Raw genomic sequence first — 57,671 nt, 5'->3', positions numbered from 1 at the left:
GTGTTCGACCTGTACGACGACTATGCCCACAACCGCATCAACAGGCGGGATTTTATGCAGAAGCTCTCGATCTATGCGGTGGGCGGGCTTACGGTTGGATCGCTAGCGAGCTTTCTGATGCCGGATTACAAAGGTAAGGTACAGCTCGCGGCAGACGATCCGCGTGTCATTTCGGAGTATATTACCTACCAGTCTCCCAAAGGCGGAGGTCCGATAAAGGCACTGTTGTCGATGCCGGCCAAGGCGAAGAAAAGACTAGGGGGTGTGGTGGTCGTGCACGAAAACCGGGGACTGAATCCGCATATCGAGGATGTAGCCCGAAGGGCGGCACTGGCTGGGTTCATCTCACTTGCGCCGGATGCCCTTACGCCCTTGGGAGGTTACCCCGGCACCGATGACGAAGGCCGTACATTGCAAAGTCAGCGCGACCGCAACGAGATGCTCGAAGACTTTATAGCAGCACACGACTACCTCAAGAACCATAAAAGATGCAACGGCAAAGCCGGTGTGGTGGGCTTCTGCTTTGGTGGCTGGATCTCGAACATGATGGCCGTGCGTATACCTGACCTGACGGCTGCCGTTCCGTTTTACGGCGGACAGGCGCCTGTGGAAGATGTGCTCCAGATCAAGTCGCCCCTCCTGCTGCACTACGCTGAGCACGACGACCGCGTAAACGAGGGCTGGCCGGCTTACGAAGCGGCTTTGAAAGCGCATAACAAAGATTACACCGCCCACTTCTACCCCGACACCAACCACGGCTTCCACAACGACACCACGCCCCGCTACGACAAAGCAGCAGCCGAGCTCGCCTGGCAGCGCACCGTCGACTTTTTTAATCAGCATTTAAAGTAAAAGACCCTAAAAGGCTATACCTACCTCAGGCAAATGATGAACTTCAAACTACGCCCCTGGACCATAGAGGACCTCGACAGCCTGGTGCGGTATGCTGACAATTTCAACATAGCCCGCAACATGGCCGATGTTTTTCCGCACCCCTATACCTACGAAAAAGGCAGAACATTTATTGAGATGGCAACCCAGGGCGACCCGCCCAACATTCTGGCGATTGCCGTAGAAGGCAAAGCCGCTGGCGGAATAGGCATACACCCGCAGCACGACATCTACCGGAAAAACGCAGAGATGGGCTACTGGCTGGCCGAGCCTTTCTGGGGCAAAGGCATCATCACAGAGGCTATCCGCCAAATGGTGGACTACGGCTTTTCCAACTGGAACATCACGCGCATTTACGCCCGGCCATTTGGGTACAACATCGGCTCGCAGCGGGCGCTGGAGAAGGCCGGTTTTGTGCTAGAGGCAAAGCTTGAGAAAACCTTTTACAAAAACGGCAAATACCTGGATGAACTGATCTATGCAATCAGGCGGCCAGATTGATTGCATGCTTGCATTTGCCCTGCCGGTTCATCACGCTGCAGGCGGCTCTCCAACAAAGTTTAGCAATCCGATCAACACACAGGTACTGTGCTGCGCCTTGTTCACACGGGTATAAAATATAAGAATTTTTATTTATAGCTTTATATCCAAATTTACATAGCCGCCCTTTTGTCAAACATTTCACGCATTGTCTATGAGAGCACTTTTACTCCTGTTTCTTTTCTTGTTCTTTTACCTGCATGTGTCAGCCCAGCACAAGGAATATGAACTTCGTCTTCTCTTAGGAAATGCAATTGCAGAAGGTCAGGATGTGGCCTTGGATAGCCAGGGGAACGTGTACGTTGCTGATGCCTACTCTATCGTCTCTTTTTATCCTGATGGGCGGTTTAGAAAAGAATATACAGTCGGGCCGGAAGACTATCTCTGGAATGTCTGCAACAGCGTCGTACTCGACCGAGAGGATAACCTGTATGTACTATCTTCTTATTCCGGCAAAATCACAAAAATCAGCAACGACGGGAAAGTGCTGCACCAATTTGGAGGTACAGGTACTGCTCCGGGACTTTTCACTTACCCCAGTGGCATCGCGGTAGACCTTGACGGCTTCATCTACATTGCCGATACCGGTAATAACCGCATACAGAAATTCGACAATAAGGGAGCGTTCACTCTGCAGTACGGTCAGGAGGGAACAGGTATAGGTTCTTTCAGGGTTCCGGCTCAGATAACAACAGATGCAGTCGGGAATGTGTATGTGGCCGATAAAGAAAATAGCCGCATTCAGAAATTTGACAATGCGGGCACCCCCCTTATGCAGTATACTATTCCGGACCAGCCTAAGGCCTTCAAGCCTTTTGATGTCGCAGTGGATGCCGAGGGCTATCTATACACAACGGATGCCGCCAATTTCAGGATTGCTAAATTCGACGAGGAAGGAAAGCTTTCAGAATCAATCAACTTCTACTACGACCCCATCAACAATGTATCTGCTACCAATGCGAAACTGGCCATTGATGCAGATCGCAATATCTACATTGCTGAGCAGGTTACGCGTTACTACGCTGGCTCTACCGGGCACATAGGCAGGTTACAAAAGCTACGCCCTGATGGTACGCTACAATATGCCTTAGGCCGCTTGGGAAAAGGGCCGTATGCGTTAGATGTCAGTGCTTCGAGGGTCGCTATTGATGCTGTGGGCAATTTTTATGTGGCCAACGGCGATTACAACATAGAAATGTTTGATAAGCATGGACGCCGGATTCTTACGTTTGGAGGCTATGGAACCGAAAACGGTAAGTTTCAGCACTACATCACTGACCTCCACCTGGATGCGCAGGGTAACCTGTATGTGTTATCCTACTCTCCAGAAGGATACATTCACAAGTTCGATGCACAGGGCAACTTCCTCACCAGGTTTGCAAAACCTGAACCGGGTGTCATTTATTTCCCACGGAAAATTGCACTTGACCCGGCTGGTAACCTATACCTGTCTGATGAAAAGCTTATTCATAAGTTTGATAAAGCAGGAAACCGGGTACGAAGTTTTACGCTGAAAGATCCAGGTACGGGAAAGGATATCCCATATTACCACACCATCGCCTTCGATAGAAAATCAAATCTCTACATCTTACATGACTATTCTATTAAGAAGTATGATCCTGACTTGAAATTTCTCCAGCAAATCGGCTCTTATGGGAAGGAAAACGATAAGTTCCAGCAACTCTCTGCGCTAGTACTTGATGCACAGGGCAACATGTATGTGAGTGATTACAATACCATCAAGAAACTGGATGCCACAGGAACCTTTGTTGGCTATGTGCGCCAGGTGAGTAGAAGAATAAGTTACTCTGTTGAAAACATAGCCGTCACCCCTGATGGCACCCGGTTGATAGCCTGTAACAACAGCTATTCGGTGCTGGGTGTGATGATGTACGTCTCTCCTGAGCTGAACGAAGCAACCACAAACCTCATAACGGGTACTGTATACGCAGATCAAGATGCAGATTGTCTTAAAGGTAAAAGCGAGCAGGGCATCTCTAACATTGTGGTGGAAGCCAGTCCTGGTCCATACTTTGGGGTTACAGATGAGCGGGGGAATTACGCTATCGAGGTAGGCAAAGGAAGTTATACCCTACGTCAGCTTCTCCCCCACGACACAGGCAGAACCATTACTGAAACGTGCGCTCCTTTATCCACGAGCACACCTCTTCAGTTCACAGGTTACAATGCTGTTTCCGCTGCTCAGAACTTCAGCAACCGCGTCACCCTCTCCCCCCACCTGTCGGTGAGCGTCTCCTCCACCCGCCGCCGCCGCTGCTTCGAGAGCACAACGACCGTCCGTTACGTAAATTCCGGCTTCGCAACCGCCCCGGATACTAAGGTATACCTACAGCTGCCCACAGAAGTGGAACTGCTCTCAGCCGACCAGACCTATACCCGCCTCTCGGACGGCTCCTACGAGTTTAGGGTGGGCAACCTGGCCGCCGGCCAGAGCGGCACCATCACCATTGAAGACATTGTGACCTGCGGCGACGAGTCAGTGCGGGGCCTTACCGTCTGCACACGCGCCTGGATCACACCCTCCAACAACAAACAGGCTGAGCCGACCCCGACCGTTTCCATCACCGGCCGCTGCCACCCCGCCACGGGCATGGTGCGCTTCGTGCTGCGCAACACGGGCGCGGCCGACATGGCCGACCCGCAGCTCTTCCGCAAGTACGCCGACGGCCTGCTGGCCTCCCGGGAGCAGTTCCGCCTGGCCGCCGGCGACAGCCTCGTGCTCTGGGTGCCGGCCATGGGCTACACCTGGCGCCTGGAGGCTGACCAGCCCCAAGGCAACGGCGACAACACCTCGGCCAGCGTGACGGTGGAGCCCTGCAGCGGTGCCGCGGCTGACACCACGATCACCTCCGGCTTTGTCAACCTGCTGCCTGCAGACGACGAGGAGGCCGAAAAATCGGCCGAGTGCATGCCCATCACCGACTCCTACGACCCCAACGACAAGCTCGTCACGCCCGTGGGCAGAACCGAGGAGCACTATACACCAACGGGCGTGGCCCTTACTTATAAGATCAGCTTCCAGAACACAGGCACCGACGTGGCCTACCGCATCGTGGTCGTGGACACCCTCTCCGAGCACCTGGACCTCTCCACCCTGCAAGTGGGGGCCACCTCCCACCCGGGCCGTGTAGCGGTTTCGGGTAAGGGGCGTCCTGTGCTCACCTGGACCTTCGATAACATTATGCTGCCCGACTCCACCGCTGACGAGCCCGGCAGCCACGGCTACATCCTCTTCAGCATCAAACCAAAGGCAGACTTGGCAGAGAAGACTTTAGTCGAGAATTTCGCCGATATCTTCTTCGACTTCAACTCCCCCATCCGCACCAACGTGACGCAGAACCGCGTCTACGACATGCCGCCGGTGATTAACGAAACCGTGCGGGTGAATTTGGCGGACGTGCTGGCCACGCCGGGCATCGCGGGCTTTGCCCCCGCCGCAGGCAGGATCGGCAGTGAGGTCACCATCACCGGTAAGCGCTTTGCCGCGGTGCCGGCCGACAACAGGGTCTACCTCAACGGCGAGGCGGCCACCGTGGTGAGCGCCACGGCCACCGAGCTGCGGGTGCGCGTGCCTCAGGGCGCCACCACAGGCACCCTGCGGGTCATCACCCCGGACGGGGGGGCGACCTCCTCTGATCAGTTCCAGGTGTACCAGCCGCCCGTGCTCGCCTCCTTCAGCCCGGCCGAGGGCATGGTGGGCCAGACCGTCACGCTCACGGGCGAGCAGCTGCAGCCGGAGCTGATCGAGCACATCAAGCTAGGCGAGGTTAATTGCGAGATCCTGGGCAGCGACGGGAGCACGGTGAGGGTGCGCGTGCCGGCCGGAGCCTCCACAGGCGCTTTCCGGGTCAGCACCAAAGGCGGTGATGCGGTAAGCGGCCCGACCTACACCGTCTGGTACGCCCCGGTGATCACGGCCCTGAGCCAGCAGTCAGACATCGTGGGCGCAAGTGTCACAATCACGGGCGAGCACTTCGCCATAGACAAAGCGCGCAACCAGGTGCGCTTCGGGCAGGCGCTGGCGCAGGTCTTGGAGGCTAGTCCACAGCACCTGAAGGTGCGGGTGCCGGAAGGGGCCGAGACTGGATTTATCACTGTGGAAACACCCGGCGGGAGGGCCGCCACCTTCTTCGAAGTGATCCCGTGTCCGAAGTTCACGGCCATGCAGCCTGCCAGGGGTACGGTGGGCACGGTGGTGGAGATCAACGGCGAGCACTTCGGCATCATGGGTCAGCTGGACATAATTGATTTTAACGGGCAGGAGGCGCTGGTGCTGGAGAGCGAAGGAAACAGGTACAGGGTGCGCGTGCCGCGCGGAGCCAGCACGGGCAAAGTGACCATCACCGGCTACGGCGGCCAGGCCCTCAGCAGTGTCGACTTTGTGGTGGAGGAGCTGGCGCCGGCCGAGGCCATCGCCGTCTACCCCAACCCGAACTCGGGTGCGTTCACCGTGAGCCTGCGCCACGCCGACTTCGACGTGCAGCAGATCGAGGTGTACGACGCGCTGGGCAAGCGCCTGCACCGGACCCGCCTCACCGGACCGAGGCCGGAGGCCGTGGAGATCAGCCTGCCTGCTGCCAGGGCCGGTCTCTACTTCCTGCAGATCCAGACGGAACACGGTTTAGTCACCAAAAAGCTGACAGTACTGTAGTGAAGAACCAGAAGCAAAAGGGCCGCTTAGCTGAAACTAAGCGGCCCTTTTGCTTCTATCGTACAGGACTACGCACCGTAATCCAGACGTGCTATACCCTCACAATATTTACGAAGCAAACACCTCATCCTGATTTTTGAAAGCCTTAAACTCAAGCGGATTCTTGCTATGGTCGAGGATGAACATAGTGCGCTGCTCTCCTACCTGGCCTTCGTAGCGGGTATAAGGCTCCACCACAAAAGCGATTTTGTTTTTCTCCAATCGCTCGCGCACCTGGTCGAACTGCTCATAGCTGAGCAAACAGCCAAAGTGCGGCACCGGCACACTGATGCCGGCCACTTGTCCGCAGTAATCAGGCTCCGGTATGTTGGCGCTCACGTGAGCAGAGAGCTGGTGCCCGAAAAAGTCGAAGTCGATCCAGCGCTCGGTGCTGCGCCCTTCTTTGCATCCTAAAATGTCCACGTAAAACTGGCGCGTAGATTCGATGTCCTTCACTTTGAAGGCGTAGTGAAATGGGTTCATTTAATATCCTTTGTTTTTTGATACAACATTGATGAGCGACTCGCCGTGGCGCATGCGGTCGTAATTTTCCAGAATCTGTGACACTGCCGAAGCCGGATTCGTAATACTGGCGATATGCGGTGTAACATGAATCAGCGGGTGTTCCCAGAACGGGTGCTCCTCAGGCAGCGGCTCCTCCCGAAACACATCCAGACTGGCGCCCGACAGATGCCCCTGATCGAGCATTTGAATCAGATCCTCGTCCACCACATGCTCGCCACGCGCTACGTTGATGACATATGCTCCTTTGGGCAGCTTGCTCAGGGTGTCTTTATTTAAAATATCGGCCGTTTCCTTGGTTAAGGGCAGCAGGCAGATCAGGATGTTGGCCTTCTCCAGGAAAGTAGGCAGTTCCTCCATCCCGGCAAAAGCCCCGACGCCTTCCATCAGTTTAGGGGAGCGAGACCAGCCGTGTACTTTAAAGCCTAATTTGCTCAGTTGCTGTGCCGTATGCGTACCCAGCACACCCATGCCCATCACTCCGATCACTACATCGGAGGTGCGCTTATACCTGTGTTGCTCCCAGGTATGGCTGCGCTGTGCCTCTTTATACCTGTGCAACCCGCGCACATGATTGAGCACCTGGGCGGTCACAAAAGTGGCCATGTCCTGCGTCAAATCTTCGTCCACGATGCGGGTGATCTGAACGCCAGCCGGCAGCTCAGGGTCGCGCAGAATATGGTCAACGCCGGCACCGGTGGAGGAAATGCATTTTAGGTTCGGAAAATTGGCAAAAGCGCCTGGTGGATGGTTCCAGGCCAGAGCGAACTCCACTTCTTCGGCTGGCCCTGTATCCGGATAAATGTGTACCTCTAAGCCCGGTCGGCGTTCCTTCAGGGCATTTTCCCAGCGGCTCGTGTTTCTGCCCTGGCTGAATATGGTGATTGACATAAAAGCTGTTCGTCTGTTCGGTGATGCGCGGCAAGGTATAGCCTAGCCCCTTCCTGTGTGTTAGACAGGGATAGTCTGCTAAATTTAACTAATCTTGCACAAATCTTGTTAAAGAGAAATCAAAAGGCAGGCAAAAGGTTTAAAAGAATTGCCATGGCCAGCTACCTTATACCTAAAACTGAATAAGATGGAGCAACTGAGCTCAAAGATTTATAAAAAAGAATTTGTAGAGGCCTTTGCAGGCGACGACAGCGGAACCCTCACCCCGCGCCAGACGCCGGGTGTGCTATACAGCAAAGCCAAACCTAGCCCAGTCGAGAAAGTGACACTCTTAGCCTGGTCCGATAACCTTTCAAAAGAACTGGGTATAGCCCGGCCAACAGACCAACTGGAGATCGACATTCTCGGTGGCAGTCGCATAACGGATAGCATGTACCCTTATGCCGCCTGCTATGCCGGTCACCAGTTCGGCAACTGGGCGGGTCAGCTGGGCGATGGTCGCGCCATTACGCTGGGCGAGTGGGAAGCACCCGACGGCAAAACCTGGGAACTGCAGCTGAAAGGCGCCGGCCTTACCCCTTACTCCCGTCGCGCAGATGGCCGTGCCGTGCTGCGTTCTTCGGTGCGCGAGTATCTGATGAGCGAGGCGATACACTATCTAGGAATACCGACCACCCGCGCCCTCAGCCTGGTGAGTACCGGTGAGCCGGTGCTGCGCGATATGTTCTACAACGGCAATGCGGCCTACGAACCCGGTGCGATCGTGATGCGGGTAGCGCCAAGCTTTCTGCGTTTCGGTAATTTCGAGATGCTGAACGCCCGCAAAGAAGTGGACAATCTGCGCCAGCTCGTCGATTGGACTATCAGCCGCTATTACCCGCATATTATGGGTGAGAACAAAGTAATCGATTGGTTCAAAGAAGTCGTGGACCGCACCGCCCGCCTGATGGTGGAATGGATGCGTGTGGGCTTTGTGCATGGCGTGATGAATACCGATAACATGTCCATTCTCGGTCTCACCATCGACTACGGCCCCTACTCCTTCGTGGACAACTATGACCCGAACTTCACCCCGAACACCACCGACCTACCCGGCAGACGCTATGCCTTCGGAAAGCAGCCCTCCATCGGCTACTGGAACCTAGGAGCCCTGGCCGGTGCTCTGCTGCCGTTGGCCGATAAAGACCAACTGGTTGCTACACTTGAAACTTTTAAGGACGTGTACTGGACAGAATATTATGCCATGATGGGCCGCAAACTGGGCCTCGACCAGGTAGCACTGCTTGACCACGACCTGATCAATCAGTTTGAGAAAACGCTGGCCGTGGTTCAACCTGACATGACCATTTTCTACCAGTTACTTATCGACCTTCCGCTGTCTGTGGAAAGTGAAGACGCAGTAGCCAAATTCTTTAAGCAGGCCTTATACGACGACTTGACGCCCGAGCAAAAAACATCGCTCTATACCCTGATCAGCAACTACCTGGAGCGACTCAACACGAACAAGATCCGGCGTTCTGATTCACAGGAGATGATGCGCAAGGCCAACCCACGTTTCGTGCTGCGCAACTACCTGTTGCATCAGGCCATTGAGGGACTGGAGAAAGGGGATGATGCCCTGTTTGTAAAGCTGCAGGAGGCGATTAAGGAGCCGTATTCTGACAAGTTCGACGAGTTCTTTCAGACAAGACCAGAGTGGGCTTCTCAAAAAGCGGGTTGTTCCATGCTGTCTTGTAGTTCGTAAGCAGAGCAGTAACTATTCAGGCTCCAATAATTTAGTAGCCCAGGTTTGCAAAGGCAATCAACATTGTCGTACCTTAAAGCGGGTATACCTCTTCGATATGACTGTTTTATGAAATACAATGCAATTAATTTTATCTTCCTGCTTACGGCTCTGTTCGGACTAACTTCCTGTGAAAAAGACTGTGAGACGACCATTGCAGCCTGCCTGGAACGTCCTCCTACCGATGAGCTTTGCCAGGCATCTTTTGTCAGGTGGTTTTACAACGAGGGTAAAAATAAATGCGAGGAGATCAGGTACACCGGTTGCACTCTGAAAGGTTTTGAGACAGAGCAGGAGTGTGAGCAGTGTAAGTGTAGTTGAGTAAATAAGTCTGCGTTTTATTAAGATCTAAGCATAAAGGTAGGATTTGATAAGCATAGTGGTTGGCTCTGATTAGAAGAGAATTTTTGTGCACGATTGACATCCTCTAGCCGTTTTTTTCGATGACCCCTAATTCCAATGGGATTTTCAACCTTCAACTTACTGCTTCCCTACCTGTCATCCTGTAAGGATCTTGGTTGAAGGGAGGACAGGTAGTAGCTATAATACACCCCTGCCCCTCTCTTTATAGAGGGCCCCTACCCCCAGAGGGGAATATTCTGCTACTACCGAATCACAGGTATGAGCTGAGTAGTTGAAGCAATTCCTTTACTAGACCGGATCCAACCACCCCCTGCCCCTCCTTATCCAAGGCGGGGAGTCTGTTGCTGCCAATTCTTGGGTATAGGCGTCTTAGCTGCAGTTTCATATGCACGATTGTCATCCCCCTGCCCCCTTCGAAGGGGGACTTCAACCATTACCAGTGTCAGGTATAATCCAAGTAGCAAATAACCACTGGCAGGTATAGCAAGGCTTACTTGCACCAAAGCAACGTAGCATATAGCTTTGCCCGGTGCACCAGCGACGATTTTGTGTTGGGGGTGAAGGGGTCCCCCTGTCAAAAGCGGTCAGCGAGTGGGGGTAGGGGCCCTCGATTTAAAATCGTCTTGATTTTTTTGCTTACTGGGGGTAGGGGTCCTCTATTTTTTCATCAAGGAAAAAGTGAGGCCCGCCCGGCCAGGGCAAGCTATAAGACAACTCTGGTTGCTATACCTGCAAATGCAGTTGCTATATCACTTGGCCACCGGCCAGGCAAAAACTAACAAAAAAAGCCTCTGACAACGCAGAGGCTTTTCTATATTCACTTCAAGAATCAAACTTAAAAACTCTTCCGATGCATCCTCACCGGAAACAACCGGTAATCCATTAAACTCACGGCATACGGATACCCTCGCCAGTGCACAACCGGTACATGCCTAGCAGGACTCGGGCCCTTGGTGTCAGGTATAGCCAGCATGGTATTGCCGATGTAACTCAACTCTCCTTTATCAATCGCTAATTTACCCGCTACATGCTGTAGAAAGAGATCCTTGTCGGTATCCGAAGAGGTATAGGAAATTTCGCGTGACATGGTGGCGCCACCTTCCAGCTCCGGCGAATAAAACACGCGGGAGTAAGTTTCAATGGCGATAACAGGGACAGACAAAGCCGGCATCTTTGGCTGCACCATATCTACCGGTGCATTCGGTGCCTGATTGGCAACACGCTTCACCATCTCCGTTACTTTTTGAGCAGTATAAATGCCCTTGATCGTTTCGGACTCGATGCGCTTAAGCACCTGCTCTACCTTTGATTCAAAGGGCTGACCAGGATTATCTTGCCGGGGCGGAGCAGCCGGACGTGGTTGAGACTGCGCAGGAGGACGTGGCTTTTGTACCTGCGCCTGAGGTTTTGGCTTCTCGCGCTCTGGTATATAACTGTCTTTGATGTGCCGCTCGTGCACGTTGATCACTGTCGTGAAGGTATTGATGAAGTGCTCCGTGTTTTGTACATGAAACAGCTCCAGTTCCTGTATGCGCTTGCGCGTGACCAGGTAGTTGTGTACCAGCTTGGTCTTTTCGAAAACGGCCAACAGTTTATCTGCGTGCGGTGTGTGCTGGTAGCGTTCGTAAAGTCTGTGGAGGGCATTGAGCCTGGCGTTGGAGGCGCGGATGTACTGCATAGCGCGGGCATCGGCAGCACCGGGGTGCGTGACAACTGTGCGGGTGTTCTCCTGCCCCATTCCGAAAAGTGAACGAAAAAAACCCATCATCTGGATAGGATGCGTTTGAGGTGCTGAGTTTCGATTTCGACCTGCAGTTTTTCCGAGAGTTTCATCTCCTCAAACACATTGTCGATATGCTGGATATAGAGGTCCAGCACCGCTTCCTGTTCGTCGCTCAGGATACGGTGCCGGACGGCTAGTTCCTCTTCTTTTTTCTTATCCCCGTTATATATCATTATTCAATTTCAATCTGCTTGGACTTGCCGAACGTGCCGATGATCTTGCTGTTGAGTTCTTCCTGCACCTGCGCCAATTCTCTTACGGCTTCAGCCCGTTTCTTGCTGCCTTCTTCTGATATCTTGATCACCTGATCGAGCGTCTCCACCATGTCCTTGTTCACTTTCTTGAGCGTCTCCACGTCCACGATGCCACGCTCGTTTTCCTGCGCTGCAATCACTACGTTCTTTTTGAGCAGCTCCGAGTTTTTGCGAAGCATTTCGTTGGTAGTGTCTGTCACCTTTTTCTGAATTTCGAGTGCCTTGCGCTGCTTCTCCAGGCCAAGCGCAATGGCCACCTGCTGACGCCATACCGGAATCACCGTCACGATCGAGTTCTGGATCTTCTGGGCCAGCACGTCGTTGGTGGTCTGGATCATGCGGATTTGCGGCATCGACTGCGTGGCAATGGTATGCGACAACTGAAAGTCATGCACCTTTTTCTCCAAACGTTCTTTAAAGGCGATCATGTCGCTCAGGCGCTGAACAGCCAGTTCGTCCTGCCCGCTGGTTTCCACTTCATCCTGCAGCTTCGGAATGATGGTTTGCTCGATCTCGTCGATCTTCATCTTTCCGGCCGCAATCACCGAGCGGATCTCATGGATGTATTCTACCGCCTGGTTGAACATCACCTCCAGCGAAGTAGAATCCTTCATGATGCTCTGGCGGGTGCGCTCCAGCTTCACTACCACATCGTCCACATTGGCCGACACAGAATTGTACTGGGTAGCCAACTGCTTCGATTTGTCAGATATCTTTCTTACAAAAGGCAGGCGCGAAAAGAAGCCACCCTTCTCCTGCTCATCAATCTTGATCATGTTGATCTGGTTGAGAAGCTCGTTAATGGCATCCCCTGCTTCGCCGGAATCCTTGGCTTTTACTTTGGTGAGCAGTTCGTTAGAGTAGTGCCCCAGTTTGCGTTGCGTTTCCACCCCAAAATTGCTCAGGCTTTCCGGGTTGCCCGGATCTATGGATTTAGAGATCGCCAGAGCTTTCTCTTTTATTTTCTCTTGATTCTCTACGATCGTAATCTCTGTTTTCTCTGTTTTTTCCATCTTGTTTTATTACCTGAAAAGGTTGTGGTTGATTAGGTCCAATGAGTTTAAGTACTTTTTGATGTTCTCGTGCCGGTCGGTGGTTTCGTACCACTCAATGTCGTTGAGGGGCAGGTACTCGCCCAGCAGGTCGCGCACTTCGTTCAGCAAGGCTTCGCCTTTCTTAGTTCTGAAATCGGGATTGCGATACTGTGCGCTCACATATTCCACTTTCACTTGACCGGTCTTGGTGATGGCCAGCTCGCGCACTTCCACCACCAGCTCCGACGATTTCCCGTTGTCGTTCACGATGGTTTTATACACGCCTTTGTTGCCTTCCTCCAGGGCGGCGGCGCACTGTTTGCGCACATCCTGCAGGGCTTGGCGCAGTTTGCGGTTCGGCATCACGTAATGCCCCACAATGTAACCTAATATAGCTGCTATTAAGAATGTCCAAAAAATCACCTTCGTATTAATAAAGTTAAAAGCTCAATTACTTATGTAATGAAGCAAAATAAATTGAAGTAATCAAGTGCAGGCAATACAGCTATGCTGATGATAGGCCAATCTTGGCCCGAATGATTCCCTCCTCCACCTGTTTGCATCTATACCTGACCGGCCTTTTTTTATCTTCTATACGCGGAAGCAGTTGCACGGGCTGTCGCCAGGGCCGGGATAGGATTAACAAGGTATGGCAAGAGCATGTTCCCGGTGAGGCTGTGTCTTATGTTTGTCCTATTACGCAGAACGGGCCGCTGCCTTTACAGAGCTTGCCGATAAATTCAGGGGTTTTGTCTAATTTGCAGCCTGATCTATACCTGATTTCATACCTTCGCTTGCATGCAGCACCGGCATTTCATTTTGCACAAACCCTACGGCTATATCAGCCAGTTCGTGTCTGACAAGAAAAAGAAAAAGCTACTCGGCGAGCTGCACGAATTCCCAGCCGGCACCATGGCCATCGGCCGGCTCGACGAGGCCAGCGAAGGCCTGCTCCTACTCACCACCGACGGCAAAACGAGCGAACTGGTGCGCGGCAAACATGTCGAGAAGGAATACTATGCACAGGTGGACGGGCTGATCACCGAAGAAGCCATCGCCCAAATGCAGGAAGGCGTCGCCATCGGTTTGTACGGTGAACAATACGGCACCCGCCCCTGCACTGCTTTTCGACTGGATACTGCACCCGATTTCCCCGAGCGCAGCCGTCGTATACGCGACGACCGTCACGGCCCGACCAGTTGGGTGTCCATCACCATCTCAGAGGGCAAAAACCGGCAGGTGCGCAAAATGACCGCCGCCGTCGGCTTCCCAACGCTGCGACTCGTGCGTGTGCGGATCGGGAATATGCAGCTGGAAGCATTTGTGCCGGGGACTGTGACAGAAGTGGAAAACTTTGATCTGGGTTGAAATCAGCCGTTTATACCTTATAAATTCATCGACTATTAAACCAAAGTGGCATTTGCTAGTCTATTGAGGGCTTTCGGCTTAAACAACACAATTTTACTATCTTGAGCGGGCATACCCTTAACATATCATACAAACAATCCATACCTTAAACATTACCATGAAGAAAAACCCTATTCACATTCTGGCGCTGGCGTTAATGCTATCAGGCGGTGTGAGCAGCGCGGCTTTCGCGCAGCGACCACAACAGCAGGAACAGGCCCAAAAACCACAGGACCCTGTTATCCAGAACATCATCAAGATGGCCAATGAAAATTCGCAGCTCGAGAAACTGGGCCACGAACTGATGGACGGCATCGGACCGAGACTGGTTGGCACGCCACAAATGCAGCAGGCCGCTGACTGGGCTGTGAACAAGTACAAAGGCTGGGGCATTGATGCCCGTGTTCAGAACTACGGCGAGTGGCGCGGCTGGGAGCGCGGTGTGACACACATCGACATGGTGCACCCACGTGTAAAATCAATCGAAGGCATGCAACTGGCCTGGAGCCCTTCCACACCTTCCAAAGGCGTGACGGCTGAGGTGATCACGATGCCGGAATTCGCTGACTCTGTTGCTTTCCAGCGCTGGTTGCCTAGCGTGAAAGGCAAAATGGTGATGGTATCGATGAACCAGCCAAGCGGACGACCGGAGTACAACTGGAAAGAGTTCGCCACACCGGAGTCGTTTGAGAAGATGAAGAAAGTGCGTGACGAACAGAACGCTGCCTGGGGCAAGCGCATTGCCGCCACCGGTAAAAATGCCCGCACCCTGCCAGTTGCTTTAGAACAGGCTGGTGCTGCCGGTATCGTCATGTCGAACTGGTCGCAGGGTTTTGGCGTGAACAAGATTTTCAGCGCCTATACAAAGAAAATCCCTACCGTTGATATCGCCCTGGAAGACTACGGTATGCTTTACCGCCTGGCGGAAAACGGCAGCAAGCCACGCATCAAAGTAGTAGCCGAGTCGAAGCATTCGAAGAAGCCGGTTCCTACTTTCAACACCATCGCTGAGATCAAAGGTACTGAGAAGCCGGACGAGTACGTGATCCTGTCAGCCCACTTCGACTCATGGGATGGCGGCACAGGTGCTACTGACAACGGTACCGGTACGATCCTGATGATGGAAGTAATGCGCATTCTGAAGCAGGTATACCCGAACCCAAAGCGTACCATTCTGGTGGGTCACTGGGGTAGCGAAGAACAGGGCCTGAACGGTTCCCGCGCTTTTGTAGAAGACAACCCGGAGATCGTGAAGAAGACACAGGCTGTGTTCAACCAGGACAACGGTACAGGTCGCGTAGCCAACATTTCAGGTCAGGGTTTCCTGAACTCTTACGACTACATGGGCCGCTGGCTGAGCGCCGTGCCACGTGAGATCACCAAAGACATACAGACCTCATTCCCTGGTTTCCCGGGCGGTGGCGGTTCTGACCATGCTTCATTCATTCCGCACAACATCCCGGCGTTTATGCTGAGCTCCCTGAGCTGGTCATACGGCAACTATACCTGGCACACCAACCGCGACACCTACGACAAGGTGGTGTTCGACGACGTGCGCAGCAACGTGATCCTGACGGCTATTCTGGCTTACATGGCCAGCGAAGAGCCGGAGCTGGTATCGCGTGACCGCAGCGTAATGCCGGTTAACCCACGCACAGGCGAGCAAATGAGCTGGCCAGAGCCAAGACCTGCTACACGCAAAGGTGGTTTAGACTAAACTGCCATTATGCAGGTCGTATACCTGCTCTTTTAAACGCACAGCCGCTGCAGACCTTCTGCAGCGGCTGTGCGTTTTTAGTCATGCCTGTTTCTCCATTCCTGCCCGTACTAATAAGACTATCGTAAGGTTTTGCGCCGAACCCCGTATAAAACTTCTGGCAGTTAGACATCCGTATTGGCTTGCGTGCTGCCTCCTATACCTGAAACCGGATGACACACATGATTGGTAGATCGACTTACAAGGCCGCACGCGAAGTAGCCCAAATTGCGGAAGACCATTTTACCAGACAGATCAAAGCAGCCAAAGAGGATAACGGCCATAAGCTGGCTACTATTCCCCCGGCCCGTATCATCGAGACCATCATCGACACCGCCTTCTGGGCGAGCCTGCGACGGGAAGAAGGGCAATCGCCCAAAATATCGCTTGCCTTTTTGCCACCCGAACAAGCTGAGCAGCCACTGCTTTTTGAACATCGGTTAACCCTGTCTCCTGCTGTGCTCACTAAGATCGGGCCGGGTGTGGAGCGACCAGGCATACACCTGGGCGTGTGGTATGAAGGAGAGTACCTGCACATTTGGGGCATGACGCGCAGTATACCTGACTTCTGCTTTGTACTCGATGTATCAGAACCCGGATTGCTGGTGATCAAGCACCGCCGGCAGGATGGCTTTGGCAAATTTGTGAACGTGGCCGTGCTGACGGGCGATCAGGTAAAGATCGTAGACGAGCAAAGCATCCACGTACCAGACTGTCCCGGTCTGTTGTACTCGCTGCTGGGCTTTAGTACCCTGCATGCTTGGAACAAGTCGCTGAATGTGCTGGTGCAGCTGGCCGTGTCGATGCGTTCCCACAAGAAAGGCGGCATCCTGCTGGTGGTGCCAACTGGTTCGGAAGTATGGCGGCAGTCGATCCGGCACCCAATGCGGTACGCGGTGGGCCCCGCCTATTCGGAATTGGCCAGGTTGATGCTGCGGAAAGAAGACAAGGACCTGCAATGGCATGATGAGATGAAACGGGCGATTGATGCGCTGGCCGGTTTTACAGCTGTGGACGGTGCTACCATCATCAGTGACAAGTATGAACTGTATGGCTTTGGCGCCAAGATTACCCAAAAGCCGGAAGGCAGCCCGGTAGAAAAACTGATCATGACAGAGCCGGTGATTGGTGGGGAGGCCATCATAGATCAGCCTGCGGTGAGCGGCGGTACAAGGCATTTATCAGCGGCTCAGTTCGTGCAAGATCAGCGCGACGCCATAGCCCTGGTTGCCTCCCAGGATGGCCGGTTCACTATCTTCAGCTGGTCTAACTGCGAGAACCTGGTACAAGCCAACCGCATCGATTCACTGCTGCTTTAGGAGTTATTATCAATGTGGTGAGCGGCAGTTTCTATCATCGTATTGCAGGCAAGATTAAGCGTGTGGTACCTTTTAAGGTGAGTCTGGAAAGAGCCAGTCCTTAAGATAGTCATCCAGCATAAAAAAAACAGCCGCTCAGGTATAAGCGGCTGTTTTTTTTATGCCTATACCTTAGATAAGACCGGTTAACAATTGCGTTTTGCCACCCAGTATTCCTGCCGCGTTTCCGTCCAGCCAGTTGTGTAGCAGTGTGGCGTAGATGTTCCGGAAGTCAATGCTATATCGGAGGTCGCCCTGGTCAAGGTCTTGTAGATTAGGACCATCGTTGTAAACACCTGCCTGCTTTAGTTTCCCGCCGATCAGGAAAAGATTGTTGGCCGTGCCATGGTCTGTTCCGTTGCTTGCATTCTGAGCCACGCGCCGGCCAAACTCCGAGAACACCATGATCACGGTATTGTCAAACTCCTGCTGCTGCCTTAGGTCTTCCACGAAACTGTACAGGCCCTCGGATAGCTCCTGCAACAGGTTGGCCTGCTGACTCGCCTGCCGCACATGCGTGTCGAAACCGGTGAGGGAGGCATAGTATACCCGCGACTCCACGCCGGAGGCGATCAGCTCTGCAATGGTTTTCAGATTGCGGGCAAACTCACCGTTCGGGTATTCTTTTTTGCTGCGGTATACCTTGGTTTTCTCCTGCAGGTAACCGGCCGATTGCTGCGTATCGATCAGGGTTTTGTAAAGGTAGTCGACCTGGTGGTGCGTGTGGTCCTGCGCATGCAACTGCGCCGCCTGCTTCAGGAAATGGTCGTTGGTAGCCTGAAAAAAGCGCTTTACATCCTGCACGGCTATACCTGTGTATCGTTCCCCTTTCAGCGCCAGGCTGAGCGTATCGTCTACCTCAATTGCGGCGTAGTTGGCCGAAGACCCGGATAAGCTGTCGAGGTAGCGGCCCAGCCAGCCGGTGTTCAGGTACTCATCAGAGGCGCTGGCGGAGTGCCAGATGTCCATAGAGCGGAAATGTGAGCGGTCCGGATCGGGGTAACCGACACTATTCAGAATAGAAACGTAGCCTTGGTCGTAGAGCAGCCGTATCTTTTCCATTGCCGGATTCAGTCCGAGCCCCTTTTCCAATGTGAGCACCTCACGGGCAGGTATAGCCAGGGTAGGCCGCGCTTTATAATACAGGTCGTTCTGGTAGGGTACTACTGTGTTCAGACCGTCGTTGCCGCCGCTGAGCTGTATCACCACCAGCCTTTTGCCGTTGGAGTTGGCCAGCAGTGGGAGCCCGCCCCGATCCAGGCCATGCAGGAAATTAGGGACCAGCAGCATACCCGAGGCCAGCGCTGACATTTTGATAAACTCTCTTCTGGAATTAGTTGCCATCGTGCTAACGTGAGTGGTGGAAAACTAGCATAACTGGTACTCGGGTAAAGAAAGCAGCCGAAGCGTCAGCAACGTGACTTTGTCGGCATGAGCCACTCCAGCAGGTATATGCTGCGAAAGCAGGGCTGCGGTTTCGGGGCGCAGCGGCACCTGCAGCAGCTTTTGGCTCAGCTTGTGGATCAGGTCTTGGTCCTTTACCTTATGCAGTTGCTGGTGCAGCCCGTTCAGGTCAGCTTTGGCTCGCACGATCCGTAAACCATCCTGCCGGCGCTTTCGCGGTGCGGTTGGTTCGGTGTCGTCGTCCGGTTTTAGGTTAACTTCCAGCGCCGCATCCTGCAGCAAAGCCGGTCCGATGCGCAGCCGGAAAGCGAGCGTGGAGCTATCGATCCAGTTGCGGCCACCAGCCCAGCCGCTCACATTGGGTGGCCTGAATAATTCCTGCCCCAGTGCACGTTGCAACACGAGCGGACTTCGGCCATCGGCGTAGGTTACGTCAAACTGCCGTTGCAAACCAGCCAGCAGCTCGATCGGTGATTTTATTTTGCTTCCTACTACATCCGGTTCGTAAAACCACTTCGCTGTGAAGATCTTCTCCAGCAGCTTGGGTATATCATAGCCTGTTTCGTAGAAGTAACTGCTCAGACTTTGAATGCGCTCCGGATTGGGCACGTCGCTTACAAAAAAGGCATAGAGCTTCGTTGTCAGAAATTCGGCTGTGCGCGGGTTTTCGACGATCATTTGCAGAATTTCCTCCCCTCCAAAATTCCCCTGCTTCCCCATAAAAGTTTTCTTGCCCCTGTCGTGCTGCCGTGCGCGGAACACGAATTCACCCTGCGGGTTATAGGACCAGCCGGTGAAGGCGCGGGCGGCTTCTTTGATGTCCTGTTCGGTGTAGTGTCCCCGGCCCAGTGTGAAAAGCTCGAGTAGTTCGCGGGCAAAGTTCTCGTTGGGGCGCTGTTTGCGGTTTTGCTGGTTATTAAGAAACTGCAGCATGCCGGGGTCTTTGGAGATGGCCAGCAGCAGATCCGGGAATTTGCCGAGCGCATGTTCACGCAGGATGTTGTGCTGCTGCAGCGCAAAGCGGGGCTCCCGCAGACGGCAGGCAAAGTGTCCGTGCCAGAAGAGCGTCAACTTCTCGCGCAGCTGGGCTTCGGAGGTGGCCATTTGCTGGAGCCAGGCGTTGTTGAGGAGCACAAATCCTTTATTCCGTTCCCGCTGCCGCAGCTGGCGCATGTCGGCATTCTGCATATCGGCCGACAGAACTGATTCTGTGTGCGGAAGCGATACTTGCAGGGGCACTGCCTGACTAGACCGGTCAAGCAAATCACGAACAGCCTTTTTGATACCGTCGTTTGCCTGATCCGGCCTGAAAGGTATACCGAAGCCTGCTCGCCAATAGAGGTGCTGCAGCTTTTGTTTGCGTACTGAAGTTTTCATGCAGATGCCATTTAAACTTAGATGAAAAAGGCTCATCAGGGTTTAAATATACCTGAAAATATATACCTGCAAGTATAGCATCCAATAAACTTACAGTCAGCTGGTTTAAGGCAGTGCCCTGCTAAGTCAGTTGAACCTGTTTTTCTTTTTTTGCATACTTTTCCCGCGCCTCCAATATCTGATCGATGTTCAGTTTGGCCCAATCGGCAAGTTGCAGAAGTTGGAGCAACAGCCCCTGCCCGAGCGGCGTCAGGCTGTACTCCACGCGGGGCGGGATTTCAGGGTATACCTGCCTGCTTACCAGTCCGTCTTCTTCCAGCGAACGCAGCGTGACCGTGAGCATGCGCTGCGATACGCCTGTGATCTGGCTTTTCAGCTCGTTAAAGCGCACCTTTTCCTGCTTTCCGAGCGTGAGAATGGTATAGATGGACCATTTGTCGCCGAAACGGGCCAGAATGTCCTTGATCGGGCAGCAGGACTCCACCTCTGCTTTACCGCACAAAACTTTATCGATCTTTTTCTGAATCTCAAGTTGCTGATTATCAACTATAGTTACTTCCATGTTACTTGGTGCGGCTCAAGTGCCTGCTTGACAGGCACAAATTTAAGAAATACCTTTGAGTTACCAAAAGTAACCTAGTTATGAAACGTTACTGGTAATTTAACTGTTGTATAGACATGAATATCCTGGAAACCTTACAGTGGCGCTATGCCACCAAACGTATGAACGGCCAGCGCGTGCCGTCAGATAAAGTAGAACGCATTCTGGAAGCCATCCGCCTGGCTCCTTCCTCCATGGGTCTGCAGCCCTACACGGTGCTGTTGATCGAGGATGAGGAGCTGAAAAAGCAGATTAGGGCTGTTGCCTACAATCAGCCGCAGATCGAGGAAAGCTCTCACCTGCTGGTGTTCGCCGCCTGGGACAATGTTACGCCTGCGCAAATCGACGAGTATATTTCGCACACCGCTTCAGAACGCAGCATGCCTGTTGAAAATCTGCAGGACTTTAAGAACACGTTATTGAGCATGGCTGAGCGAAACACACAGGAACAAAATTTTAACTGGGCTGCTCGTCAGGCCTACATCGCCTTTGGGGTGGGACTAGTTGCCGCCGCTACCGAAAAAGTGGACGCCACGCCGATGGAGGGCTTCGATGCCGCCGCATTGGACAAACTGCTTGACCTGCCAGCCAAAGGCCTGCGAAGTGTTACCCTGATGCCACTCGGCTACCGCGATGCCGACAACGATTGGCTGGCGAGCCTGCCAAAAGTAAGACGTCAGAAAGAAAAATTCGTACTGGAAGCATAAGCTTCTGCATAACACGTTTAGCCGACAAAGCCTGTTTCAGGTTCTTGCCGGCTTACGCATTTAAATTAATGACTATGACAAAGCAGAAAATCAAAATAGACATCTTCTCCGACATCAACTGCCCCTGGTGCTATGTGGGCGAGCGACGACTCGACAAAGCCCTGAAGCAGGTGGAAGACCAATACGAGGCCGAGATCAGTTTCAAAGCTTTTGAGCTGAACCCAAACATCCCGCAGAACGGTATGGGACGGCTCGACTACTTCAAAGGCAACTACGGCGAGCAGATTGTGGCACAGGTGCCGGCCATGGACCAGCGTATGACAGAGGCTGGTGCTGAGGAAGGTATAATGTTCAACTTCTCGGACAGCATGACGGTGAATAACACCTTCAACGGGCATCGCCTGATCTGGCTGGCCGAGCAATACGGTGTGCAGCACGAAGTAGCCAGTGCTTTGTTCAAAGCTTATTTCACGGATAATCGCCAGATGAACGACACGGCCGTGCTGAAGGAAATAGGTATAGCACAAGGTATACCTACTGAGCGACTGGAAAACTTCTTCGAAAGCGAAGAAGGCAAAAAGGAAGTACGCGAGATGGAAGCCTTTGCGCAATCCGCAGGTATAACCGGGGTGCCCGCCTTTGTGATCAACGACCAGTACCTGGTAAGCGGTGCCCAACCTGCAGAAGCTTTCCTGAACGTATTTAAGCAAGTAACTCCGACTATCCAGAAGCTCGACACAGAAGGCAATAGCTGTGAAGTGGGCGGTGTATGCTAATGAAGGACAAACGATAATTGACAATGGCAGATAAAAAACTGAGCGATATAAAGCTTTCCGTACTCGACCTGGTGCCAATCCGCACAGGCAAGAGCATTCATGACTCCTTTCAGCATAGTCTGGAACTGGCCCGCCATGTAGAGGAGCTGGGATACACCCGTTATTGGCTGGCGGAGCATCACAACATGCCGGGCATCGCCAGTTCGGCCACGGTGGTGTTGATTGGCTATATTGCCAGTGGTACCTCTACTTTACGGGTAGGCTCCGGCGGCATCATGTTGCCCAACCACGCTCCGTTGGTAGTGGCCGAGCAGTTCGGCACGCTCGAGAGCCTATACCCTGGTCGCATTGATCTGGGATTGGGGCGAGCGCCTGGCACTGATCAGGTAACGGCTTACGCCCTCCGTCGTGACCTGCAGGGTAATGTAGAAGATTTCCCGAACAACGTGGCGGAGCTACGCCAGTACCTGAGCAAGGAGAACAGCACTGCCAAGGTGCGCGCTATTCCTGGCGAAGGCCTCGACATACCTGTCTGGATTCTGGGCTCGAGCACGTTCGGGGCTCAGCTGGCTGGCCTTATGGGACTACCCTATGCTTTTGCGAGTCACTTTGCTCCTGCAGCGCTACATGCCGCGCTCAAGGTATACCGCGACAGTTTCCAGCCCTCTGACCAGCTGCAAGAGCCGTACGCCATGGCTTGCGTGAACGTCGTGGCCGCTGATACGGATGCAGAAGCAAATCACCTGGCCACTTCCCTCTACCAGTCTTTCCTGAACGTGATACAGGGCAAGGCCTTGCCGATGCAACCACCCGTTGAGAGTATGAAAGATCGTTGGAGTCTGCAGGAGGAGTATGCCGTGAAACAGATGCTGCGCTACAGCTTTGTGGGCAGCAAAAAATCTGTAGAAGAAGAACTGAAGGCTTTTGTGGACGAGACGCAGGTGGACGAGCTGATGATCTCAATAGGCATATTTGATCCGGAGAAACGACAGTACTCCTATACCTTGCTTTCTGAACTAATAGATTTGAAAGCTGCTAAGGTATAAGTATATAGTTTGGTTTTAGAATAAAAGCGGCGTAGGCAACCTGCCTGGCCCGCTACAAAGAAACAGACCCGAGCGTGCTCGGGTCTGTTTCTTTGTACCTATACCTTCACTTCGGCTATGCTCACCATTCATATGATGCCACTCTCCTGCTTTTCTGAAACGATTGGATTTCATCACGTACAACTGATTAAATAAATTAATACAAACGCATGGAAGAGACATCAAAGAAAGAGCAGAACGGTTTCATAGAGCGTCTGGCGCAACGGCTGGGCATTTCAGCAAATGCCAGCACGATTTACGGTGATCCGGTGGAGCGTGACGGCGTAATTGTTATACCTGCGGCCAAGGCCATGTATGGCTTCGGTGGCGGAAGTGGCTCCAAAGCGGGCGAAGAAGGAACTGGTGGCGGTGGCGGTGTGGCCATCAAACCTGTAGGCTACATCGAAATAAAAGACGGCAACACAAAATTCAAATCCATCCCCGATCCGGAAAGAGTCATTAAAATAATCGCTGTTAGCGGTGTGATGGCTTTTTTTATTCTGAAAAGCGTTGACAAACTGGTGAACAAGCGCTAACACTGTCCAGTTAATGCCTGCTAACCCTTCCTCCGAGGTATAAGGTAGCTGTTATTTATTATCTCCTGCTTTGGCTCTTGGCGGGTTGATCATGATGTGCGCCCCATGCGTGCCCGGATGCATGATCCAGGGCATGGCAACCGTGCCCTGGTCTGGCTTGAGCGGAAGGCCTGTGCTCTCTGCAGTGGCCCAGGGGATGTAAACCACGTAGCGTAGATAGCCATCGGCTACCTCACCGGTACGCGCGTTTACCTGCTCATCCGGCGCACTGTAAACAAAGAGCGAAGAGGGCTGCTTTGGCAAAGTCAGTTTTCCACTTTTAGCCTCCTTCTCGCGGGTCTCGAAAATGTCGTTGGCGCTCATACCTTGTTTGCGCAACTCACGGCCGCGGGCCATAAAAGGCTCTAGGTCGCGGTGGTAGCACGACACTGAAAAGCCGGGCTGGTTTGGGTCGTCAGCCAGGCAAATCAATTCGTTCGTGCCTTTGCGTAACGTCACTACCTCCCCTTTCTGATTATAACCCAGCACGGTGGCACCTTCCCGCTTGTCCGCAGGAGCGGCCAGTACGGCGGTCTTTATCTGATTCTCAGCTGAAGGTACAGTCGTGCTTTGGGACTGGGCGCTATACCCTATCAACAGGGCAAAAACAAAAGTGAAAAAATGTTTCATATCGGTTTAGGGCTAAGTGAAAATGACAAAATACAGGCTTCCTGTTCGCTTTTACCCTGTACGAAGAAAACCCGGAAAAAGCTTAGAACGCTCGTAGAGTCTGGCCTCCATATGCTACTTATACCTAAGTAAAACACCTCCAAACCCGGTGACTACACTTATCAATACATCAACATATTAAGATATTTTAGTTATCTTAACGCTATCAACTAACCGATGCATTGCCCATGGCCGAGCCAAATTACCGCCTGCAGTATTACATGTTCATGCTCAGCAAGCACTTCCGCAAAATTTTGCTTGGACTGTTTTTGCTGATCCTCCTGCTTACCTCCATTAAAACAGTGGGTCCTGAAGAGGAAGGCGTGGTAATGTATGTGGGCCATTACGACCGTACCGTGCAGCCCGGACTGAACTTTATTTTACCTTTCGGCATAGAAGAAATGCGGAAGATTCCGGTGCAGCGCCAGCTCAAGCAGGAGTTTGGTTTTAGAACAACAGATTTAGAACGGAATACCCAGTACTCTAAGGCGGACTTCAACGACGAATCGTTGATGCTGACCGGTGACCTGAACCTGGCCAATGTGGAGTGGGTGGTGCAGTACCGCATCGTGAACTCCTACAATTACCTGTTTAAGGTGCGCGACGCCGAGAAAGCCCTGCGTGATATGTCCGAATCGGCGATGCGCAAAATCGTAGGTGACCGCACTGTAAACGAAGTGCTCACCGTTGGTCGCCAGGAAGTGGCGACCAGCATGGAAGTGCTCCTGCAGCGTATGTGCGACGAGTACGAGAACGGCATCCGAATCGACCAGGTGGTGCTGCAGGACGTGAATCCGCCGGAGACCGTGAAACCCTCTTTCAACGCCGTGAACCAGGCCCAGCAGGAACGTGAAACCCTGATCAACCAGGCTGAGTCGGAGTATAACCGCATCATTCCGCGTGCCCGTGGCGAGGCCGATGAAACCGTTCAACTCGCCGAAGCCTATGCGCTGACCCGCGTGAACGTGGCCACGGGTGAGGCCGCCCGCTTCAACTCCCTCTTCGAGGAGTATGTCAAAGCCCCGGAGGTAACCAAAAAGCGTCTATACCTGGAGACGATGGAACGCATTCTGCCAAAAATAGGCGACAAAGTGATTGTGGATGAGCGCGGCAACAACGTGCTGCCGCTGCTGAACCTGAATCAGAACAAAACTCAAACGCAAACGAAATAGCCTGTGAACACTCCAAAGATACTATCGCTCTTAGCCGCTGTGTTGCTGCTTACATTGCTTTTCACAAGCGTATTTGTACTTGATGAAACCAAGCAAGCCATCGTCACCCAGTTTGGTAAACCTGTAGGCGAACCACGTGCGCAGCCGGGTCTGCATTTCAAAATTCCGATCATACAGAAGGTGCAGTTCTTCGATAAGCGCTACCTCGAGTGGGACGGCGATGCTAACCAGGTGCCTACCAAGGACAAGAAATTCATCTTTGTGGACTCCTATGCCCGCTGGCAGATCACCAATCCGCTGCAGTTCTTCATCCGTCTGCGCGACGAACGCTCCGGCCAGTCACGTCTCGACGATATACTGGACGGTGAAACCCGCAACGCCATTGCCAGCCATGATCTGCTCGATATCGTACGCTCTACCAACCGCGAGCCTGAGGTATCGGACGAGGTGATGGAGGATCTGGAGAACCTGGAAAAAATAACGGTCGGCCGTGACAAAATTGAAGCGCTGATTCTGAAGCGCGCCAACGAACGCACCTCTGACCTGGGCGTGCAGATTCTGGATTTCCGTTTTAAGCGTATGAACTACGTGGACGAAGTGCGTAACCGGGTATACGACCGCATGATCAGTGAGCGTAACCGGATCGCCGATCAGTTCCGCTCCGAAGGTCAGGGAGAGGCCCGCAAGATACAGGGTAACAAAGAGCGCGATCTGGCTCAGATCACATCGCAGGCCACCCGCGAAGCCGAGGTGATTCGTGGTAAAGCCGATGCACAAGCGACTTCCATCTACGCTTCTGCTTACAACCGCAACGCCCAGGCCCGCGAGTTGTACGGCTTCCTCCGTTCCATGGAAACGCTGGAAAAGTCGTTTGATGATAAAACGAGTGTGATCCTATCTACTGACTCGGAGCTGTATAAGTATCTGAAGCGGGCAAATTAAAACAGCGACAACTGATCACCGGCCGGTGTAATGTCACTGACTGACAAGGTACGCTCGAAAATGTCACCCTGGCAGCTGATGGTATACACGGGTGTTTCCTCAAACCTAGAGGCGACCACCACTTCCGTGCCGTCGGCACAGGTTTCAAAAAGACTCTTCGCCAGTTTTGGGCAATTGTTGTCCTTGGAGAGGTGCGACAGGAACACATGGCTCATGAAGGCCGGCTTGTGCGCCACAAACAACTCCAGTGCCTGTTTGTTGGACATGTGTCCGTGATTGCTGCTGATGCGTCGTTTAAGATAATAAGGGTAGTAACTCTGCTCCAGCATACCCTCGTCGTAGTTTGTCTCCAGGAAAGCCGCATGGCACTGCTGGAAATGTCGGATGACGTGGTCGCAGGGGGCGCCGATGTCCGTAAACACACCGATCTTCACGCCATGGCCTTCCACCACAAAACTATGCGGGTCGGCCGCGTCATGAAACTTCGGAAAACCTGTAACAGACAAACTACCAATCTGCACAGGCTCGTATCCTGTGAAGGACACCACCTCCACCCCACTCAGGTCCATACGGGAGCGGTACAAGGTACTGGTTGTAATGTAAACTGGTAATTTGTACTTACGCGCCAGCACCGGAATGCCTTTGATGTGATCTGAGTGCTCGTGCGACACAAAAATAGCCTTCACCTGCCGCATACTCAGTCCAAGTCGCTGCATGCGCCGTTCGGTTTCACGGCACGATATACCTGCATCCACCAGCACAGCTTCCTGGCCGTTGCCGATGTAGTAACAGTTGCCGTTGCTGCCGGAATTTAAAGAGGTAATGGCTAATTGCATAGAAGTACAAAGGTCGGGTTTATCCGGGGATTAGTCAACCTGATATAACTCAAAAAGATTCCTGTGTCTTTGATTTTAAAAACGTGAGCTCACAGCTATAATTAGTTAATCACAAAAGCCCCAACAGGTTATATCCGCTGGGGCTTTCTATTTAAACTGCTATACCTTAAAACTCTTCGGCTTCCAGTTTACTCGGTTTGAACTGGCTCAGCACATCCTTTATACCTGCCAGTCCACCGGAAATGTTTTCCATCTCAGAGAGCACCTGCCCTACCTGGTTGTTGCCGCCGAAGCCCTTGAGCTTGTTGTTGCGCACAAAGGTGGCTTTAATGTCCTCCCAGCGCTGCGCCTCTTTCTCCGTCATAATGCCAATCAGCTGCTTGAACTTGAGCATGTTGGCTTCGGCACCGGAAGTGAGCGTCTGCGACTCGGCTTCGTAGTGCGACAAGATCAGGGTCTGCAATTCCTGGTCGTTCATGATCGGCATCACCTTTTCGGCCAACTTGTTCATGTTGCGGTAAGAGCCCTGCAGCTTGAAGACCGGCTCGGTGCGGTACTCGTCTGCCTGAGCTGCCGAACGGATGTACTCGAGGTTCACTTTCAGAATCACATCCTGAATCTTGAGGAGCTTTTTCAGCACCAGCACATACTCGTTTATTTCTGCGGCAGAATGATTGCCTTCAAACTCCAGCCCTTCGCTGTTTCCGGTTTCGGCCAGCTGAATGAGCGCGTAAATATCTTTCTGACTCTTTGCCGCCAGCTTTGCCAGCACGGTGTTGGAGGTCAGGGAGTTTTCGATGTAGCTCAGTTTAAACACGTCTTCCGTGTCGCCGATGATGTCGCCGAGGTTGTAGATGTCGGCGCGGTTGGCGAGCATGTCCGGGATGCGGAACTTTTCCCCTGTCTCGGTGTAGGGGTTGCCGGCCATCACCACGCATACCTTCTTGCCCCGGAAGTCATAGGTTTTGCTACGGCCTTTGTACACGCCTTCGATCTTGCGCTGGGCGTCGCAAAGAGAGATGAACTTCTGCAAAAACTCCGGATTGCAGTGTTGAATGTCGTCGAGGTAGATCATCACGTTGTCGCCCATCTCAAAGGACAAATTCAGCTTCTCCAGCTCCTCACGGGCAGCGGCATTGGGTGCTTCTTTCGGGTCCAGCGCCGTGACCTGGTGCCCAATGGCCGGACCGTTGATCTTCATAAAAATGATGCCCAGTCGGTTGGCGATGTACTCCATGATGGTGGTCTTACCATAGCCAGGAGGCGAAAGCAGGAGCAGCATACCCATCAGGTCGGTGCGCTTGGTCTCCCCTGCAGAACCGATCTGCTTGGCCAAATTCGCACCTATCAGCGGCAGGTATACCTGGTCGATCAGTTTGTTGCGCACAAAAGACGAGAGTACCCGCGGCTTGAATTCGTTCAGGCGAAGCGCCTGCTCGGCCTGCTGCGTCAGGTTCTTTTTTAGCTCCGTAAACTGCATGAACGCGGTAGCCGTGCTGGAGGTATAGTCGCGGAGACGGTGCAGAAACTGGTGGTAGTTCAACTGGTAGCTTTGCCCATGTACCTGCTGGTGGGCGCCCTGCATACCTTGCAGGTTTTCTTTCAGGACAGTGTGCACCACCTGTAGTGGATTGTAGCTGTCGGTCAGGATCAAGGTCGCGACTTCGGCCACATACTCGGCTTTGTCGTGCTGCCCCGCCTGCGCGATGTAGGCCTTGAGCCAATGCTGTATTAGCTCGAACTGGTGGGCCACATTCTCCTCCAGCGCCTTTACCGATTCTTCAAAACGATCCAGCACCTTTCGCTCCGTCAGGAAATGCTTAAAGCCATCGTACAACACATCGGCCTGACTATCGATCACAAAATGGTTGCCGCGGGTGAGTTCGTAGAAAAGGTACTCCCCTGCTTCTCCTGCACTGGCCTCTCTACAAAGTCCGGTTTCTTGCTGGAAGGTATAGAGTTCCTGCTGCAAATCTGCTTTCACATCATCGAACTCGTGCGTGTCAGGAAACACCTGCAAAATGGCGCTTATACCTTTGAGCTGGTGCGTGAGCGTTTTCTTCTTCGACTCGGGCGCAAACACCTGCCAGTACAGCTGGGCACAGGCTCTGTCGATGGAGGTATAGCGGAGCAAGTCGGCTGTCTTAATCAGGCGAATCAAAGCGCCTAGTATCAGGGCCGCGTCATGATCGTGCACGCCTTTCATGTAGCCTTCGTTGAAGCGAACGGCCATGAATCTATTCACGTACTCGGTCAGCTCCGTTGCAGTCAGTTTGTGCAATTCATCAATCGTCAGGTAGCTCAGACTATTCTCTGTTTGCTGTCCGGCTATACCTTTCTCCTGCGCTGCTTCCAGCACTTTAAAGGCGAGGTACTCGGCGCGGTATACCTGGTTGTTTTCCGACACCAGCGTCTGCTCCCACACCGGGCGATAGCTTAAGAACTGGTCATCGGTGATCTTCTCAAAAAAGTTGGTCCCCGTGAGGTGGTAGTACATGGCGTCGTCGCGGTGCACCACGCTCAGCTCCAACGGCTGCGTGTTCACAGTGAACTGGTGCTTGCCGAACTTCAGGATATTGGAGCCATCCACGAACAACTCCTGCTTGTCTTTGAGCTGGCGAACCGCGTCTTCCTTCAGCGTTTTCAGGCGACTCTGGATGGTGTCGGCTTTCACCGTGTCGCCGATCCTGAGTAATTCCTCGACTGTGCTCCGCACTTTCTCGATCATTAGGTCAGAGGCGAAATAGCCGTTGATCTCACTCACCGAGGTGAGTTTGCCGGCTCGGTTCTGTACTGCTTTCAGGATGCGATCGGCGGCCTGTTGAAGACTGTTGGCACGCTTGTTCTGCGCCTCCTGCAACTGCACCTTCTTCGATTCAAAAGCACTGTAAATCTCCTCTCGCTTGACGGTGAGCTGCTCAATGAATTCGTCAAAATCCGGGAAGCGGCCTTCCAGTTCCTCCAATTGCACCATCAGCTTAGCTAGGTACTCTTCACACTTCTGTGGCGAGTCTGATACGTCGAGGTAATTCACCACGCTCTGGCTGATGAGCTTTATCTGGGAATTGAATTCGGCTTTGCCCTCCTGGCTCAGCAACTCCTTACGCTTGCGACGCAGGGTGGCTTTGGTTTGGTTGAAGGTGGCGTAGATGGCCGAGATGGTATCGATGATGCGGGTGGTCTGGGTGGCATCTTCGATCTTGAGGTTGCTCACCACATCGATCAGCATTTCCAGCTCCGCCGACACCGCCGCAATCTCTTTGTCTGTTGCGTCGGCCTCCACCACCTTGCCTATACCTTCAATGGCCGTGTTGATCTCCTTTACCTTCTTCTCGTAAGGCGCCAGCGCATTGGGCTGCAAAAGAAAATCAACAGCTCCGTTGGCTGTCTCCTGCGCGAATTGCTGCAGCTGTGCTTCGTATTTTTCTATAGTCGGCAGGTCGGTGTAGCGCAGCTCTTTGAGCGAGATCACCTCGCCACGTATACCGCGCAAATCCGCCAGGTACTTCACATAATCGTTGATGCTCTCGGCCTTCCTGAACTTCAGCGTCTGGATAAGCGCATCGGCCTGCCCCAACACCTGACTGATCTGCGCCTGCGTGCTTTTCTTGATGCTGAGCACCTTCTCGTACTCCTCCACCGCGGCCGTGGCCGTTTGCCGGATCGCTGAAATCGGGGCCGCCAGGTTGTAAGTTTCTGCACGGTTGAGCCAGTGGTAGGAATCCAGCACATCCGTCGTTTTCTTGATCAGGTCGAGGTATAGGTTGGCGTAGGAATCATCCTTGTGCAACAGCGAAAGCACTTCGTTGCTCTCGGCCATGGCCCGCACAATGTCCTTGTTGCCGATCTTGTAGAGGTAAGATTCCTGTGTGACAGGTATAACAAAGTTCGGCCCGATATAGGGCGTCTGCCAGATCTGGATGGCATGGTGCTTCTGCGCCTCTTCATCGGCTCGGAAATAGCAAAGCTCTCCGTTCTCGTAAATAGCGTAACCGTGGCACACGATCGGCGTTTCGATCTGCTGCGTGATCAGGTTATAGGACAGCAACAGGTATACGCTCGTCTCTTTGTTGTAGAACACATAAAGGAAATCCTCGCCGTTCGGGGAGGCAATGCGCTTCTCGAAGAGCATGTCCTGCAGGTTGTTGTCGAAAGCTTTGAACTCGCCCGTCTGCAGGTAGTAGCCATAGGCGTAGATAATGCCCTGCCCGTCCGGCAGCAGCACACAGCTGTGCTCCAGCGCGTCGATACGGCGGGCTTCCTGCAGTTTGGAGTTGTAAACGAAGTAGCGGTAGTTATTCTCGCGGTATGGCCGGATCTTCAGGATGATGATATTGCCAACCACGGCGTAGTAGATTTCCGAGTCATCCAGCGTCTGGTCTTTGTCTTCGACCTCTTCGGAATAAATGCCGCGGCCGGAATCGGTGTTATCTTCTACCTTGATGGTCAGGTCACCGCCAACGGTCTCTACGAACACCTTGTCTTCGATGGACACGTGCGGGTGCTTGCCTTTGCGCTGCGCTTCGCGGGTGGTGCGCTTCCAACTGAAGTCGTGCTGGTTGGGGAACACATACTCGTGGTCGCTGCGGTTGTCGATGTAGGTGATCGTGTCGCCTTTGAGCAACCACTTAAAGGTCTTGATATCGTTAAGACCCTTGCCCACCCGGAACACCATGTAGAGGTAGTTGCCGATGTGCGCAAACTTGACGAACTGGGTGTTCTTGTAGTATTTGTAGAGCTTCTGAAAGTCGTCCTGAAAGGTCTTGTCCTGTAGCAAGTCGAGCGGCTGCTGGTGGAAGCTGTGGCCCTCGTAGGTATAAACGCCGAACACATCCGACAGCTCCACCTCCGACTTCAGCCCAAGGTATACGTTGTAGCCAAAAAGCAAGGTATAGCCCACGGGCACCATGTCTGAGGGCACGCAATTGTTCTCGGTCGTGATGCGCTCCGTGGTGATCAGCTTCGTCTCAATCGCCCCGAACACGCTCTTCCGCTCTTGGTTCAGCTGCTCCAGTTGTGCGCGCAGTTCGGCCCCGCTTTTCTGCAGACGGCTCCGTAAGATTTCATAGGTACCACCCTCCAACTGCACGTTTTCGGCAGTCGGTATGGCGGCGGTATTGGTATCTTCCATGAGGGTGGAGGATTAAGAATTTAAGATTGGAAATGGTTAGAATAGACTATTTATGGCTGAGGCATACACCTTATCTGCAAGAGACTATTCTTTGTTAAGCTGGTAATCGGTGTCAATCAATATTCTTTTTACTTTATCATTTTCGAAGTTTATGTACACCCAAACACCCGTTGAAGCTGTTTCTACAAAAATATTATTATGCTTTATAAAGTTGTTTGGCTCGCCTTTGCTGAAAAGGATTTTCTTCACTTCGTCTTTCGTCAAGCCAACTTTTAACCCATTTGTCATCTGAATTGATGGCTCTGTGAGGTTAGCAGACACGATAGCCATATCATTACTTTCTGAGTATTCTTCCAGAGTAGTATGGAAGAACTTGACAAATCCCTTATCCAACTTTAGCCTGTACAAGGCAACTTCTTCTGTCGAATCACTACCTAAGGGAGAAATTTGATCTTCAAAGCTATATCTGTTACTGTAGTAGCTTTTTAATTCTTCTGGTGTTGAGAATTTTCCGAAAGGATAATAGAAGTACCAACTGTGGCTAACAAGCTTTAAAGTATCAGGTGAAGGTGTGTCTAGTTCAAATCTGTAAGTTGTATCGGACTCAAAATCCTCCACATTCAGAACAGCCTCTTCCGTATTCATTTTCTCTGCCTCTGCAAATTCTTGTTCTCCAACGGCCTGCTAACTACAGGAGTAGATAAAGAGTATAGTAAATACTCCAATAGCGAGAGTAGTTTTGTTTTTCATGCTTTAGTAGGATGCTAATAAACTGGCAACTGCAGTATTACTTTGTAATAAATTGATCAATATTTTCTCTAATATATCTCGCCTTTAAACCCGATAAAGATTCTGATTCTCCTAGTTTATAAAATTTATCATCTAGGTCATTAAGAGGGTTTTCTTTATAGGATGCGCTAAAACTCTCTAGTGTGCCGTCATCGAATTTTTCAAGGTTCTTTTCAATGGAGGCATATACTCTATTTGCTTCTTTCATCAGTTCAGCAAATTTTACTGCCCCAACAGTTTCAAACCCATCAACAGCCATATTTGCGTACTGTCCACTAGAATTGAAGTAAAATTGGTTGAAACCCCCATTATTTACTTCCGCCTCGACCATCCAAGTAGAGAAAATTGCCTGCTGCCCTTTTGTTAATTTTCGGACGTTATCGAGTTCATTTTCATAGTCCTCTCCAATAATCGCATATATATTATCATAAACCGTCTGCTCTAACTCGTGATCTGGTATGGACTTAAGTATTTCAGTTGTCAGTTCCTTATATATAGTCCTATTTAGAAACGCTTCAATAGAAGCATCTATAGCTTCCACATCTGATTTTTTACGCTCTTGTTCGTTGCAACCAGATAGAGTTGTTAATCCTAAAACCATGAGTGTCAATGCAAATAATTTCTTCATCTATTATTTTAGATCATGTCAATTGCTCAAAATTTAAATTAATTTCATAGCTAGATTCTGTACTAATGGCCTGAGCGAATATAAAAAAAGCCCCTCTCCTGTTTTGGGGGTGCGGGGGCCCCTTTTAAAAGGAGAGGGGTTTGGGGTGAGGTTAGTTCAGTGAAATGTAAGGCTTATCCGCTATACCCATGGCTGTGGCCGTAGAGGTCAACTGCTTCAGGGTGTTAAGCGTGCCTTCGTCAGCGCTGCTCTGCATCATCTTCAGTAGGATGGCTGATACGCTTAGGTTGCGCACGTCGTCGGAGGTCATACCGAACTGGTTGATGAACTGCTGCAGGTTCTCCCGGAAGTCCACGTGACCGTTACCGTTTGCGTGAAAGAAGGTGTCCTTCACGGTGTTCAGCACTTCGCTGTTGCTTACCAGGCGGTCCACCTGCTTGCCTTTGGTGATGGAGCCCACGATCTGGTCGAAGAACATGGTCTCGCCACCCACAATGTCGATCTTCGCTGACTTCAGTGCCTCGGAAATTACCTCGGCCTGTGAAGCAGCAATGTCTTTCTGGATGTTGATGTGTGCCAGTTCGATGGCCTTGTCTTTCTCCAGACGCAGCTTGAACTCTTCGTGCTCTTTGCCCACGCCATCCAGCTTGCGCATGGCTTCGGCTTTCTCTTCTATACCTTTGGCATCCACTGTGAATTTCTCTCCGATCACACGGGCTTCTGCCAGACCGCGTTTCTCTTCTGCGGCAGCCAGGTTTTCTACTACCGTCGCATCGGCTATACCTTGCTCTTTGGTCACTTTGGCCGTTACCATACCCAGCTTCTCGTCGGCTTCGGCCTGCGCATTGGCTTTGGCTTTGATCACCAGCGCTTCCGCTTCGCCTTCTTTCTGACGGGCATGGGCTTTGGCCTCCATCACCTGCGCTTCAGACAGGCCAATTGCTGCTGCCTGCGCCGCTTCGGCTTCGGCCATGGTCTTGATCGCCTGTGCACGGTTGTTCGAAGAAACCTGCTCTGCTTCCGCATCGATCAGCATTTGCTTAGCGCGGAACTCCGCTGCCTGACGGGCTGCTTCGGCACTCTTGATCTCTTTCACCAGCGACTCCTCTGCTTCTCTTTCCGCGTTTTTGATGGCCACTGCTTTCGTACGATCCGCCTCAGCGAATGCCCTGGTATCCTTGATCTTCTCTTCTTCTTCCACCACGGCCTTCTCCACGGTCACACGCTCGCGTATGATGCCTTGGATGTTCTTGCGCTCTTCTTCGATAGCCTTTTCTTTCTCGATCTGAGCCAGCGACACGATACGCTCCCGCTCGTTTACTTCCAGCATACGGGCCTGCTCCACGCGCTCTGTTTCTACAGCGTCGGTACGCTGCTTGCTGCGCTCAGCCACCAGAATCTGACGGTCTTTGTTCTGCTCAGCGATTTTCACTTCTTCATCGGTGGCAATGCGGGCTTTCTCCGCTTTCAGGCGCTCTTCGTGGCGCACTTTCTCCATCTCAGCAAACTCACGCGACTTGATGTTAGAAATCTCACGCTTCTGTTTTTCCTCGTTCTCAGCCAATTGTTTCTCAAGCTCCAGGATCGTTTCCTGCGCTTCAACGTCCTGCTTCTTGATCGTCTTCTGCTTCTCACGCTCGATCAGGTTAGCCTGTACCTTTTGCTTGGCCGTCAGGTCGATGATCTTCTTGATACCCTCGGCGTCGAGGATATTGTTCTCGTTGAGGTGGGTCAGCGGCGTTTGCTCCAGGTAGTCGATCGCGCAGTCGTCCAGCACGTAGCCGTTCAGATCGGTGCCGATCGTCTGCAGAATCTGGCGCTTGAAATCGTCGCGGCTCTGGTAGAGGTCTACGAAGTCAAAGTGCTTACCCACCGTCTTGAGTGCCTCGGAGAACTTGGCATCAAACAGACTCTCCAGCGCAGAATGATCGGAGGCACGCTTACAGCCAATCGACTGCGCCACCTGGATCACGTCTTCCGGGGTTTTGTTCACGCGCAGAAAGAAATTCACTTTGATGTCAGCGCGCAGGTTGTCTTTACAGATCAAACCCTCGGAGCCGGTTCGGGAAATCACGATCGTCTTGAGCGTAATGTCCATCACCTCCAGTTTATGAATAACGGGCACGACAAAAATGCCGGAGAAAGACACTTTCGTATCGCCCAGACCAGTGCGCACCATGGCCTCGCCCTGGATGGCCTTCTGATACATTTTGATGACGATGGCGATAAAGCCAATCGCGAATACCGCCAGTATAATGACGATAGACAAGGATAAAGATTCTAGCATGCGAATTAAATGGTTTGGTAAGGTTCTATGAGGTAAAATTTGTTTTCAGCATTGTACTCGAGCACGAGCGCGGTTTCTCCCTTTTGCACAGCGGAGCCCTGGGTGGTTCTGACATTCAGCAAGAGCGGCGCACCAGCCGTCTTCACAGCAGCCTGCCCCAGCTCGTTACCGTTGGCCGGCAAGGTAACCGTACAGATTTGCCCGATGATATTGGCAGCTGATTCGTGCTCTTTCTCCATGGCGGCAAATATGCGCACAAAGGGCATGGTCAGGAACCTGGCAACGAACAGCGCGGCCACAAAAGAAGGGATCAGGTATAGCCACCCAAGCAGGGTATAGCCGTCGTTGAGGTAGTGGTTAGCCAGGATCGAGAATGCCCAGAAAGGCAGCGCCAGGAAAGTGAGGAACACCATGAAAGGCACCTTGCCCAGGTTGAAAAAGGCCAGGACATTGTTGAGCCAACTGACGGCCGACACGCCATCGGCATCCACCTCGGGCTCTACATCCACATCGAAAAAGTCGAGGTCCAGCAGACCGAAGATGACGGCAAGCCAATACAGCATTACGAATGCGAGTAAGGCGGTGGGAATGATGTTAACGGCGGAAAAAGTAGCTTGTAAAAGTTCGTTCATAGGCAATTGCAGATCATCAAGTATATAGTGCTATAAATATAATAGAATATTCATAACAAAGCATATACTTTTTGCATTTAAGCGGCAGAAAAAAATAAAAATACGCAGCATCAGCTATCTTTGCGCTTTCGTTCATCAATGACAGGCCACTAAAAAACTGTCCTACTAATACATGCAGAGCCGCTACAGCAAAGAAATTATACCTATCAAGGGATGGGAACGCGAAGAGACCTTCCGATTTTTCAGCACATTCACCCAGCCGTTTTTCAATGTTCACACAGAGGCTGATATCACACCGCTTTACCAGTATTGCAAACAGCACGGTCTATCAGTCTCGCTGGCCTACATGCATGCCACTGTGCAGGCTGCCCGACAAACCGAGAACTTCCTGCTGCGCATTGAAAATGGACAAGTGGTCCGGTATAGTGGACTAGACCTGTCCACAACTATCTTAAAAGACAACAAGCAACTTGCCTTCACCCACTTCCCTTACCACGAAAAGCTGGAGGATTTCTGCACTGAAGGGGCCGACATCGTAGCAATTGTAAAGCAAAGCAAAAAGCTATTCAATGGTCACCAGGGTGTCGATTTGCTACACATGACTACGCTGCCCTGGTTTACTTTTAAAGGGATGGAGCATGCTTTCTCAACCGGTCAGGAAGACCCAGGCGTACCAAAAATCGGGTATGGCAAATTGGAAATGCGTGGCGATAAGGTATACCTTCCCATCAGCATCGGACTGCACCACGCCCTGGCCGACGGCTACCACATACACCTGTTCATGGAGGAGCTGGAGCAGGTAATAAAAGGCTATCAATAGCAGAAATCAGCGTATAAATTGCGCTATACCTGGCAGGGTAACCAGAACGACCGGTGTTCCAACGTTTTTAATGAATTTATCTTGCCGTATATAGTGATAACCAATATATTGGGTGGCAGTTGGGGCTTAATCCCGACTGATTTTTCTTACCTTTTATCATACCAATATGTGGCGATCCGTTATCACTGGCACCGGCAGTTATATCCCGACTGAAGTAAAGACCAACCATGACTTTACCTCTCACAATTTCTATACTGATCAGCGCGAACCGATCGGAGTCTGTCCGAATGTGGTCGTTGAGAAATTTCAGAAAATAACAGGTATAGCGGAGCGCCGCTACGTGGCCTCCCACCTCACTACCTCCGACATCGCTACCCTTGCCGCTGAAGAGGCCATCCGCAGCAGTGGCATCGATCCCGAAACATTGGACATGATCATTGTGGCGCACAACTTTGGTAACGTGATCGAGGGCACCATTCAGTCTGACGCCGTGCCGGCACTGGCAAGTCGTGTGAAGCACAACCTCAAGATCAAAAGCCCGAATTGCGTGGCCTATGATATCCTGTTTGGTTGTCCGGGCTGGGTGCAGGGCATGATCCAGGCCGATGCTTTCTTTAAGGCAGGTATGGCTCGAAAAGCACTTGTGATCGGGGCCGAAACCCTCTCCCGCGTGATCGACCTCTACGACCGCGATAGCATGATCTTCAGCGACGGCGCTGGCGCCTCCGTGGTGGAGTACCACGAAGTGCCGGAGAACGGCAGCGGTATACTGGCCAGCTGCGCCCGCAGCCACAGTGTGGAGGAAGCCTATTACATCAACATGAACAAGTCCTATATGCCGGACGGTGACCCGCGTGTGCGCTACATCAAAATGAAGGGCCGCAAGGTATACGAGTACGCCATCAAGCTCGTGCCGGAGGCCATGAAAGAGTGCCTGGATCAGTGTGGCGTGGATATCAGAGACGTGAAAAAAGTGTTCATCCACCAGGCCAACGAGAAAATGGACGAAGGCATGATTCAGGCGCTCTTCAAACTCTACGGCAGACGCGACATTCCGGAAGACATCATGCCGATGAGCATCCACTATCTGGGCAACAGCTCCGTAGCCACCGTTCCGACACTGTATGACATCGTGCGTAAAGGCCAGGATGAGAAGCACGAGCTGAACGAAGGTGACATTATTCTGTTTGCCTCAGTCGGAGCTGGCATGAACATCAACGCCATCTGCTACCGGGTATAGCAATCGGTTTAAGATCAGCAAGGCAGGCCTCGTTATCAGTAGCGGGGCCTGTTTTTTTTACGGTATCAGCTATACCTTTCCTTCTCCTTTATTCGCCGGATCAACTCCTGCATCCGCTTATAATGCGAGCCTTTCCAGTAGACCCGTCTGCATTGCTGGCATTGGTAAAATTCGTCGAAGTATAATTGGGTTTTAGGTGGCAGCTGCGCCAGCACTTGGTTTTTCTCGACCTGCACAATGTGGCCGTTACAGATCATGCAGCGGGTAAAAGGTCGGAACTGATCAGCTAGCCTATACCTGCTGACTACTTCCTGCAGTTGCTCTTCGGTGTTTTGTGACCGCATCCAGTAGCCAGCGGTTATAGCGTTGTGCTTGAGTAGGTTGACATCCCGTGTAAGCAGAATACGTTTCTCTTCGCTGGAGATCTGAACGAGTTCCGGGTCGTGCAGGTGTTGCCCGTATACCGTGTCGAAGCCCAACAGTCGCAAGTAACGAGCCAGCGAGCCTAGGTGCACGTCCAGCACGAAACGCTGATCTGCTATACCTGCCAGTAATTCCGCCTCCCCTCCTTCGAAAGGATATACCTCTACCTGGTTATCAGACTCAAGCCGCTTACTAAAGTTTACTTTTTTTCCATTCACCAGCACTTCCCGCACCTCCACGTGGGGCACACCCATGGCCTCGATCATGTCTTTCACGGTTTGGTGTTCCGCGAAGGTATAGCAGATAGAAATGTTGCGCTGGCAGGGGCGCAGAAAGTCATTCAACGTGCCTTGAAACCGAAATTGGGCGGTATGCAACATAGGGCGTCAGGTATAGCCAAACAGGTATACGCACTCAAAAGTAAAAGCGCCCGGGCAAAACCCAGGCGCTTTATCAATTAACAAAAACCAGTCTTAATACTCTTTCACTTTCACTCAATTTGCTCTTTTTGTTTCCTCTTCGGCACTGCCGGTGCGGCGGCGTGACGGACCTGACTGCGCCTGTCCGAAACGGTAGTTGAAGCTCAGGGTCGCCACCTGCGTGTCACGGCGTTGGTAGAAGTTCTCCTCGTAGCGGGCCAGAGCGGTATAGCCATGTGCTTTATTCGTAAAGAATACATCCGAAACATTTATTTTCACACTCGCTTTCTTGGCCCAGAATTGCTTCTGCACCCCGGCGGACACAAACCAGATCGGGTCCACATCCAGGAAGCCGTAGATCTCACGGCTGCGGTACACGCCCACCAGTTCGGCTGACCAATCGTTCGGCAGCTTGATGGTATTGTTCGAGTTCAAGTTAAATGTTGGCATACCGTTGCTCAGATCGGTATCTGCCACAAAGCCTTTGTAGTGACCATAGTAGAAGGTAACATTGTTCATGCTGTTGAACCAGTTGCCGATCGAGAAGGGTGCCGTCACGGTGAGACCGTAATAGTCGAGTGTGGCCAGATTGCGGATAGTCTGCACCACCAGCCTCTCAGCACTCGGGTCTGGTGAGAGCACGTTCACCATCACATCAGTGGTGTGGCTGTAGCTTAGCTTGGTGATGAAACGCTGGTCGAAAGTATGGGTCAGTTCGAAGGAGTAAGACAATTCTGGCTTTAGGAAAGGGTTGCCCGCTGCGTAGGTGCTTGGGTCCAGGAAGTTTTTGAAAGGATTGAGCTGGTTGTAAGACGGACGGTTGATGCGGCGACTCACCGACATACCCAGGTCATGCTTTTTGTTCAGGCTGTAATTAACTGCAGCGCTCGGAAATACCTGCGTATAGTTGCGGTCAAACTCCTGGCCATCGGTGAGCTGCCTCCCTTTTGCGATGGTGTTCTCTACCCGAAGTCCCAGCTGAAGGCCTGTCTTTTTCCATTTCTTGTTCGCATTCACATAGGCGGCGTTGATGTTCTCGTCATACAGGAAATGGTTGCTTTTATCGGTGTCCAGTTCGTTGCCGCCATTGCTGCGGTCGTAAAATTTCAGGTCGTTGTCAGCTGTCACCAAACTGCTTTTTAAGCCTGCCTCAAAATTACCGCCGATGCCAGCCAAGGGCTGACGGTAGTCGGCGCGGGCAGACTTGATAGTCAGATCACCGTCCAGCGTACCATACAGCAAATAGGGGTCGCGGATCTGCTCGTTACTCAGGTTATAGTAGTTGGTGGTGAAGTTTTGTTCATCCGTATTGCGGTAGGTGATGTAGTCCACGTCGGCGGTGATCTCCCGGCCCGCACTGTCGATCGTATGCTTCAGGTTGAAGTTGTAGGCCTGGTTGCGACGGCCGTGTTCCACGTCGGCGCTTGTCACAAAAGAGGATTCTGCCTGTCCGCCTGCGCTGATCACGCTGGAACGGTTGTTCGTGCCCCGGTCCACGTCCGACACAAAGCCGCTGGCTACTACGCCCAATACTGTTTTAGGAGACAGAAAGTAATCGGCCCCTACCCTGCCGCTGTGGTTGTTAAACACAAAATCGAACCTGTTCTGCTGATCGTAAGCTCCTATGAAGGTACCGTTTTCGTCCAGAAAGCGGCGGTAGATGTCCAGGTCGTTGAAGTCTTTGCGCAGTACGTAGTTGTAGCTGCCGAAGAGGTTAAACTTCCTGGTGCGATGGTTCAGCTGCACCCCCTGGTTCGATTTGGCAAAGCGGCCCTGTCCGTAAGAAGCGCTGAAGGTGCCGTTGGTACCCAGGCTCTTGTCACGCTTCAGGCGGATGTCGATGATACCGGAGTTGCCTGCCGCATCGTACTTGGCCGAAGGATTCGTGATCAGCTCGATCTTCTCCACGCTGCTAGCTGACATACCACGCAGCATGTTGGCCAGTTCCGAGCCCGACATCGGTACCGGTTTTCCGTCCACCATCACGATCACGCCCTGGCGGCCGCGCATGCTGATGTTGTCGTTCTGGTCAATCACTACGCCCGGTGCCTTTTCCAGCACTTCGAGCGCCGTGTTGCCCGCCGACACGATGCTGTTCTCCACGTTCAACACTGTTTTGTCGAGGTGTTGCTCTATCAACGGTTTCTGCCCTTCAATCACCACCTCTTTCAGCGCCGTGGCAGCCTGGCTCATCATAATCGGGCTCAGTTTGAGCGCTTCTGACTCTGCCGTCACGTTCGCCTCCATGGCCTTCGACTTGCCGAAACCGACCATGCTGGCCACCACCTTATACCTGCCCACGGCTATACCTTCAAACAAGAAGGCGCCACTTTCATCCGAGAGAGTCCCTTTCACAAGCGAGGAGTCTGTCGCCTTGAGCAGCAGCACGTTGGCATAACCCATGGGCTTGTCAGCTGCTTCCATCACCTTGCCCGCAATAGTGGCCTGCTGTGCCGACACGGAAGTGTAAACGAAGAGAAAAAACAACACCAGCAAGTGCGCCTTGATGTTGCGTTGAGATTGGAAAGATAGAGAATTTTTCATGTGCGCCTGGTATTTATTTTTCATAGTTTTAATTTGCTTATCCTAATTATGTGCCAAATACATAAATCACTGAATAACAATTTCTTATGGATATTTTTAAGATGCTTGCCATCATGTATGTGTCTGAAAATGAACACCCCGTTTTGATTTCGGACACACACCTGAAAGAAGTATAAGCAAAAGAGAAAGGGGGCAGGGAGAGGGTTGCTTTGGGGTAGGAGAAATCGAGCATAAAAGCAGTACTTTAACATATCTTTAAGACATCTCCGTATAAATTGCCTAACATTAAACCGCCATACCATTCTAACCCACGTCCCAGCATGGAGTCATACTTTGAACTGAAAAAGAACAACACGACCATCCGAACAGAGGTCCTGGCTGGATTCACCTCTTTTTTGGCCACTGCCTATATCATTGTAGTGAACCCGTCCATTTTGAGCCAGGCGGGCATGCCTTTTTCAGGAGCATTGACCGCGACGGTTCTGGTGTCTTTTTTTAGCAGTCTGATGATGGGAATCTATGCCCGCAACCCGATTATTGTGGCGCCAGGTATGGGACTGAATGCTTTCTTTACCTTCTCGGCAGTTTTGGGAATGGGCATCACGTGGCAGGTGGCACTGGGCGCCGTTTTCTGGTCAGGCATCATTTTCCTGCTGCTGTCAGTCTTTCAAGTGCGCACCCTCATCGTCAAAGCCATACCTCGTCCGTTGCGCTATGCCATCGCCGCAGGTATAGGTCTGTTCATTACGATCATCGGCTTCGCCAACGCTGGGTTTATCTTGCCAAATGAGGCTACTACGACGGGCCTGGGTCCGCTCTCTCCCTCCGTGCTCACTTTTTTGGCAGGTCTGTTTTTGATGGCCATACTGATTGCCCGCAACGTGACGGGTGCCATTTTGGTAGGTATAGCGCTGACCACGCTGGCCGCCTATCCGCTGGGGCGGTGGTGGGCGATGGATGCGGCTCCCGTTATCAGCTGGCAGGGCCTCTTCGCTGCTCCCGACTTCAGCCTGATCTTTCAGCTTGACCTGGTCAACTCGCTGCAGTTTGCAGTCTTCCCCGTTATTTTCGCCTTCGTTTTCACCGATTTATTTGATAGTCTGTCCACGTTCGTGGGCCTGGCCGAGGCTGCTAACCTGACGGATGAGCACGGAGAGCCCCGCAATGTGGGCCGTTCCCTCACCGCCGATGCCGTGTCCACAACCATTTCGGGCTTGCTGGGCTCCAGCCCCGGCACGGCCTACGTGGAGTCGGCGGTAGGTATAGAAGCCGGCGGCCGCACCGGTCTGACGGCGGTGGTGGGTGGCTTGCTTTTCCTGCCTTTCCTGTTCCTGGCGCCGCTGCTCTCCATGATTCCTGCCATAGCCACCGCGCCGGCCCTGGTGCTGGTGGGTGCCTTCATGGTGCGCCCGATCGTCCGGATCAACTGGCTGAAGATGGATGAGGCGATCCCTGCTTTTCTGGCCATGGTGCTGATTCCTTTCACCCATTCTATCTCACAGGGTATCATCTGGGGCTTTCTCAGCTGGGCAGTTTTGAAAGTAGCAACCGGACAGGGCCGTACCATTTCCCCTACTTTATGGGTTATTGTGGCGTTTTGTGTGCTGGCGCTCGTTATGCAATCGCATTAAGTAATTTACCTATACCATATTATCTGCTTCTTGCTTATCTTAGGGGCTTTCAATCCGAAACCCTATGATCAAAAAGTTTGCTCTAGCAGCATTGCTGGCCGCCGGATCGGCGCTTTCAGTTGCTGCACAGGACGCACCCTCCTGGATGCGTTACCCGTCCATCTCTCCTGATGGCAAAACTATTGTCTTCACCTATAAAGGCGACCTCTATACCGTACCGGCAGCAGGCGGCACTGCTACTCCGCTTACACTGCACGAGGCACACGACTTCATGCCGGTGTGGAGCCACGACGGCAAGTCGATCGCCTTTGCCAGCGACCGCTACGGCAACTTCGATATTTTTGTAATGCCTGCCACCGGTGGTGCCGCCCAGCGCATCACCTTTCACTCGGCGCACGAGTATCCGTACGAGTTCAGCCAGGACAACAAAACGCTGTATTTTGGCTCTACCCGTCACGACGCTGCCAGCAACCGGCAGTTCCCGACAGCCTACCAGCCGGAACTGTACCAGGTAGCCGTGTCTGGCGGACGTGTGAAGCAGGTGCTTACCACTCCGGCCGAAGAGGTAAAACTAAGCCGTGACGGCGGCAAAATGCTGTACCAGGACCGCAAAGGCGGTGAGAACCAGTGGCGCAAGCACCATGTGTCCTCCGTTACCCGGGACATCTGGGAGTATGACACCAAAACCGGCAAGCACACCAAACTCACCAGCTACGAAGGCGAAGACCGCAGCCCGGTGTTTGCTGACAACGACAAAACAATTTATTACCTGAGCGAGGCCAGCGGCACCCTGAACGTACACAAAATGGCTGCGCAGGGCCCTGCCAAGTCTGAACAGGTGACCAAATTCGAAAAGCACCCAGTTCGCTTCCTGACAGCTGCACAGGATGGTACCTTGAGCTTTAGCCAGAACGGAGAGCTCTATACCAGGAAGCCAAACGGACAGGCGCAGAAAGTGAACGTGCGCATCGCAACAGACGCCAAGACCAACAACGAAAGCATCCTGAAAGTGAATGGTGGCCTCCGTGATATGGCGGTGTCGCCAAATGGCAAAGAGGTGGCTTTCATTTACCGCGGCGAGGTGTTTGTGAGCGCCGTGGAAGGATCGGTGACCAAGCGCATTACCAATACGCCGGAGCAGGAGCGCAACGTGAGCTTCTCGCCTGATGGCAAGTCGCTGCTATACGCCAGCGAGCGCGGCAAAAACTGGAAGATCTACAAGACGGATATTGTGCGCTCCGAGGAGCCATACTTTTACGCATCTACCCTGCTCAAGGAGACGCCGCTAATCGAAAATGAAAAGGAGAATTACGACCCACAATTTTCGCCGGACGGTAAAGAAGTCGCCTTCCTGGAAGACCGCATCACGCTGAAAGTGCTGAACCTGGCCACCAAGCAGGTGCGCACGCTGCTCAACACCAACGAGCTGTTCTCGATGCGTGACAACGACCAGTACTTCACCTGGAGCCCGGACAGTAAGTGGATCTTGTTCGAGTACTCGGAGCCGGGCTTTGCCAATAGTGAGGTGGGCATCATTGCAGCGGACGGCAAAGGCAAAAAGATCAACCTGACAGAAAGTGGCTACCGCGATTTCGCTCCGAAATGGATGATGGGTGGTGAGATGATGATCTGGAGCAGCACCCGCGACGGTATGCGCAGCCAGGCCAACAGCGGCGGCGCACAAGCCGACGTATATGCCTTGTTCTTCACACAGGATGCGTACGACAAGTACAGACTGAGCAAAGAGGATTACGCCCTGGTGAAAGAGCAGGAAGAGAAAATTGCCAAAGAGAAGGAGAAAGCAAAAGACCAGGAGAAGAATAAGAAAAAAGCCAAAAAAGACGAGCCGAAAAAAGAATTTCAGATCGATTGGGATGGCCTGACCAACCGCAAAGCCAAACTGACGCTGCACTCTTCCAGTCTGTCCGACGCCTTGGTGTCAAAAGACGGCGAGACGCTCTACTACCTGGCCAAGTTTGAGAAAGGCTTCAACCTGTGGTCGACGAACCTGCGCAGCAAAGAGACCAAAATGCTGGTAACGCTTAATGCCAACCGTGCCCGCATGATGTGGGACAAAGAGCAGAAAAACCTGTTCCTGGAATCGGACGGCAAGATCGTGAAGCTGGACCCGAGTAACAACAAGCAGGAGACCGTGAAAGTGGATGGCGAAATGAACCTGGACATGGCCGCCGAGCGTGCCTTCATGTTTGAGCACGTATGGCGCCGCACCAAGCAAACCTTCTATACTGCTAACCTGCACGGCACCAAGTGGGACGAACTGAAAGCCGACTACGAAGCTTACTTGCCACACATCAGCAATGACCATGAGTTCTCTGAAATGCTGAGTGAACTGCTGGGCGAGCTCAACGTGTCGCACTCCGGTGCCAGCTACAACAAAAACGATCCGAACGGTGACGCCACGGCTTCGCTTGGCATTTTCTACGACCAGACCTATAACGGCAACGGCATCAAGCTGGACGAAGTGATCGTGGGCGGTCCGCTCGACAAGGCTGGTCTGAACCTGAAACCAGGTATGATCATCGAGAAGATCGACGGCGAGACGATTACCCCGGACAGAGACCTGGCCCAGTTCCTGAACCGCAAAGCCGGTAAGAACACCTTGCTGACTGTGACGGACGCCAATGGAAAAAACAGCAGAGACATCACCGTGAAGCCGATTGCGCAGAACGAGGAGAATCCGCTACTATACAAACGTTGGGTACGCCGCAACGCCGAGGAGGTAGATCGCCTGAGCAACGGTCAGCTGGGCTACGTGCACATACCGGGCATGAACGACCCGAGCTACCGCACGGTGTACGAAGAAGTGATGGGCAAATACGCCAACCGCAAAGGTATGGTGGTTGACACACGCAACAACGGCGGTGGTGACCTGGTTGCTGACTTGGCCATGTTCCTGAGCGGGCAAAAGTTCCTGGACTACACCACCGACACCCGTTCGACTGGTTTTGAGCCATCCTTCCGCTGGACGAAGCCAAGCATCGCGCTGGCCAACGAAGCCAACTACAGCGACGGCCATTGCTTCGCCTACAGCTACATCGACCTTAAGCTGGGCAAGCTGGTAGGTATGCCAGTACCGGGTACCTGTACCTTTGGTGGCTGGGAAATGCTGCAAAACGGCAGCGTGCGCTGGGGTGTTCCGCCACTGGGTGTAAAGGATATCAAAGGGCAGTACCTGGAGAATCTGCAGACCGAGCCGGATGTGAAAGTAGCCAACGAGTACGAGCTGGTAAGCAAAGGCAAAGACCAGCAATTGGAAGCGGCAGTGCTCGAACTACTTAAAGACATAGAAGCAAAAGGCCAGGCCCAGAAATAGGTCGACCTCTTCCATCAAAACAGAAAGCCCCGGCACTTGTCGGGGCTTTCTGTTTTATATACATCTCTATCTATACAGCTCTATCCAAGGGTCGTTTTATTCTGCCTTTTGTCATCCTGAAAGGATCTTGGTAGCAAATCGCGTAAGGCTTAACCGCCGCTGGCGCGAGCTTTATGCAAAGTTTACTTTTCACTACGATTAATCTAAACAGTTTATTGTCATTTCGAACACAGTGAGAAATCTGAAATATTGCAGAACCCCCGAAATAACTCAGATCTCTCATTGCATTCGAGATGACAGAGTGGACTCAATGTCCTACATTAAGTATGGTATTCTCCAACTTACCGGGCATTTTAGTATCTTAGGGAGCATCCCCATACCTTGAGCAACATGCAAGAGATTTACGATACGGTAGTAATTGGCGGAGGCCAGAGTGCCCTGGCCTGTGGCTATTACCTGCGCAGAACCAAGCTTCATTATGTCTTGCTGGACGATCAAGAAGCGCCCGGTGCCTCCTGGCGCAAATACTGGGATTCCCTCACCCTCTTCTCTCCCGCCGCTTTCAGTAGCTTGCCCGGCTGGCTGATGCCGGAGAGCCAGGGGGCCTTCCCAACACGTGAGGAAGTGATCGATTACCTGACCAGGTATGAACAACGTTACGAATTCCCCATAGAGCGCCCGGTGCAGGTGCAGGAGGTGTGCTTCAGCGAAGGGCTTTTCGAAGTGAAGACCGCCCGTAAAACTTACCTGACGCGTACCGTGGTTAGTGCAACAGGCACTTTCCGAAAGCCCCTTATACCTGCCTACCCCGGCGCCGACACTTTCCGAAACCTGCAGCTGCACTCCTCAGATTATAAAAATCCGGAGCCATTCAAAAATAAGCGGGTACTGATAGTGGGCGGCGGTAATTCCGGTGCGCAGATATTGGCGGAAGTGTCTAAAGTAGCCCATACAAGCTGGGTTACGCTCAACGAAGTAATCTTTCTCCCCGATGACGTAGACGGCCGCGTGCTGTTTGACCAGGCATCGGCCCGCTACTACGCCATGCAGCACGGCAAGGAAGTAAACACTTCCCAATTTCACGTGGGCAATATTGTGATGGTGCCTCCCGTAAAAGAGGCCCGCAGCCGTGGGGTCTTGCATACGGTGAGACCTTTCCTGCGCTTTTACGAAGACGGTGTGGTCTGGTCAGACGGGCAGCGAGAACCGGTGGATGCGGTGATTTGGTGTACCGGCTTCGGGTATGCGCTCGATCACCTGGACTGTCTTGATCTGAAAACACAAAAAGGCCGAATTGAAGTGGATGGCACAAAAGCCAAAGAACAAGCAGGCCTGTGGCTGGTGGGTTACGGCACCTGGACCGGCTTTGCTTCTGCTACCCTGATCGGTGTGGGCCGCAGCGCCCGCCAGACGGTGGCAGAAATCCAAGAGTACCTGGAGCAGGTATAGCTACCCATCGCTCAGGTATGGCCACCCTGTATTTAACATAAATAAACAACTATACACTAACAGTATCTCCTCATGCAGGATGCACATCCAGTTCCTTTATCTCGGTTTTATAAGCCGGAGGCAGAATCAGCGATTTGATCAACCAGTCAGCACGCAAATGGCGGCTCAGTTTATACAAGCGGAGCACTGGCTTCAATGTCGACCATTTATTAAAGCCCAGCTGATCATGCACATTGGCGGGCACGATCAGTTTCTGGCCTTCCAGCAGCAGCCTATACCTTACCGGCCCCAGGTGCTTGCGGTATTGCTTATACAAATCGGTTGTGAGGTGGCTTGGTGCCAGGTTTTCCTTTAAGTGTTGCGTACGCATTATCAGCCAGGCTGGGTAACTGTCTGGCAAACCTTGTAGGCCCATGCGAGTGCCTACGCGCCAGAATACCTCGAACACATCTTCTTTTTCGGCTTCGGTTAAGGCCCGCTCCAGTAACTCAAAGGAGCGGATAGAATAGTCTATCAGCATGAACAGCACATCCCGGTAGGCCCAGTCAGGTATAGCCATGCCACGCTTCGCCTCCACGCCAGCATGTATCTTCGCCATCGTATCGATCGCCTTGTGTGCGCCCTCCATGCTGGAGAACACGATCTGCCGGGCGTATCCTACTGTCGAGAACAGGCGGCCCAACGGGTCAGCTGGCAGCCTGCCTGTGAAGTAGAGCCAGTCTACCGCCTTGTTGAGCGCAAATTCGGCCGAGGCACCCGCAAAAATAAAAAGAATGGTGTCGCCTTTTCCCCAGATCTCGCGCACTACACTGCCGTGCTTTACAAAGTATTCCATATTAAGAGAACAAAGGTGGTCACTAAAATGTGCTGCTAAGGATGCAACTTTAGTGACATAACATACCACGTAGCTTGAAATCAATTTATTGAACTGAAAATCAAATACATAAATAAATCAATATACTTATTTTTTAAACCAAGTCTTGCACGATAAAAAAATTTGTGCTTACCTTTAGGATCAGCTTTTAGCCAAACTGAACCCCGCTTAGCCTGCCCGTAAACATTGGGACGGGCTAAGCGGATTTCTTTTTATGATCAACTACAACCCCAAAGACTGGTTCGTTTTCATCTTCCGCTTATCGAAAGCGGATACATTCAGAAGGCTACTGCCGCTTATGTTTGGAGTCGGCGTTTACGCAGGTATAGTAGCCTATGTCGAGCTGAACTTCCTGAACCTTTCTGAGACGCAGTACATTCGCAATGTAGGTATGATGCATAGCGTGCTGGGATTCGTAATCTCCCTCCTGCTGGTGTTTCGCACCAACACCGCCTACGACCGCTGGTGGGAAGGCCGTAAGATCTGGGGCGGAATCACCAACAGTTCGCGCAACCTGGCCATAAAGCTGCAGTCAATTGCTACTGATCAGGACGACCGCCGTTTTTTCAGGCTGATGATTCCGAACTACGCCTTCGCCATGAAGTGCCTGCTGCGCGAAAACGAAGACTTCCGTGAACTGGACCCTGTCCTGGATCTCAAAAAAGAAAAGCACCTCCCTAACCAGGTGGCTACCGGTATGTACGCCCGGCTGAACGCCATGTATACCCATGGTAAGATAGACACGGCGCAAATGCTGGTACTCAACGAAGAGCTGAAGGCCCTGACAGAACATTGCGGCGCGTGTGAGCGCATCAAAAACACGCCCATACCTTATACTTACAGTGTCTTCATCAAGAAATTTATTTTCTTCTATGTGATGACGTTGCCCTTTGGCTGGGTATTCAGTCTGAGTTATTATGTAATACCGGTGGTGATCCTAATCCTGTATGCATTGGCTAGTTTGGAGCTGATCGCGGAAGAGATTGAAAACCCGTTTGGCACTGACCCCAACGACCTGCCCATTGACCAGATTTGCCACAACATCCGCAAACACGTGAGCGAAGTGCTGGATTAAAATTCTTCTTCAGCCAAGGTCACGCGTCTGTTACTGTTCTGAAGTGTTTTTTGTGCCCGGCAACTATATCTTATCTTTGGGAAAAAGACCAAGCCTATGCAACCCGACTCCTCCATGCTCACCGAACTGGTGCGAATGAAAATGCCCTTCGGCAAGTACAAAGACACGGTGCTGTGCTATTTGCCGGTTTCGTATCTGGAGTGGTTCGCCCGCGAAGGTTTTCCGCCCGGCAAGCTCGGCATGTTGCTGGCAACCCTCTACGAGATCAAGATCAACGGACTGGAATATCTGTTGGAGCCACTCAAGCGCCAGGCACGGAAGCGCTAGGGCTATACCTATCGTAGCTCGTCGAAGCTGTATTTGGCGTCGCTCCAAAAGGCATCCAGGGCAATGATGCGGGGTTTGAAGAAAGAAATCAGCGCGGGCCAGTCGTCTTGGTTGAAGATGCTCACCCCTTTCAGCTCGGTGTAAATGCGGCTTACACCTTTTCCGTACTCGTCTTCCGTGTGCAGGTCCCACACCCACTCCTCTCCCAGTGTGCTGTGCAGCAGCTCCCTCAGGGCTTCAAACTGCTCAAAAAACATTTGTTGGATTTCCAGGTCTTGCTGCGTCATTTCGATGGCAATGGAAGCCTCTCTTTTGTCAACCTGCATACGGAAGTACACGTTCTTCAGGCCCGTCTTGTAATTGATCCAATTGGTTGGCAACCCTTCTGCAGACAGCACGGGCGCCATGTACTGTCCGAATGCTGTCCAGAATGCCTGTCTGAGTTTAGAAGCCTGTTCCCGCGTATACATGCAGTAAAATTGGTGATTGTAGCCTTAAATAACAAAGTATGCGCCTGCATACTGCTTCGCCTTTTACGGCAAATAGCACGTAAGAAGGATGTTATACCTTACGCTACCTTCATGAAAGAAACGATCCTTCTATACCTTTTGCTGAGCACTGCGGTTAGCTGTCAGGCACAGGACAAACAAGAAATCCAACAGACTTCTCGGCATGTAGGAGGTCCCTGCGAAGGTTGCGAGGCACTGCTTGAATATGGTGATAAACAACTTACCGCAACTGATACACTGCCGGGTTTCCATCCGGATGCGCAAGACAAGCTCAAACTAACGGGCACCGTATACCTGCAAGATGGTAAAACCCTGGCGCCGGATGTGATCCTGTACATCTATCACACTGACGAAACAGGGATATACCCTACCAAAGGAGATGAAAAGGGCTGGGCGAGGCGGCATGGCTATCTGCGGGGATGGATAAAGACAGGGGCAGACGGCAGGTATACCTTCTATACGACTAAGCCTGGCTCCTACCCCTCCCGATCAGAGCCCGCCCACATACACCTCACCGTCAAGGAACCCGATAAAAACGTGTACTACCTGGATGATTTTCTGTTCGAAGGTGATCCGCTTTTGACCGCAAGAGTCCGAGAGGCCAGACCGGAACGTGGAGGCTCCGGCATTGTGGCATTAAAGCGGCAAGGCAATTACTTCGTCGTCAAACGGGATATTACATTGGGTCTGCATATACCCGACTATAACCCCAGGTGATAAAAGGCCATATAATAGGATGCAGGCACATTCTGCAACTTAAAAATTGCATTATCGTTGCTTGTTACATATTCAGCCTCTGCGATATACCTGCCTTTTGGGTGTTAATGGGAGGCCTAAAAAAATAAAACGATGAGAAAGAACATAATAACCGGATTATTGGCATCCGTGTTCCTGATAAGCAGCTCCTGCCAGACCAACCCGGTGACGGGCAAAAAGGACGTGATGTTCATGTCAGAGAGCCAGGAGATAGCCCTCGGGAAGGAAGCGGACCCACAGATTGTCGCAGAGTTTGGACTATACGAAGACCCGGCACTGCAACGATTTATCAACGAAAAAGGTCAGGCAATGGCCAAGATTTCACACCGCAACAATCTCAACTACGAGTTTAAGATTGTGGACTCACCTGTGATCAACGCCTTTGCCGTGCCAGGAGGCTACGTGTACTTCACACGCGGCATTATGGCCCACTTTAACAACGAAGCGCAGTTCGCTGGGGTGCTTGGCCACGAGATCGGCCACATTACCGCGCGCCACTCTGCTCAGCAGCAAAGCAAGTCCATTCTGGCACAGGGTGGTCTTTTGCTCGGCATGATCCTGTCGCCTACTGTCGCGCAGTACGGCCAGGAAGTTTCACAGGGACTTGGCCTGCTGATGCTCAAGTATGGCCGTGACGCAGAACGCGAGTCTGACCGGTTGGGTGTCGAATACTCGACCAAGATCGGCTACGACGCTTCCCAAATGGCTGACTTTTTTACCACGCTGCAGCGCAAGCAGGAAGAAAGCGGACAGGCTATACCTTCTTTCCTTTCTTCCCACCCCGATCCGGGCGACCGCTACAACACGGTACACCAGTTAGCGGCTGAGGAAAAAAAGAAGCAGAACCTGACCGATGCACAGGTAAACCGCAACAACTACCTCAAAATGATTGATGGCCTGATCTACGGAGAAGACCCGAAACAGGGATTTGTGGAGAATAGCGTTTTCTACCATCCTGTGCTGAAATTCCAGTACACCATGCCGACTAACTGGGGCTATCAGAACTCCCCGCAGCAGGTACAGATGGGCCCTAAAGATGGAAGCGCAGTCATGGTACTAACCCTTGCCCCTGGCGCCAACCTGCAGGAGGCCGCCCAGCAAGCTTTGCAGCGCTACAACCTGCAGCCTGTGGAAAGCAAGCAGGTAACGGTAAACGGATTGCCTGCCATTGCGGTCGTAGCCGACCCTGCTCCACAGCAGCAACAGCAGCAGCAACAGCAACAGCAGCCTTTGCGCACGCTCACGTACTTTATCCAGCACGGAGAGAACATCTACAGCCTGATGGGCATTACCACGGCAGATAGGTTTAACAACTACTTCCAGCTCTTCAGCAGCAGCATGCAGAGCTTCCGTGAGTTATCGGACCCTGAGAAGCTGAACCGCAAGCCGGAGCGCATCAGCATTGTAACAGTTCCGAAGGCCACGACCCTGGCCCAGGCACTGCGCAGCAACAACATGCCCGATGACCGCCACAACGAACTGGCCGTGCTTAACGGCATGCAGCTAAGCGACCAGGTATCTGCTGGCACGATGATCAAAGTGGTGAAAAAATAGGTATAACCAATAAACAGCAAAAAGCCCTGCCTCCTTCCGGAACGCAGGGCTTTTTGTATGTAGGATGATACCTGTCGGGCAGGTGTTTAGTTGTTTAGCTTGAGCAGTCGGTGTACCGACTTTTTACCGCCCTGCTCTACCTGCATGTAGTAAATGCCATTGGGTATACGCTGCAACCTGAGCTGCTCCTGGTGGCTGTGCTGATGCTTCAGAAAGCGGACCTGCTGTAAATTGCGACCGGTCATATCCACTAACTGTACCTCTACCGGCCCACGGTAGTCGCCTTCCAGCTGCAACATGGTAGCCTCCTGCATGGGGTTCGGATATACGGTCACGCCTCTTTCAGCCAGTTCCTCTTCAGCTGAGAGCACGAGTCCCTGCCAAGGCACCAATCCAGTTTGTGGCGTTTCCAGCTTCTTGGTAGTGTAAATGTGAAACTCGCCCGGCTGCAGTTCCATTGGTTGACCGGGGTCTGTTATGGTATTTTCCCTGCCTGTAAAGTAGTCGTACCACACCCCCGCGATTGGAAAGTTAGCATTGATTGGCTGTACCTTCACATCAAAGTTACCAATTATGTACACCCTCATGTCCTCGTGAAAGAGTGAGATGCGCTTCACATGGCCATTCAACTGCAGTTCGAAGTCATCGGTCGCGAAAGCCGGTTCGGTCAGTTTCAGCTTGATTAGCTCGGCGTATACCTGGTACAGTTTCTGACGGTCGGCCTGCTGTTGGTATTCCCAACGGATCGGCTTCCGGCCAGTGCGGCCATTCTCGTTGATCGGAACTTCGTAACCCAGTTCTCCAAACTGCCAGATCATCTTCGGGCCAGGTATGGGCAAAAAGAAGGCGGCAGCTAGTTTGGCGCGGTCAAGGGCGGTACTTAGGGTACGGGTATTGTAGTTGCCGTTGCTGTTGCCATTGGTGAGCACATCGTATAGCAGACGCTCCTCATCGTGGCTTTCCATGTAGCCGATCAGGTAGGGGTTATCCCAGGAGCGGTTTTTATAGGATATCCCCTGCGGATTGGCCAACACGCCTTTTGCCATGTTACGGTAGTCGTGACTGTGGTTGCCCCAGAACAGCATACCGTAATCGGCCAGTTCTTTCTCTTCCTGGTTGTCGGCAAAGTGCTCCAGTATCACATAGGCCGACTCGTCGTAACTTCTGATCTCGTCATAAATGCGCTTCCAGATGGCCACGCGGCTGGCATCGTAGGCGCTCCAGGCCCCCACGTTCTCGCCCGTATTTTTCTGGGTGAAACCTTTCGAAAGGTCAAAGCGGTAGCCGTCGATGTTGTATTCCTCTATCCAGTGGCGGTTCACGCGCTCCACCAGGGCTTTGGTGGCCTCGCTTTCATGGTTAAAATCGAAGAACACACTGAAGGGGTGGGTGGCCCGCTGGTTGAAGAATGGGCTGTTAGCGGCCGGCTGGTTACCGTCCCAGTACATCTTCACATAAGGGTATTCGTAGTCCGCCTGGTTAAGCACAATGTCCAGGATCACGGCGATGCCCATTTCGTGTGCCTTGTCTATGAAAGCCTTCAGGTCGTTTTTGGTACCATAGGCTTTGTCGGGCGCAAAAAAGAAGATCGGGTTATAGCCCCAGGAGTCGTTACCCGAGAACTCCATGACCGGCATCAGTTCAATGGCATTCACGCCGAGGCGCTTCAGGTAAGTGAGCGTATCTGCCAGCACTTTGTAATTGCGGGCTTCGATGAAATCGCGCACGTGCAGTTCATAGATCACCAGGTTCTCCGGGTCCGGTCTTTCAAAATCCGTCACTTTCCAGGTATAGCCTGGCTGGTTTGTCTGCAGGATCGACACGATTCCCTGCGCCCCTTCCGGATAGGCTTTCAGGTTGGGGTACGTGCTGGCGGGGATGTACTCATCCATGGCCGGGTCGAGGATCTTCTCGGTATAGGGGTCTGCTACGGCCAGGGTACCATCCACGAGGTATTGGTAGGCCACCTCCTCTCCGGCCGGCAGGTTATTCAGCTCGATCCAGTAGCGGTTGCCGTCGGGCGTGCGTTTCATCAGGTATTCCGGGGAGCTCTCCCAATCGTTAAACTCTCCGATGGCGTACACAAAGTTCTTGAAAGGAGCATAGAGCACCAGCACGGCACTGGTGGCGTCGATATAGTTCACACCGTCCTGAATACCTGCCGGAAGCGCTGCCACAACTGGCTGGGGCTTAACCCGAAAGGTAAAGCTTTCTGTGGCAGTTTCCTCTCCAAGTTTTGCTTCGATGGTGACGGTACGCAGCACGCCCTGCTGGTTACCGGCATTGATGCTGGTCTGCACCTCCTCCGTATTGCTGGCGCTGTAAACAACAGTGTTATCGAGCTTCACCGTCACGTTGGCTTTGGTGGAGATGACTGCCCGCACAGGTATAGTGCTATTTGCTTCTACAAAGAAGTTCTTCTGCTCCGGCTCGCGCAACGCTACCTGCAGACTGCCATCATAGATCTGGATAATGAAATCCTCGGTTTGGGCAGTGCCGCTACCGTTCTTAAGTAAGAGTCCGAGTTTATCAATGGTTTGGCCTTCGGGCACCCCAAAGTAAGTGCGCGGCGTGAGTTTGATCTGCCAGCGGTCATTGCCAAGCGAAGTCATTTTGCCGGGATTGAAAGGCTGGTTAAAATTCGTCTGCCCGGCCGGCTGGTACTGGAACGGATTGGTGTTGCCCACCACGCCCGCGCCTGACCACAGGTATACGTCGTCGGTCTTACCCAGCAACCCAGCGGCCCGCCCGTCCTTGGCCTGCCTAACGTCAAAAATGATCGTGATCTCCTGATCGCCATTCGGAAACTCAGGTATGGTTTGTACTGCCTGCGCCTTTGCCTGCCAGGTTATACCTGCCAGAAAAACTATGAGCACCAGCAGGCGATAAAGGTATTTGTTTGCCATAAAGGGGATATTATAAGTGATAGGAATTCAGGTACACGTCAGTAAGCGGGCAACTATTTTGTTTGTAACAGCATTATCCTGCATCGAAATAAGTCGATACGTCAGTTTGTGTGTTATAACACTAGATGCGTTTGTATATTTTTCAGAGCCTAAAGGTATGATTTCCGATTAAATTCTAATATAATTGTTGTACTCCGTTTTAAGAACGGTGCAATTGCGCATGGACGAACAGGAAGTTTGGGGCAGGTTTAAGGCAGGAAGCGAAGACGATTTTTCGCTGCTGTACCGTCATTTTGCTCCCATTATGCTGCGCTACGGCAACCGGATAACGCCTGACAAAGAACTTATACGCGATTGCCTGCAACAGGTATTTTTTTCGATTTGGAAAAGCCGCGAGACAATTGGCTCCCCTGCCAGTGTGCAGCATTACCTGCTCAAGGCCATCCGCAATGAGGTTATCAAAAGAGGCAATCGTGCCAAACTGCTCGAAGCCCTGCCCGAAAATTACCACTTTGAAAGCGAGGACTCCTACGAACAGTCCCTGATTCAGCTGCAGACGGCCGAACTGACACGACAACGCATCTCTGACCTGATTTCCAGGCTCCCTGCCCGGCAGCGGGAGGTCATCTTTCTGAAATACTACGCCAACCTCAAGTACGACGAAATCGCCGCCATCATGAACATCGGGCAGGAGGCTGTCTACAAGACTACCTACAAAGCCATCGCCCGTTTGCAGCAACTGCTCCGTGGCACTGCTCTCCTCTTCATACTCTTCTTTTAAGAAAAACAACCCGCTTACTTACAAACCTTTAGAGGCTGTTTTGATTTGAATGAATAAAAAAGCAGGTGCCGGTTGTTTGAGTAAGAAAAGTTAGCAGACTTATGACTTACCCAAGTAGTTTAACC

At 52.3% G+C, this 57,671-nt stretch carries 45 protein-coding genes (1 of these 45 running past the window's edge); 24 read left to right on the top strand and 21 right to left on the bottom strand.

Features of this window, described 5'->3' with window-relative positions:
• The 3 genes from C8E01_RS14545 to C8E01_RS14535 form a co-directional block, all read left to right on the top strand.
• On the top strand, positions 1-852 hold the 3' portion of the coding sequence (locus C8E01_RS14545; RefSeq protein WP_116544182.1) for a dienelactone hydrolase family protein. It extends 36 nt beyond the left edge of the window; 852 of the gene's 888 nt are visible here — the last part of the coding sequence; the start codon falls outside the window, past its left edge; the stop codon is at positions 850-852.
• A gap of 33 nt (positions 853-885) precedes the next feature.
• On the top strand, positions 886-1,392 hold the full coding sequence (locus C8E01_RS14540) for a GNAT family N-acetyltransferase (protein WP_243409593.1): 507 nt from the start codon (positions 886-888) through the stop codon (positions 1,390-1,392).
• A gap of 193 nt (positions 1,393-1,585) precedes the next feature.
• On the top strand, positions 1,586-6,103 hold the full coding sequence (locus tag C8E01_RS14535; protein WP_116544181.1) for a DUF7619 domain-containing protein: 4,518 nt from the start codon (positions 1,586-1,588) through the stop codon (positions 6,101-6,103).
• 108 nt (positions 6,104-6,211) lie between these two features.
• Here the strand turns inward: C8E01_RS14535 and C8E01_RS14530 are convergent, their stop codons facing one another.
• Positions 6,212-6,625: a VOC family protein gene (locus tag C8E01_RS14530; RefSeq protein WP_116544180.1), complete on the bottom strand. Its 414-nt coding sequence runs from the start codon at positions 6,623-6,625 to the stop codon at positions 6,212-6,214.
• A complete protein-coding gene (locus tag C8E01_RS14525; RefSeq protein WP_116544179.1) occupies positions 6,626-7,555 on the bottom strand; it encodes a 2-hydroxyacid dehydrogenase in 930 nt (309 codons plus the stop codon).
• Between the two features lie 187 nt (positions 7,556-7,742).
• Here C8E01_RS14525 and C8E01_RS14520 point away from each other — a divergent pair, with 187 nt between their 5' ends.
• Positions 7,743-9,299 carry a protein adenylyltransferase SelO gene (locus tag C8E01_RS14520; RefSeq protein WP_116544178.1) on the top strand — a complete coding sequence of 519 codons (1,557 nt, stop codon included), beginning with the start codon at positions 7,743-7,745 and terminating at the stop codon, positions 9,297-9,299.
• Positions 9,300-9,407: 108 nt separating this feature from the next.
• A complete protein-coding gene (locus C8E01_RS22175) occupies positions 9,408-9,659 on the top strand; it encodes a BPTI/Kunitz domain-containing protein (protein WP_116544177.1) in 252 nt (83 codons plus the stop codon).
• A gap of 877 nt (positions 9,660-10,536) precedes the next feature.
• On the opposite strand, the gene C8E01_RS14505 is transcribed toward C8E01_RS22175, so the two are convergent.
• Genes C8E01_RS14505 through C8E01_RS14490 form a run of 4 tightly spaced genes read right to left on the bottom strand, consistent with a single transcriptional unit; the run spans position 10,537 to position 13,135 of the window.
• The gene (locus tag C8E01_RS14505) at positions 10,537-11,469 is read right to left on the bottom strand and encodes a hypothetical protein (protein WP_116544175.1); all 933 of its coding nucleotides are present in this window, start codon (positions 11,467-11,469) and stop codon (positions 10,537-10,539) included.
• Complete coding sequence (locus C8E01_RS14500) at positions 11,466-11,657, bottom strand: hypothetical protein (RefSeq protein ID WP_116544174.1); 192 nt, start codon at positions 11,655-11,657, stop codon at positions 11,466-11,468. Before C8E01_RS14500 ends, C8E01_RS14505 begins: the two co-directional genes overlap by 4 nt.
• Positions 11,657-12,751 carry a toxic anion resistance protein gene (locus tag C8E01_RS14495; protein ID WP_116544173.1) on the bottom strand — a complete coding sequence of 365 codons (1,095 nt, stop codon included), beginning with the start codon at positions 12,749-12,751 and terminating at the stop codon, positions 11,657-11,659. The genes C8E01_RS14500 and C8E01_RS14495 overlap by 1 nt, the downstream gene beginning before the upstream one ends.
• Before the next feature lie 9 nt (positions 12,752-12,760).
• Positions 12,761-13,135 carry a hypothetical protein gene (locus C8E01_RS14490; RefSeq protein ID WP_243409592.1) on the bottom strand — a complete coding sequence of 125 codons (375 nt, stop codon included), beginning with the start codon at positions 13,133-13,135 and terminating at the stop codon, positions 12,761-12,763.
• A 435-nt stretch (positions 13,136-13,570) separates the two neighbouring features.
• On the opposite strand from C8E01_RS14490, the gene C8E01_RS14485 reads away from it, so the two are divergent.
• The 3 genes from C8E01_RS14485 (at position 13,571) to C8E01_RS14475 (ending at position 17,254) form a co-directional block, all read left to right on the top strand.
• Entirely contained in the window at positions 13,571-14,140 is a 570-nt protein-coding gene (locus C8E01_RS14485; protein ID WP_116544172.1) for a pseudouridine synthase, read from the top strand.
• 157 nt (positions 14,141-14,297) lie between these two features.
• Positions 14,298-15,896, top strand: a complete 1,599-nt coding sequence (locus C8E01_RS14480) for a M20/M25/M40 family metallo-hydrolase (RefSeq protein WP_116544171.1) — start codon at positions 14,298-14,300, stop codon at positions 15,894-15,896.
• A gap of 212 nt (positions 15,897-16,108) precedes the next feature.
• Positions 16,109-17,254, top strand: coding sequence for a putative sensor domain DACNV-containing protein (locus C8E01_RS14475; protein WP_317046911.1), 1,146 nt, complete (start codon positions 16,109-16,111; stop codon positions 17,252-17,254).
• A gap of 171 nt (positions 17,255-17,425) precedes the next feature.
• On the opposite strand, the gene C8E01_RS14470 is transcribed toward C8E01_RS14475, so the two are convergent.
• The 3 genes from C8E01_RS14470 to C8E01_RS14460 form a co-directional block, all read right to left on the bottom strand.
• Positions 17,426-18,637: a DUF1501 domain-containing protein gene (locus C8E01_RS14470; protein WP_243409590.1), complete on the bottom strand. Its 1,212-nt coding sequence runs from the start codon at positions 18,635-18,637 to the stop codon at positions 17,426-17,428.
• Positions 18,638-18,661: 24 nt separating this feature from the next.
• The gene (locus C8E01_RS14465) at positions 18,662-20,074 is read right to left on the bottom strand and encodes a DUF1800 domain-containing protein (RefSeq protein WP_165820655.1); all 1,413 of its coding nucleotides are present in this window, start codon (positions 20,072-20,074) and stop codon (positions 18,662-18,664) included.
• 121 nt (positions 20,075-20,195) lie between these two features.
• Complete coding sequence (locus C8E01_RS14460; RefSeq protein ID WP_207774901.1) at positions 20,196-20,636, bottom strand: winged helix-turn-helix transcriptional regulator; 441 nt, start codon at positions 20,634-20,636, stop codon at positions 20,196-20,198.
• A gap of 116 nt (positions 20,637-20,752) precedes the next feature.
• Between C8E01_RS14460 and C8E01_RS14455 the strand changes: the two genes are divergently transcribed.
• The 4 genes from C8E01_RS14455 to C8E01_RS14440 all read left to right on the top strand — a co-directional run bounded on the left by C8E01_RS14455 (position 20,753) and on the right by C8E01_RS14440 (position 23,779).
• The gene (locus C8E01_RS14455) at positions 20,753-21,382 is read left to right on the top strand and encodes an NAD(P)H-dependent oxidoreductase (protein ID WP_116544168.1); all 630 of its coding nucleotides are present in this window, start codon (positions 20,753-20,755) and stop codon (positions 21,380-21,382) included.
• Between the two features lie 74 nt (positions 21,383-21,456).
• Entirely contained in the window at positions 21,457-22,158 is a 702-nt protein-coding gene (locus C8E01_RS14450) for a DsbA family oxidoreductase (protein WP_116544167.1), read from the top strand.
• 23 nt (positions 22,159-22,181) lie between these two features.
• Positions 22,182-23,204, top strand: coding sequence for an LLM class flavin-dependent oxidoreductase (locus C8E01_RS14445; RefSeq protein WP_116544166.1), 1,023 nt, complete (start codon positions 22,182-22,184; stop codon positions 23,202-23,204).
• A 209-nt stretch (positions 23,205-23,413) separates the two neighbouring features.
• Complete coding sequence (locus C8E01_RS14440; protein ID WP_116544165.1) at positions 23,414-23,779, top strand: spore germination protein GerW family protein; 366 nt, start codon at positions 23,414-23,416, stop codon at positions 23,777-23,779.
• Positions 23,780-23,830: 51 nt separating this feature from the next.
• Here the strand turns inward: C8E01_RS14440 and C8E01_RS14435 are convergent, their stop codons facing one another.
• Positions 23,831-24,448: a hypothetical protein gene (locus tag C8E01_RS14435; protein WP_116544164.1), complete on the bottom strand. Its 618-nt coding sequence runs from the start codon at positions 24,446-24,448 to the stop codon at positions 23,831-23,833.
• A 227-nt stretch (positions 24,449-24,675) separates the two neighbouring features.
• Here C8E01_RS14435 and hflK point away from each other — a divergent pair, with 227 nt between their 5' ends.
• Together hflK and hflC are read left to right on the top strand one after the other, a co-directional pair.
• On the top strand, positions 24,676-25,659 hold the full coding sequence (hflK, locus tag C8E01_RS14430; protein WP_116544163.1) for an FtsH protease activity modulator HflK: 984 nt from the start codon (positions 24,676-24,678) through the stop codon (positions 25,657-25,659).
• Between the two features lie 3 nt (positions 25,660-25,662).
• Positions 25,663-26,601, top strand: coding sequence for a protease modulator HflC (gene hflC / locus C8E01_RS14425; protein ID WP_116544162.1), 939 nt, complete (start codon positions 25,663-25,665; stop codon positions 26,599-26,601).
• On the opposite strand, the gene C8E01_RS14420 is transcribed toward hflC, so the two are convergent.
• The 6 genes from C8E01_RS14420 to C8E01_RS14395 form a co-directional block, all read right to left on the bottom strand.
• A complete protein-coding gene (locus C8E01_RS14420) occupies positions 26,598-27,437 on the bottom strand; it encodes an MBL fold metallo-hydrolase (RefSeq protein ID WP_116544161.1) in 840 nt (279 codons plus the stop codon). The two genes, hflC and C8E01_RS14420, sit on opposite strands and share 4 nt — an antisense overlap.
• Before the next feature lie 166 nt (positions 27,438-27,603).
• On the bottom strand, positions 27,604-32,568 hold the full coding sequence (locus C8E01_RS14415) for a DNA repair ATPase (RefSeq protein ID WP_116544160.1): 4,965 nt from the start codon (positions 32,566-32,568) through the stop codon (positions 27,604-27,606).
• Positions 32,569-32,652: 84 nt separating this feature from the next.
• Positions 32,653-33,213, bottom strand: a complete 561-nt coding sequence (locus C8E01_RS14410; RefSeq protein ID WP_116544159.1) for a hypothetical protein — start codon at positions 33,211-33,213, stop codon at positions 32,653-32,655.
• 142 nt (positions 33,214-33,355) lie between these two features.
• A complete protein-coding gene (locus C8E01_RS14405; protein WP_116544158.1) occupies positions 33,356-33,985 on the bottom strand; it encodes a DMP19 family protein in 630 nt (209 codons plus the stop codon).
• Positions 33,986-34,136: 151 nt separating this feature from the next.
• Positions 34,137-36,272 (bottom strand): flotillin family protein, encoded by a 2,136-nt coding sequence (locus C8E01_RS14400; RefSeq protein ID WP_165820654.1) that lies wholly within the window; start codon positions 36,270-36,272, stop codon positions 34,137-34,139.
• Positions 36,273-36,277: 5 nt separating this feature from the next.
• The gene (locus C8E01_RS14395; protein WP_116544157.1) at positions 36,278-36,904 is read right to left on the bottom strand and encodes an OB-fold-containig protein; all 627 of its coding nucleotides are present in this window, start codon (positions 36,902-36,904) and stop codon (positions 36,278-36,280) included.
• A 172-nt stretch (positions 36,905-37,076) separates the two neighbouring features.
• Here C8E01_RS14395 and C8E01_RS14390 point away from each other — a divergent pair, with 172 nt between their 5' ends.
• Complete coding sequence (locus C8E01_RS14390) at positions 37,077-37,724, top strand: CatA-like O-acetyltransferase (RefSeq protein ID WP_116544156.1); 648 nt, start codon at positions 37,077-37,079, stop codon at positions 37,722-37,724.
• 166 nt (positions 37,725-37,890) lie between these two features.
• Positions 37,891-38,964, top strand: coding sequence for a 3-oxoacyl-ACP synthase III family protein (locus C8E01_RS14385; RefSeq protein WP_116544155.1), 1,074 nt, complete (start codon positions 37,891-37,893; stop codon positions 38,962-38,964).
• A gap of 65 nt (positions 38,965-39,029) precedes the next feature.
• Here the strand turns inward: C8E01_RS14385 and C8E01_RS14380 are convergent, their stop codons facing one another.
• Positions 39,030-39,767: a Mut7-C RNAse domain-containing protein gene (locus tag C8E01_RS14380; RefSeq protein WP_116544154.1), complete on the bottom strand. Its 738-nt coding sequence runs from the start codon at positions 39,765-39,767 to the stop codon at positions 39,030-39,032.
• 114 nt (positions 39,768-39,881) lie between these two features.
• Positions 39,882-42,350 (bottom strand): TonB-dependent receptor, encoded by a 2,469-nt coding sequence (locus tag C8E01_RS14375; RefSeq protein ID WP_165820653.1) that lies wholly within the window; start codon positions 42,348-42,350, stop codon positions 39,882-39,884.
• Positions 42,351-42,670: 320 nt separating this feature from the next.
• On the opposite strand from C8E01_RS14375, the gene C8E01_RS14370 reads away from it, so the two are divergent.
• The 3 genes from C8E01_RS14370 to C8E01_RS14360 all read left to right on the top strand — a co-directional run bounded on the left by C8E01_RS14370 (position 42,671) and on the right by C8E01_RS14360 (position 48,764).
• Positions 42,671-43,981 carry an NCS2 family permease gene (locus C8E01_RS14370; RefSeq protein WP_116544152.1) on the top strand — a complete coding sequence of 437 codons (1,311 nt, stop codon included), beginning with the start codon at positions 42,671-42,673 and terminating at the stop codon, positions 43,979-43,981.
• A gap of 64 nt (positions 43,982-44,045) precedes the next feature.
• Positions 44,046-47,315 carry a S41 family peptidase gene (locus C8E01_RS14365; protein WP_116544151.1) on the top strand — a complete coding sequence of 1,090 codons (3,270 nt, stop codon included), beginning with the start codon at positions 44,046-44,048 and terminating at the stop codon, positions 47,313-47,315.
• A gap of 390 nt (positions 47,316-47,705) precedes the next feature.
• Entirely contained in the window at positions 47,706-48,764 is a 1,059-nt protein-coding gene (locus tag C8E01_RS14360; protein ID WP_116544150.1) for an ArsO family NAD(P)H-dependent flavin-containing monooxygenase, read from the top strand.
• Between the two features lie 70 nt (positions 48,765-48,834).
• On the opposite strand, the gene C8E01_RS14355 is transcribed toward C8E01_RS14360, so the two are convergent.
• Positions 48,835-49,599 carry an oxygenase MpaB family protein gene (locus C8E01_RS14355; protein ID WP_116544149.1) on the bottom strand — a complete coding sequence of 255 codons (765 nt, stop codon included), beginning with the start codon at positions 49,597-49,599 and terminating at the stop codon, positions 48,835-48,837.
• Positions 49,600-49,852: 253 nt separating this feature from the next.
• Between C8E01_RS14355 and C8E01_RS14350 the strand changes: the two genes are divergently transcribed.
• Positions 49,853-50,713: a bestrophin family protein gene (locus tag C8E01_RS14350; RefSeq protein ID WP_116544148.1), complete on the top strand. Its 861-nt coding sequence runs from the start codon at positions 49,853-49,855 to the stop codon at positions 50,711-50,713.
• A 96-nt stretch (positions 50,714-50,809) separates the two neighbouring features.
• Positions 50,810-51,040: a DUF3820 family protein gene (locus tag C8E01_RS14345; RefSeq protein WP_116544147.1), complete on the top strand. Its 231-nt coding sequence runs from the start codon at positions 50,810-50,812 to the stop codon at positions 51,038-51,040.
• Positions 51,041-51,048: 8 nt separating this feature from the next.
• On the opposite strand, the gene C8E01_RS14340 is transcribed toward C8E01_RS14345, so the two are convergent.
• Entirely contained in the window at positions 51,049-51,510 is a 462-nt protein-coding gene (locus C8E01_RS14340) for a DUF4268 domain-containing protein (protein WP_116544146.1), read from the bottom strand.
• Between the two features lie 111 nt (positions 51,511-51,621).
• Here C8E01_RS14340 and C8E01_RS14335 point away from each other — a divergent pair, with 111 nt between their 5' ends.
• Positions 51,622-52,266: a dioxygenase family protein gene (locus C8E01_RS14335; protein WP_116544145.1), complete on the top strand. Its 645-nt coding sequence runs from the start codon at positions 51,622-51,624 to the stop codon at positions 52,264-52,266.
• 132 nt (positions 52,267-52,398) lie between these two features.
• The gene (locus tag C8E01_RS14330; protein WP_165820652.1) at positions 52,399-53,859 is read left to right on the top strand and encodes a M48 family metalloprotease; all 1,461 of its coding nucleotides are present in this window, start codon (positions 52,399-52,401) and stop codon (positions 53,857-53,859) included.
• 86 nt (positions 53,860-53,945) lie between these two features.
• Here the strand turns inward: C8E01_RS14330 and C8E01_RS14325 are convergent, their stop codons facing one another.
• Positions 53,946-56,765 carry a DUF4961 domain-containing protein gene (locus tag C8E01_RS14325; protein ID WP_116544144.1) on the bottom strand — a complete coding sequence of 940 codons (2,820 nt, stop codon included), beginning with the start codon at positions 56,763-56,765 and terminating at the stop codon, positions 53,946-53,948.
• A 220-nt stretch (positions 56,766-56,985) separates the two neighbouring features.
• On the opposite strand from C8E01_RS14325, the gene C8E01_RS14320 reads away from it, so the two are divergent.
• The gene (locus C8E01_RS14320) at positions 56,986-57,546 is read left to right on the top strand and encodes an RNA polymerase sigma factor (RefSeq protein WP_116544143.1); all 561 of its coding nucleotides are present in this window, start codon (positions 56,986-56,988) and stop codon (positions 57,544-57,546) included.
• Positions 57,547-57,671: the final 125 nt, after the last annotated feature.

Source organism: Pontibacter virosus (assembly GCF_003096355.1).
Lineage (GTDB): Bacteria > Bacteroidota > Bacteroidia > Cytophagales > Hymenobacteraceae > Pontibacter > Pontibacter virosus.
This window is presented reverse-complemented; position numbering and strand designations above follow the sequence as displayed.

Excerpts from the sequence above, each read along its gene's own strand:
- C8E01_RS14540 (WP_243409593.1), top strand. The coding sequence starts at position 886 with ATGATGAACTTCAAACTACGCCCCTGGACCATAGAGGACCTCGACAGC.
- C8E01_RS14535 (WP_116544181.1), top strand. The coding sequence starts at position 1,586 with ATGAGAGCACTTTTACTCCTGTTTCTTTTCTTGTTCTTTTACCTGCAT.
- C8E01_RS14530 (WP_116544180.1), bottom strand. The coding sequence starts at position 6,625 with ATGAACCCATTTCACTACGCCTTCAAAGTGAAGGACATCGAATCTACG.
- C8E01_RS14525 (WP_116544179.1), bottom strand. The coding sequence starts at position 7,555 with ATGTCAATCACCATATTCAGCCAGGGCAGAAACACGAGCCGCTGGGAA.
- C8E01_RS14520 (WP_116544178.1), top strand. The coding sequence starts at position 7,743 with ATGGAGCAACTGAGCTCAAAGATTTATAAAAAAGAATTTGTAGAGGCC.
- C8E01_RS22175 (WP_116544177.1), top strand. The coding sequence starts at position 9,408 with ATGAAATACAATGCAATTAATTTTATCTTCCTGCTTACGGCTCTGTTC.
- C8E01_RS14505 (WP_116544175.1), bottom strand. The coding sequence starts at position 11,469 with ATGATGGGTTTTTTTCGTTCACTTTTCGGAATGGGGCAGGAGAACACC.
- C8E01_RS14500 (WP_116544174.1), bottom strand. The coding sequence starts at position 11,657 with ATGATATATAACGGGGATAAGAAAAAAGAAGAGGAACTAGCCGTCCGG.
- C8E01_RS14495 (WP_116544173.1), bottom strand. The coding sequence starts at position 12,751 with ATGGAAAAAACAGAGAAAACAGAGATTACGATCGTAGAGAATCAAGAG.
- C8E01_RS14490 (WP_243409592.1), bottom strand. The coding sequence starts at position 13,135 with ATGCCGAACCGCAAACTGCGCCAAGCCCTGCAGGATGTGCGCAAACAG.
- C8E01_RS14485 (WP_116544172.1), top strand. The coding sequence starts at position 13,571 with ATGCAGCACCGGCATTTCATTTTGCACAAACCCTACGGCTATATCAGC.
- C8E01_RS14480 (WP_116544171.1), top strand. The coding sequence starts at position 14,298 with ATGAAGAAAAACCCTATTCACATTCTGGCGCTGGCGTTAATGCTATCA.
- C8E01_RS14475 (WP_317046911.1), top strand. The coding sequence starts at position 16,109 with ATGACACACATGATTGGTAGATCGACTTACAAGGCCGCACGCGAAGTA.
- C8E01_RS14470 (WP_243409590.1), bottom strand. The coding sequence starts at position 18,637 with ATGGCAACTAATTCCAGAAGAGAGTTTATCAAAATGTCAGCGCTGGCC.
- C8E01_RS14465 (WP_165820655.1), bottom strand. The coding sequence starts at position 20,074 with ATGAAAACTTCAGTACGCAAACAAAAGCTGCAGCACCTCTATTGGCGA.
- C8E01_RS14460 (WP_207774901.1), bottom strand. The coding sequence starts at position 20,636 with ATGGAAGTAACTATAGTTGATAATCAGCAACTTGAGATTCAGAAAAAG.
- C8E01_RS14455 (WP_116544168.1), top strand. The coding sequence starts at position 20,753 with ATGAATATCCTGGAAACCTTACAGTGGCGCTATGCCACCAAACGTATG.
- C8E01_RS14450 (WP_116544167.1), top strand. The coding sequence starts at position 21,457 with ATGACAAAGCAGAAAATCAAAATAGACATCTTCTCCGACATCAACTGC.
- C8E01_RS14445 (WP_116544166.1), top strand. The coding sequence starts at position 22,182 with ATGGCAGATAAAAAACTGAGCGATATAAAGCTTTCCGTACTCGACCTG.
- C8E01_RS14440 (WP_116544165.1), top strand. The coding sequence starts at position 23,414 with ATGGAAGAGACATCAAAGAAAGAGCAGAACGGTTTCATAGAGCGTCTG.
- C8E01_RS14435 (WP_116544164.1), bottom strand. The coding sequence starts at position 24,448 with ATGAAACATTTTTTCACTTTTGTTTTTGCCCTGTTGATAGGGTATAGC.
- hflK (WP_116544163.1), top strand. The coding sequence starts at position 24,676 with ATGGCCGAGCCAAATTACCGCCTGCAGTATTACATGTTCATGCTCAGC.
- C8E01_RS14420 (WP_116544161.1), bottom strand. The coding sequence starts at position 27,437 with ATGCAATTAGCCATTACCTCTTTAAATTCCGGCAGCAACGGCAACTGT.
- C8E01_RS14415 (WP_116544160.1), bottom strand. The coding sequence starts at position 32,568 with ATGGAAGATACCAATACCGCCGCCATACCGACTGCCGAAAACGTGCAG.
- C8E01_RS14410 (WP_116544159.1), bottom strand. The coding sequence starts at position 33,213 with ATGAATACGGAAGAGGCTGTTCTGAATGTGGAGGATTTTGAGTCCGAT.
- C8E01_RS14405 (WP_116544158.1), bottom strand. The coding sequence starts at position 33,985 with ATGAAGAAATTATTTGCATTGACACTCATGGTTTTAGGATTAACAACT.
- C8E01_RS14400 (WP_165820654.1), bottom strand. The coding sequence starts at position 36,272 with ATGCTAGAATCTTTATCCTTGTCTATCGTCATTATACTGGCGGTATTC.
- C8E01_RS14395 (WP_116544157.1), bottom strand. The coding sequence starts at position 36,904 with ATGAACGAACTTTTACAAGCTACTTTTTCCGCCGTTAACATCATTCCC.
- C8E01_RS14390 (WP_116544156.1), top strand. The coding sequence starts at position 37,077 with ATGCAGAGCCGCTACAGCAAAGAAATTATACCTATCAAGGGATGGGAA.
- C8E01_RS14385 (WP_116544155.1), top strand. The coding sequence starts at position 37,891 with ATGTGGCGATCCGTTATCACTGGCACCGGCAGTTATATCCCGACTGAA.
- C8E01_RS14380 (WP_116544154.1), bottom strand. The coding sequence starts at position 39,767 with ATGTTGCATACCGCCCAATTTCGGTTTCAAGGCACGTTGAATGACTTT.
- C8E01_RS14375 (WP_165820653.1), bottom strand. The coding sequence starts at position 42,350 with ATGAAAAATTCTCTATCTTTCCAATCTCAACGCAACATCAAGGCGCAC.
- C8E01_RS14370 (WP_116544152.1), top strand. The coding sequence starts at position 42,671 with ATGGAGTCATACTTTGAACTGAAAAAGAACAACACGACCATCCGAACA.
- C8E01_RS14365 (WP_116544151.1), top strand. The coding sequence starts at position 44,046 with ATGATCAAAAAGTTTGCTCTAGCAGCATTGCTGGCCGCCGGATCGGCG.
- C8E01_RS14360 (WP_116544150.1), top strand. The coding sequence starts at position 47,706 with ATGCAAGAGATTTACGATACGGTAGTAATTGGCGGAGGCCAGAGTGCC.
- C8E01_RS14355 (WP_116544149.1), bottom strand. The coding sequence starts at position 49,599 with ATGGAATACTTTGTAAAGCACGGCAGTGTAGTGCGCGAGATCTGGGGA.
- C8E01_RS14350 (WP_116544148.1), top strand. The coding sequence starts at position 49,853 with ATGATCAACTACAACCCCAAAGACTGGTTCGTTTTCATCTTCCGCTTA.
- C8E01_RS14345 (WP_116544147.1), top strand. The coding sequence starts at position 50,810 with ATGCAACCCGACTCCTCCATGCTCACCGAACTGGTGCGAATGAAAATG.
- C8E01_RS14340 (WP_116544146.1), bottom strand. The coding sequence starts at position 51,510 with ATGTATACGCGGGAACAGGCTTCTAAACTCAGACAGGCATTCTGGACA.
- C8E01_RS14335 (WP_116544145.1), top strand. The coding sequence starts at position 51,622 with ATGAAAGAAACGATCCTTCTATACCTTTTGCTGAGCACTGCGGTTAGC.
- C8E01_RS14330 (WP_165820652.1), top strand. The coding sequence starts at position 52,399 with ATGAGAAAGAACATAATAACCGGATTATTGGCATCCGTGTTCCTGATA.
- C8E01_RS14325 (WP_116544144.1), bottom strand. The coding sequence starts at position 56,765 with ATGGCAAACAAATACCTTTATCGCCTGCTGGTGCTCATAGTTTTTCTG.
- C8E01_RS14320 (WP_116544143.1), top strand. The coding sequence starts at position 56,986 with ATGGACGAACAGGAAGTTTGGGGCAGGTTTAAGGCAGGAAGCGAAGAC.